This is a genomic window from Streptomyces sp. NPDC003456 (assembly GCF_042878735.1).
Classification (GTDB): domain Bacteria; phylum Actinomycetota; class Actinomycetes; order Streptomycetales; family Streptomycetaceae; genus Streptomyces.
The window spans coordinates 280700-337047 of record NZ_JBIAOK010000006.1 but is presented as its reverse complement, the minus strand read 5'-3'; the positions used below and the strand labels follow the sequence as shown (position 1 = coordinate 337047).

51 protein-coding genes (2 of these 51 running past the window's edge) are annotated in these 56348 nt (G+C 73.4%); 24 read left to right on the top strand and 27 right to left on the bottom strand.

Annotation, left to right across the window (positions count from 1 at the left end):
* Nucleotides 1–209, bottom strand: the 5' end (the start) of a protein-coding gene (locus ACFYWG_RS25880) for an SAM-dependent methyltransferase (protein ID WP_385411739.1). It extends 535 nt beyond the left edge of the window; the window shows 209 of its 744 coding nt (coding positions 1–209); it begins with the start codon at nt 207–209; the stop codon falls past the left edge of the window.
* Between the two features lie 268 nt (nt 210–477).
* Nucleotides 478–1302 (bottom strand): maleylpyruvate isomerase family mycothiol-dependent enzyme, encoded by an 825-nt coding sequence (locus tag ACFYWG_RS25875; protein WP_383505617.1) that lies wholly within the window; start codon nt 1300–1302, stop codon nt 478–480.
* A gap of 181 nt (nt 1303–1483) precedes the next feature.
* Between ACFYWG_RS25875 and ACFYWG_RS25870 the strand changes: the two genes are divergently transcribed.
* Nucleotides 1484–2281 (top strand): carbon-nitrogen family hydrolase, encoded by a 798-nt coding sequence (locus ACFYWG_RS25870; RefSeq protein ID WP_389203870.1) that lies wholly within the window; start codon nt 1484–1486, stop codon nt 2279–2281.
* A 52-nt stretch (nt 2282–2333) separates the two neighbouring features.
* On the opposite strand, the gene ACFYWG_RS25865 is transcribed toward ACFYWG_RS25870, so the two are convergent.
* Nucleotides 2334–2825: an LURP-one-related/scramblase family protein gene (locus tag ACFYWG_RS25865; protein WP_376326489.1), complete on the bottom strand. Its 492-nt coding sequence runs from the start codon at nt 2823–2825 to the stop codon at nt 2334–2336.
* A 99-nt stretch (nt 2826–2924) separates the two neighbouring features.
* On the opposite strand from ACFYWG_RS25865, the gene ACFYWG_RS25860 reads away from it, so the two are divergent.
* Complete coding sequence (locus ACFYWG_RS25860; RefSeq protein WP_389203869.1) at nt 2925–4757, top strand: NHL domain-containing thioredoxin family protein; 1833 nt, start codon at nt 2925–2927, stop codon at nt 4755–4757.
* Between the two features lie 9 nt (nt 4758–4766).
* Here the strand turns inward: ACFYWG_RS25860 and ACFYWG_RS25855 are convergent, their stop codons facing one another.
* The 6 genes from ACFYWG_RS25855 to ACFYWG_RS25830 form a co-directional block, all read right to left on the bottom strand.
* Nucleotides 4767–5012: a DUF6458 family protein gene (locus ACFYWG_RS25855; RefSeq protein ID WP_383505627.1), complete on the bottom strand. Its 246-nt coding sequence runs from the start codon at nt 5010–5012 to the stop codon at nt 4767–4769.
* Between the two features lie 90 nt (nt 5013–5102).
* Nucleotides 5103–6440 carry a M18 family aminopeptidase gene (locus tag ACFYWG_RS25850; RefSeq protein ID WP_376326491.1) on the bottom strand — a complete coding sequence of 446 codons (1338 nt, stop codon included), beginning with the start codon at nt 6438–6440 and terminating at the stop codon, nt 5103–5105.
* Between the two features lie 78 nt (nt 6441–6518).
* Nucleotides 6519–8345, bottom strand: coding sequence for an acyl-CoA dehydrogenase (locus ACFYWG_RS25845; protein WP_385411749.1), 1827 nt, complete (start codon nt 8343–8345; stop codon nt 6519–6521).
* A gap of 229 nt (nt 8346–8574) precedes the next feature.
* On the bottom strand, nt 8575–8748 hold the full coding sequence (locus ACFYWG_RS25840) for a hypothetical protein (protein WP_389203868.1): 174 nt from the start codon (nt 8746–8748) through the stop codon (nt 8575–8577).
* 102 nt (nt 8749–8850) lie between these two features.
* Nucleotides 8851–10284 carry a hypothetical protein gene (locus ACFYWG_RS25835; protein ID WP_389203867.1) on the bottom strand — a complete coding sequence of 478 codons (1434 nt, stop codon included), beginning with the start codon at nt 10282–10284 and terminating at the stop codon, nt 8851–8853.
* A 19-nt stretch (nt 10285–10303) separates the two neighbouring features.
* Nucleotides 10304–10933, bottom strand: a complete 630-nt coding sequence (locus ACFYWG_RS25830; protein WP_389203865.1) for a hypothetical protein — start codon at nt 10931–10933, stop codon at nt 10304–10306.
* 363 nt (nt 10934–11296) lie between these two features.
* On the opposite strand from ACFYWG_RS25830, the gene ACFYWG_RS25825 reads away from it, so the two are divergent.
* Together ACFYWG_RS25825 and ACFYWG_RS25820 are read left to right on the top strand one after the other, a co-directional pair.
* Nucleotides 11297–11761, top strand: a complete 465-nt coding sequence (locus tag ACFYWG_RS25825; protein WP_376326499.1) for an SseB family protein — start codon at nt 11297–11299, stop codon at nt 11759–11761.
* Between the two features lie 221 nt (nt 11762–11982).
* Nucleotides 11983–12960 (top strand): pirin family protein, encoded by a 978-nt coding sequence (locus tag ACFYWG_RS25820; RefSeq protein WP_383505644.1) that lies wholly within the window; start codon nt 11983–11985, stop codon nt 12958–12960.
* 9 nt (nt 12961–12969) lie between these two features.
* Here the strand turns inward: ACFYWG_RS25820 and ACFYWG_RS25815 are convergent, their stop codons facing one another.
* Both ACFYWG_RS25815 and ACFYWG_RS25810 read right to left on the bottom strand, forming a co-directional pair.
* Complete coding sequence (locus ACFYWG_RS25815; protein ID WP_389203863.1) at nt 12970–13728, bottom strand: hypothetical protein; 759 nt, start codon at nt 13726–13728, stop codon at nt 12970–12972.
* 132 nt (nt 13729–13860) lie between these two features.
* A complete protein-coding gene (locus ACFYWG_RS25810; protein WP_389203861.1) occupies nt 13861–15999 on the bottom strand; it encodes a SpoIIE family protein phosphatase in 2139 nt (712 codons plus the stop codon).
* Nucleotides 16000–16156: 157 nt separating this feature from the next.
* Between ACFYWG_RS25810 and aspS the strand changes: the two genes are divergently transcribed.
* Nucleotides 16157–17920, top strand: a complete 1764-nt coding sequence (gene aspS / locus ACFYWG_RS25805; RefSeq protein ID WP_376326506.1) for an aspartate--tRNA ligase — start codon at nt 16157–16159, stop codon at nt 17918–17920.
* 87 nt (nt 17921–18007) lie between these two features.
* Here the strand turns inward: aspS and ACFYWG_RS25800 are convergent, their stop codons facing one another.
* The 5 genes from ACFYWG_RS25800 to ACFYWG_RS25780 form a co-directional block, all read right to left on the bottom strand.
* Nucleotides 18008–18265, bottom strand: a complete 258-nt coding sequence (locus ACFYWG_RS25800; protein WP_389203859.1) for a hypothetical protein — start codon at nt 18263–18265, stop codon at nt 18008–18010.
* 7 nt (nt 18266–18272) lie between these two features.
* A complete protein-coding gene (locus ACFYWG_RS25795; RefSeq protein ID WP_389203857.1) occupies nt 18273–19151 on the bottom strand; it encodes a hypothetical protein in 879 nt (292 codons plus the stop codon).
* Nucleotides 19152–19247: 96 nt separating this feature from the next.
* Nucleotides 19248–19613 carry a PH domain-containing protein gene (locus tag ACFYWG_RS25790; protein WP_376326511.1) on the bottom strand — a complete coding sequence of 122 codons (366 nt, stop codon included), beginning with the start codon at nt 19611–19613 and terminating at the stop codon, nt 19248–19250.
* Nucleotides 19614–19726: 113 nt separating this feature from the next.
* On the bottom strand, nt 19727–21442 hold the full coding sequence (metG, locus tag ACFYWG_RS25785; protein WP_389203854.1) for a methionine--tRNA ligase: 1716 nt from the start codon (nt 21440–21442) through the stop codon (nt 19727–19729).
* A 149-nt stretch (nt 21443–21591) separates the two neighbouring features.
* The gene (locus tag ACFYWG_RS25780) at nt 21592–23325 is read right to left on the bottom strand and encodes a VWA domain-containing protein (protein ID WP_389203852.1); all 1734 of its coding nucleotides are present in this window, start codon (nt 23323–23325) and stop codon (nt 21592–21594) included.
* A 688-nt stretch (nt 23326–24013) separates the two neighbouring features.
* Here ACFYWG_RS25780 and ACFYWG_RS25775 point away from each other — a divergent pair.
* Complete coding sequence (locus ACFYWG_RS25775; protein ID WP_389203850.1) at nt 24014–26101, top strand: PhoX family protein; 2088 nt, start codon at nt 24014–24016, stop codon at nt 26099–26101.
* Between the two features lie 35 nt (nt 26102–26136).
* Here ACFYWG_RS25775 and ACFYWG_RS25770 read toward each other — a convergent pair whose 3' ends face one another.
* Nucleotides 26137–27087, bottom strand: coding sequence for a LysR family transcriptional regulator (locus tag ACFYWG_RS25770; RefSeq protein ID WP_385411781.1), 951 nt, complete (start codon nt 27085–27087; stop codon nt 26137–26139).
* A gap of 173 nt (nt 27088–27260) precedes the next feature.
* On the opposite strand from ACFYWG_RS25770, the gene snpA reads away from it, so the two are divergent.
* Nucleotides 27261–27932, top strand: a complete 672-nt coding sequence (snpA, locus tag ACFYWG_RS25765) for a snapalysin (protein ID WP_383505672.1) — start codon at nt 27261–27263, stop codon at nt 27930–27932.
* A gap of 137 nt (nt 27933–28069) precedes the next feature.
* Here the strand turns inward: snpA and ACFYWG_RS25760 are convergent, their stop codons facing one another.
* Both ACFYWG_RS25760 and ACFYWG_RS25755 read right to left on the bottom strand, forming a co-directional pair.
* Nucleotides 28070–29071 carry an endonuclease/exonuclease/phosphatase family protein gene (locus tag ACFYWG_RS25760; RefSeq protein ID WP_376326520.1) on the bottom strand — a complete coding sequence of 334 codons (1002 nt, stop codon included), beginning with the start codon at nt 29069–29071 and terminating at the stop codon, nt 28070–28072.
* Nucleotides 29072–29117: 46 nt separating this feature from the next.
* Complete coding sequence (locus ACFYWG_RS25755; protein ID WP_389203847.1) at nt 29118–29957, bottom strand: alpha/beta fold hydrolase; 840 nt, start codon at nt 29955–29957, stop codon at nt 29118–29120.
* Nucleotides 29958–30033: 76 nt separating this feature from the next.
* On the opposite strand from ACFYWG_RS25755, the gene ACFYWG_RS25750 reads away from it, so the two are divergent.
* Complete coding sequence (locus ACFYWG_RS25750; protein ID WP_389203845.1) at nt 30034–31380, top strand: PLP-dependent aminotransferase family protein; 1347 nt, start codon at nt 30034–30036, stop codon at nt 31378–31380.
* Here the strand turns inward: ACFYWG_RS25750 and ACFYWG_RS25745 are convergent.
* On the bottom strand, nt 31277–32245 hold the full coding sequence (locus ACFYWG_RS25745; RefSeq protein WP_389203843.1) for a hypothetical protein: 969 nt from the start codon (nt 32243–32245) through the stop codon (nt 31277–31279). The two genes, ACFYWG_RS25750 and ACFYWG_RS25745, sit on opposite strands and share 104 nt — an antisense overlap.
* 443 nt (nt 32246–32688) lie before the next feature.
* Nucleotides 32689–33129, bottom strand: a complete 441-nt coding sequence (locus tag ACFYWG_RS25740; RefSeq protein WP_385411790.1) for a hypothetical protein — start codon at nt 33127–33129, stop codon at nt 32689–32691.
* 122 nt (nt 33130–33251) lie between these two features.
* Between ACFYWG_RS25740 and ACFYWG_RS25735 the strand changes: the two genes are divergently transcribed.
* From ACFYWG_RS25735 to ACFYWG_RS25705, 7 genes are all read left to right on the top strand, one after another.
* A complete protein-coding gene (locus tag ACFYWG_RS25735) occupies nt 33252–34460 on the top strand; it encodes a PP2C family protein-serine/threonine phosphatase (protein WP_389203841.1) in 1209 nt (402 codons plus the stop codon).
* Nucleotides 34461–34526: 66 nt separating this feature from the next.
* Nucleotides 34527–35588: a hypothetical protein gene (locus ACFYWG_RS25730; protein ID WP_389203839.1), complete on the top strand. Its 1062-nt coding sequence runs from the start codon at nt 34527–34529 to the stop codon at nt 35586–35588.
* A gap of 167 nt (nt 35589–35755) precedes the next feature.
* A complete protein-coding gene (locus ACFYWG_RS25725; protein ID WP_376326532.1) occupies nt 35756–36046 on the top strand; it encodes a hypothetical protein in 291 nt (96 codons plus the stop codon).
* Nucleotides 36047–36050: 4 nt separating this feature from the next.
* Nucleotides 36051–38699 carry a substrate-binding domain-containing protein gene (locus ACFYWG_RS25720; protein WP_389203836.1) on the top strand — a complete coding sequence of 883 codons (2649 nt, stop codon included), beginning with the start codon at nt 36051–36053 and terminating at the stop codon, nt 38697–38699.
* On the top strand, nt 38699–40096 hold the full coding sequence (locus tag ACFYWG_RS25715; RefSeq protein ID WP_383499819.1) for an extracellular solute-binding protein: 1398 nt from the start codon (nt 38699–38701) through the stop codon (nt 40094–40096). The genes ACFYWG_RS25720 and ACFYWG_RS25715 overlap by 1 nt, the downstream gene beginning before the upstream one ends.
* 100 nt (nt 40097–40196) lie before the next feature.
* Entirely contained in the window at nt 40197–41045 is an 849-nt protein-coding gene (locus tag ACFYWG_RS25710; RefSeq protein ID WP_389203834.1) for a Scr1 family TA system antitoxin-like transcriptional regulator, read from the top strand.
* Complete coding sequence (locus ACFYWG_RS25705; RefSeq protein ID WP_383499825.1) at nt 41005–41202, top strand: DUF397 domain-containing protein; 198 nt, start codon at nt 41005–41007, stop codon at nt 41200–41202. The genes ACFYWG_RS25710 and ACFYWG_RS25705 overlap by 41 nt, the downstream gene beginning before the upstream one ends.
* Here the strand turns inward: ACFYWG_RS25705 and ACFYWG_RS25700 are convergent.
* Complete coding sequence (locus ACFYWG_RS25700; protein ID WP_376326542.1) at nt 41155–41331, bottom strand: hypothetical protein; 177 nt, start codon at nt 41329–41331, stop codon at nt 41155–41157. The genes ACFYWG_RS25705 and ACFYWG_RS25700 overlap by 48 nt on opposite strands.
* A 129-nt stretch (nt 41332–41460) precedes the next feature.
* On the opposite strand from ACFYWG_RS25700, the gene ACFYWG_RS25695 reads away from it, so the two are divergent.
* Together ACFYWG_RS25695 and ACFYWG_RS25690 are read left to right on the top strand one after the other, a co-directional pair.
* Entirely contained in the window at nt 41461–42804 is a 1344-nt protein-coding gene (locus ACFYWG_RS25695; protein ID WP_383499829.1) for a tetratricopeptide repeat protein, read from the top strand.
* Nucleotides 42805–43044: 240 nt separating this feature from the next.
* Nucleotides 43045–43824, top strand: coding sequence for a GAF and ANTAR domain-containing protein (locus tag ACFYWG_RS25690; RefSeq protein ID WP_383499832.1), 780 nt, complete (start codon nt 43045–43047; stop codon nt 43822–43824).
* Nucleotides 43825–43885: 61 nt separating this feature from the next.
* On the opposite strand, the gene ACFYWG_RS25685 is transcribed toward ACFYWG_RS25690, so the two are convergent.
* The gene (locus ACFYWG_RS25685) at nt 43886–44674 is read right to left on the bottom strand and encodes a hypothetical protein (RefSeq protein WP_385411807.1); all 789 of its coding nucleotides are present in this window, start codon (nt 44672–44674) and stop codon (nt 43886–43888) included.
* 345 nt (nt 44675–45019) lie between these two features.
* On the opposite strand from ACFYWG_RS25685, the gene thrS reads away from it, so the two are divergent.
* From thrS to ACFYWG_RS25665, 4 genes are all read left to right on the top strand, one after another.
* Nucleotides 45020–46261, top strand: coding sequence for a threonine--tRNA ligase (gene thrS / locus ACFYWG_RS25680; protein ID WP_389203830.1), 1242 nt, complete (start codon nt 45020–45022; stop codon nt 46259–46261).
* Between the two features lie 46 nt (nt 46262–46307).
* Nucleotides 46308–47279: a nucleoside hydrolase gene (locus tag ACFYWG_RS25675; RefSeq protein WP_389203828.1), complete on the top strand. Its 972-nt coding sequence runs from the start codon at nt 46308–46310 to the stop codon at nt 47277–47279.
* Nucleotides 47280–47379: 100 nt separating this feature from the next.
* Nucleotides 47380–49041, top strand: a complete 1662-nt coding sequence (locus ACFYWG_RS25670; RefSeq protein WP_383499844.1) for a glycoside hydrolase family 13 protein — start codon at nt 47380–47382, stop codon at nt 49039–49041.
* 228 nt (nt 49042–49269) lie between these two features.
* Complete coding sequence (locus ACFYWG_RS25665) at nt 49270–50022, top strand: Ig-like domain-containing protein (RefSeq protein ID WP_389203826.1); 753 nt, start codon at nt 49270–49272, stop codon at nt 50020–50022.
* Here ACFYWG_RS25665 and ACFYWG_RS25660 read toward each other — a convergent pair.
* Entirely contained in the window at nt 50016–50501 is a 486-nt protein-coding gene (locus tag ACFYWG_RS25660) for a hypothetical protein (RefSeq protein ID WP_389203824.1), read from the bottom strand. The two genes, ACFYWG_RS25665 and ACFYWG_RS25660, sit on opposite strands and share 7 nt — an antisense overlap.
* 64 nt (nt 50502–50565) lie before the next feature.
* A complete protein-coding gene (locus tag ACFYWG_RS25655) occupies nt 50566–50940 on the bottom strand; it encodes a DUF6479 family protein (RefSeq protein WP_383499852.1) in 375 nt (124 codons plus the stop codon).
* A gap of 374 nt (nt 50941–51314) precedes the next feature.
* On the opposite strand from ACFYWG_RS25655, the gene ACFYWG_RS25650 reads away from it, so the two are divergent.
* The gene (locus ACFYWG_RS25650; protein ID WP_376326557.1) at nt 51315–51869 is read left to right on the top strand and encodes a tellurite resistance TerB family protein; all 555 of its coding nucleotides are present in this window, start codon (nt 51315–51317) and stop codon (nt 51867–51869) included.
* Between the two features lie 33 nt (nt 51870–51902).
* Here the strand turns inward: ACFYWG_RS25650 and ACFYWG_RS25645 are convergent, their stop codons facing one another.
* Both ACFYWG_RS25645 and ACFYWG_RS25640 read right to left on the bottom strand, forming a co-directional pair.
* A complete protein-coding gene (locus ACFYWG_RS25645) occupies nt 51903–52775 on the bottom strand; it encodes a serine hydrolase (RefSeq protein WP_389203821.1) in 873 nt (290 codons plus the stop codon).
* On the bottom strand, nt 52772–54001 hold the full coding sequence (locus ACFYWG_RS25640) for a LysR substrate-binding domain-containing protein (RefSeq protein WP_389203819.1): 1230 nt from the start codon (nt 53999–54001) through the stop codon (nt 52772–52774). The genes ACFYWG_RS25645 and ACFYWG_RS25640 overlap by 4 nt, the downstream gene beginning before the upstream one ends.
* 114 nt (nt 54002–54115) lie before the next feature.
* Between ACFYWG_RS25640 and ACFYWG_RS25635 the strand changes: the two genes are divergently transcribed.
* A complete protein-coding gene (locus ACFYWG_RS25635; RefSeq protein WP_389203817.1) occupies nt 54116–55765 on the top strand; it encodes a penicillin-binding transpeptidase domain-containing protein in 1650 nt (549 codons plus the stop codon).
* 17 nt (nt 55766–55782) lie between these two features.
* On the top strand, nt 55783–56348 hold the 5' portion of the coding sequence (bla, locus tag ACFYWG_RS25630; protein ID WP_389203815.1) for a class A beta-lactamase. The gene runs 397 nt beyond the window's last position; 566 of the gene's 963 nt are visible here — the first part of the coding sequence; the start codon lies at nt 55783–55785; its stop codon lies off the right edge, out of view.

Below are 56348 nucleotides of genomic sequence, written 5' to 3'. Positions count from 1 at the left end.
CGGGCCAGGTCCCCGCCGTCGAGATCGACGCCGGTGCCGGTCGCCTCCGGCGCGGCGGCAAGGACACGCAGCATCAACTCGCCCCAGCCGCAGCCGATGTCCAGGACCGTCGCGGGCCCGTGACGGGTCAGGCGCCGCACGAGGGCGTCGGCCCGGCGCTCGGACAACGGGCCGTGGAAGGTGAGGCGGGTACGGCGGGAAGGCGTCATGCCGCGGACGCTACGGCGGGGGCGGCGGAGCGGCACGTGAATTACCGCGCGCCTTCCGGCCGCAGGGGGCAGGGGGTGCCCCGTCCGCCGGTCCGGCCGCACGGGCAGGTGGATTCCGTGCGCTTGCCCGGCCCAGGAGGCAGGTGGGGCCTCGCGCCGGTCCGACCGGGGGCGGCAGGGGGTATGCCACGCGCCGGTCCGGCCGGGGGCTTCCCGTGCGCCGGTCCGGCCGCTGGGGGGCGGAGGGCCCGCGCGGGTCCCCCCGGGCTTACGGCGTCACCGCGAAGTGGCGCAGGATCGCCGCCGTCAGGTCGGGGTCGCCCTCCGTCTTGAGCCGGTCGGTCACCGCCTCCGGCGACACCCGCCCGCAGGCCAGGCGGACGTACGTCTCCCAGTCGAGGGTGAGGGTCGCCGCGGGGCCGAGGGCCGGAGCGGTCTCCAGCGTGCCGCGGCCCTGGATGTCGACCCGGATCGTCCGCAGGAACTCCACCGGCCCGTGCACGTCGATGACGACGGCCGAGCTGCGCGGCGCCTGCGCGTCCTCGGCGACCACGCGCGGGAGTTCCGCGAGCAGCACGTCCCGGGCGACGTGCGCGCCGGGGGAGTCCAGGTTGCCCGGCCGGCCCAGTGCCGTGCGCAGGTCCTGCTCGTGCACCCACACGGCGAACGCGTGCCGCCGCATCGACTCCTCCAGCGTCAGCTCGCTGCCCAGCGGCCCGCGCACCTTGGTGCCCGGGTCACGGGAGTCGTTGCGCAGCTGCCGGTTGCGGCGGATGATCACGTACTCCAGCTCGGAGGTCATCTCCGGTGCCGTGTGGTGGCGGCGGACGTCGACCTGCATCTCCATGTACCGCTGGAGGTCGTTGGTGACGTGGAACAGGTCGCGCGGCAGCGTGTGGATCGGGCGCGGGTCACCGAGCATCTCGCAGTCCAGACCGATGACGTGGGACACCACGTCCCGCACCGACCACCCCGGGCACGGCGTCCGCCGGTTCCATTCGGCCTCCGCGAGCGGCTGGACCAGCTCGGATATCGCTTCGACGGAGTGGGTCCAGGCGTCGGCGTAGGGCTGGAGGGTGGGATGCAGACTCACGGAACGGGACCCCTCGGCGGTCGGTGCACGGGCTGGTGGTGGCGGCGTTGCCAGTGGGAGGTGGCGGCTGTCGGCGGGTGTCTTGCGAGCTAAGTTACGCTGCTGTGGGGCACCCCGGCAGTGCTTTCGTGTGACGATCGTAGGCCCGTGTGGACGGCTCGAATGCCAGGACGGTGGTAGTGTGCGCGCCTCTCTGATCCAGATCGCCGTAGACGAGGGCGAATCGGTCGAATCGCGCCGCCGGCGGGCCGCCGCGATGGTCCGCGACCAGGCCGGCAGCGACCTCGTCGTCCTCCCCGAGCTGTGGACCACCGGGGCCTTCGCCTACGACGCGTTCGCCACCGAGGCCGAACCGCTCGACGGGCCGACCCACGAGGCCATGGCCAAGGCCGCGAGCGACGCGGGCGTCTGGCTGCACGCCGGGTCGATCCCCGAGCGGGACCCCGAGGGCCCCCTCTACAACACCTCCCTCGTCTTCTCGCCGTCCGGCGACCTGGCCGCCGCCTACCGCAAGATCCACCGCTTCGGCTTCGACAAGGGCGAGGCCGTCCTGATGGGCGCGGGGTCGGAGCTGGTGACGGTCCGTCTGCCCGGCACCACCCTGGGCCTGTCCACCTGTTACGACCTGCGCTTCCCCGAACTCTTCCGCGGGCTCGTCGACGCGGGCGCCGAGACGCTCGTGGTGGCGGCGGGCTGGCCGGAGCGCCGCCGCGCCCACTGGACGCTCCTCGCCCAGGCCCGGGCGGTGGAGAACCAGTCGTTCGTCGTCGCGTGCGCAACGGCCGGGACCCACGCCGGAGTTCCCCAGGCCGGTCACTCGATCGTGGTCGACCCGTGGGGCGAGGTGCTGGCCGAGGCCGGCGCCGGCGAGGAGGTCCTCACGGTGGAGTTCGACCCGGGGAAGGTGGCCGCGACCCGGGAGCAGTTCCCGGCGCTGAAGGACCGGATGCTCGGCCTCCCGTCGCCGCTCAGGCCCTGAGACCCCCGGGCCGGCGCGGGGACGCCCCTTCCGCCCCCTCCGCTCAGTTCTCTCAGTCCTCGCGCTCCTTCTCCGCCAGGTGGATCACGCACACCGCCACCGCGATGAGCAACGCCGGGTCCGCGTCCTCCCGGACGACGTCCACGCCGTAGGTGTCCCGCAGGGTCAGCCACCGGCGGGAGATCACCGCCAGCAGTTCCCCGTCGTACTCGACGGCGAACTCCCGGTCGAGGATCTTGCCGCTGACGTCCAGCTCGTTGCCGTCGGCCAGGGCCACCCGGTAGTGGTTGCGCAGCAGGGACAGCCGCTTGCGGCGGATCGTCGCCAGCGGCTCCCCGGCCCGCTGGAGCACCATGGTGTCGCGCAGGGCGAGCATCTTCTGGTGGATGTCGACCAGGACCGTGCCCTGGGCGTCCTTCAGCTCCCAGGTGTCCCGCAGCCGCAGGGCCTTGCCGTCGACGAGGAACACCTTGGAGCCGTGCTCGTCCTCGATCCAGTAGTCGTCACCGAAGCCGAGGAGCCGGTCGTACACGAGGAATCTCATGGGACCAGGGCTTCCCCGCCACCGCCCGGGCGACGCCGCCGCTAGGCCGACGGGCTGAGCCGGGGCGGGCCGCGTCGGCCGGGGTGGCAAGCTGGACACATGGCCGATCCCGCATCCGCGCCCGTCCGCCGCCGGGCCCGCGTCCGCGCCCCCGAGCTCACCGGCGAGGGCGGCTGGATCAACACCGGCGGACGGCGGTACAGCCTGGCCGAGCTGCGCGGACGCATCGTCCTGCTCGACTTCTGGACCTCCTGCTGCATCAACTGCCTGCACGTCGTCGACGAACTGCGGGAGCTGGAGGACAAGCACCGGGACACCGTCGTCGTCATCGGGGTGCACTCGCCGAAGTTCCCGCACGAGGCCGAGCACCGCACGGTCGTGGACGCCGTGGAGCGCTACGGGGTGAGGCACCCGGTGCTCGACGACCCGGAGCTGGCCACCTGGACGCAGTACGCCGTGCGGGCCTGGCCGACGCTGGTGGTGGTCGACCCCGAGGGGTACGTGGTCGCCCAGCACGCCGGGGAAGGGCACGTGCGCGCCATCGAGCGGCTGGTGGGGGAGCTGGAGGCCGAGCACACGGCGAAGGGCACCCTCCAGCGCGGCGGCGTCCCGTACGTGGCACCGCCGCCGCAGCCCACGGCGCTGCGCTTCCCCGGCAAGGCCCTGCTGCTGCCGGGCGGCCACCTCCTGGTGAGCGACACGGCCCGGCACCGGCTGGTGGAGCTGGCCGGGGACGGCGAGAGCGTGGTGCGCCGGATCGGGACCGGGGTGCGGGGGTTCCGCGACGGCGGGGCGGAGGAGGCCGCGTTCGACGAGCCGCAGGGGCTCGCCCTGCTCGGCGACGGGTCCGTGGTGGTCGCCGACACCGTCAACCACGCCCTGCGGCGGCTGGACCCCGTCAGCGGTGAGGTCACCACCCTCGCGGGCACCGGCCGGCAGTGGTGGCGGGGTTCACCGGTCTCGGGCCCGGCCCGGGAGGTGGACCTGTCCTCCCCGTGGGACGTCGCCCTGTGGCGGGGCAGGGTGTGGATCGCCATGGCCGGGGTGCACCAGCTGTGGGTCTACGACCCGGAGGACGGCACGGTCGCCGTCGCGGCCGGGACGAGGGAGGAGGGGCTGGTCGACGGGCCGGGAAGCGGGGCCCTGTTCGCGCAGCCGTCGGGACTGGCCGCCACGCCCGGGCGGCTGTGGGTCGCGGACGCCGAGACGTCGGCCCTGCGGTGGGTGGACCCGGACGGCTCCGTGCACACCGCCGTCGGCGTGGGCCTGTTCGCCTTCGGGCACCGGGACGGCCCCGCCGGACAGGCCCTGCTGCAGCACCCGTTGGGCGTCGCCGCCCTGCCGGACGGCTCGGTGGCCGTCGCCGACACCTACAACCACGCCCTGCGGCGCTACGACCCGGTGACGGACGAGGTGACGACCCTCGCCACGGACCTGCGCGAACCCAGCGCCGCGGTGGTCGTGGGCGAGGACGTCGTGGTCGTCGAGTCGGCCGCGCACCGGCTGACCCGGCTGCGGCTGCCCCGGGAGGCGACGGCGGTGCCCGGCGCGGCCCGCGGCGCGCGGCGGGAGGTGACCGAAGTGGCCGCCGGGCGGCTCCGGTTGGACGTCGTGTTCGAGGCACCGCCGGGGCAGAAGCCGGACACCGGGAACGGCCCGGCGACCCGGCTGGTCGTCTCGGCGACCCCGCCGGAGCTGCTGCGCGACGGGCAGGGCGCGGGGACGGAGCTGTCCCGCCCCCTCGCTCTCGACCCCGCCGTGCGGCAGGGCGTGCTGCATGTCTCCGCCCGGGCCGCCTCCTGCGACGACGATCCGGGCACCGCGCATCCGGCCTGCCACGTGCACCGGCAGGACTGGGACGTGCCCGTGCGCCTCACCGGCTCGGGGACGGACCGGCTCTCCCTGGTGCTGACCGGGAGGGACACCGCCTGAGCGGCGGTGTCACACGCCGTATCCGCCGTGGTAGCCGTCGCGGCGGGCCGCCGGGTCGTCCACGACCGGCGTCGTGGGGGGCACGACCACGCGCCTGCGCCGGTAAATGCTGCTGAAGACCGTGACGCCAATCAGTCCGACGATCATGAAGATGATGCCGACCAGGTCGAGGTTGACCCCCTGCATGTCCCAGTCGGTCGCGAACGTGAGGATGGCTCCCACGGCGATGAGGATGATGCATCCGCCGAGGCCCATGAGTGTCGCCTCCCTGTACGCGGTCCGGACGATCCGGTACCGGAACTCCGGGTACCCCGGAGGCGAACACCCATGCGGTAAGGGGCCGTTCTACCTTTCCAGGAACGCCGTCAGGGCGTTGGCCAGGAGGAACGGGTCGTCGGCGCCGCAGAGTTCGCGGGCGCTGTGCATCGACAGGATGGCCACGCCGATGTCGACCGTCCTGATCCCGTGCCGCGCTGCGGTGATCGGGCCGATCGTGGTGCCGCAGGGCATGGAGTTGTTGGAGACGAACGACTGGAACGGCACGCCGGCCGCCTCGCAGGCCGCGGTGAACTCCGCGCGGCCCGAACCGTCGGTCGCGTAGCGGTTGTTGACGTTGACCTTGAGGATGGGGCCGCCGTTGACGCGCGGGTGGTGCGTCGGGTCGTGCCGCTCGGCGTAGTTGGGGTGGACGGCGTGGCCGGTGTCGGAGGACAGGCAGACGGTGCCGGCGAACGCGCGGGCCCGGTCCTCGTAGGTGCCGCCGCGGGCGAAGACCGAGCGCTCCAGCACGGTGCCGAGGAGGGGGCCGTCGGCGCCGGTGTCGGACTGGGAGCCGTTCTCCTCGTGGTCGAAGGCGGCCAGGACCGGGATGGAGCCGGGGTCGGTCGGGCCCGAGGCGACGGCGGCGAGCGCGGCGGTGCCGGCGTGCACGGACAGCAGGTTGTCCATGCGGGGCCCGGCGACGAGATCGCGGTCGCGGCCGAGGTAGGCGGGCGGTTCGACGGAGTGCGTCATGAGGTCCCAGCCGGTGACCTCGCCCGCGGGGATGCCGGCGCTCTCCTCCAGGAAGGCGATGAGGTCGCCGTCGCGCACGTCGCGGCCGAGGCCCCAGACGGGCTGCATGTGCCGCTGCTTGTCGAGCTTGAGGCCGTCGGCGGTGACCGAGCGGTCCAGGTGGATGGCGAGCTGCGGGACGCGCAGCAGCGGCCGGTCGACGTTCACCAGGCGGGTGGAGCCGTCGCGCAGGGTCAGCCGGCCGGCGAGGCCGAGGTCGCGGTCCAGCCAGGAGTTGAGCAGCGGCCCGCCGTAGATCTCCACGGCCACCTGGCGCCAGCCGTGCGCGCCGCTGTCCGGCAGGGGCTTGACGCGCAGGTTGGGGGAGTCGGTGTGGGCGCCGACGATCCGGAACGGCGTGTGCGGTGCGGCGCCCTCCGGCACGTACCAGGCGATGATCGCGCCGCCGCGCAGCACGTACTTGCCGCCGCTCGTCCCGTCCCAGGCGTCCGTCTCGGCGACCTGCCGGAACCCGGCCTTCTCCAGCCGCTCGGCGGCGTTGGCCACGGCGTGGTACGGCGAGGGGCTCGCCGCGAGGAAGGCCATGAGGTCGTCGGTGTGGCCGCGGTCGAACGTGCGGGTCGCGCGCGTGGCGCTCGCGGGGGAGGACGGGCGGGCAGCTTGGGTCATGGCTTCACCTTAACGACGGACGAGGGCCTGTTCCCCACGGTAGGGAACAGGCCCTCGCTCGGAGGACGGGAGTGAGGTCTAGAACGCGGCCTCGTCCAGCTCCATCAGGTCCAGCTCGACGCCCTCGGCGATCTTGCGGGCCAGGGTGACGCCCGGCAGGACGTTGGCGGCGAAGAACTTCGCGGCGGCGATCTTGCCGGTGTAGAAGGCCTTGTCCTTGGCGGAGGCGGTCTCCAGCTTCTCGGCGGCGATCGCGGCGCCCTTGAGCAGCAGGTAGCCGACGACGACGTCACCGGAGGCCATCAGCAGGCGGGTGGTGTTGAGCCCGACCTTGTAGATGTTCTTGACGTCCTGCTCGGTGGCGGCGAGGTCGGTGAGCATGAGGCCGACGATGGCCTCCAGCTCGACGGCGGCCTTGGCGAGGTGCTCGCGGGCACCGGCCAGCTCCTCGCCGCCCGTGCCGAGGGCGAGGAACTTCTTGATGTCCTCGGCCAGCCCGTTCAGCGCGGCGCCCTGGTTGCGGACGATCTTCCGGAAGAAGAAGTCCTGGCCCTGGATGGCCGTGGTGCCCTCATAGAGGGTGTCGATCTTGGAGTCCCGGATGTACTGCTCGATCGGGTACTCCTGCAGGAAGCCGGAGCCGCCGAAGGTCTGCAGCGACTGGGCCAGCTGCTCGTAGCCCTTCTCGGAGCCGTAGCCCTTGACGATGGGCAGGAGCAGGTCGTTCAGCGCGTGCTCGGCGGAGGCGTCCTCGCCGGCGGCCTCCTTGATCTGGATGGCGTCCTGGATCGAGGCGGTGTACATCACCAGCGCCCGCATGCCCTCGGCGTACGCCTTCTGCGTCATGAGCGAGCGGCGGACGTCCGGGTGGTGGGTGACGGTGACCTTGGGCGCGGTCTTGTCCATGAAGTTGGCGAGGTCCGGGCCCTGGACGCGCTCCTTGGCGTACTCCAGCGCGTTCAGGTAGCCGGTGGACAGCGTGGAGATCGCCTTCGTGCCGACCATCATGCGGGCGAACTCGATGATGCGGAACATCTGGCGGATGCCGTCGTGCTTGTCGCCGATCAGCCAGCCCTTGGCGGGGTGCCGGTCGCCGAAGGTCATCTCGCACGTGTTGGAGGCCTTCAGGCCCATCTTGTGCTCGACGTTGGTGGCGTAGACGCCGTTGCGCTCGCCCAGCTCGCCCGTCTCGAAGTCGAAGAGGTACTTCGGGACGAGGAAGAGGGACAGGCCCTTGGTGCCGGGGCCGGCGCCCTCGGGGCGGGCCAGCACGTAGTGGAGGATGTTCTCCGACATGTCGTGCTCACCGGAGGTGATGAAGCGCTTCACGCCCTCGATGTGCCAGGAGCCGTCCTCCTGCTGCACGGCCTTGGTGCGGCCGGCGCCCACGTCGGAGCCCGCGTCGGGCTCGGTGAGCACCATCGTGGAGCCCCACTGCTTCTCCGTGGCGACCTTGGCTATGTGCTTCTGGACCTCGTTGCCCTCCTCGAAGAGGATGCCGGCGAAGGCGGGGCCCGAGGAGTACATCCACACGGCCGGGTTGGCGCCCAGGATCAGCTCGGCGTAGGCCCAGATCAGGGAGCGGGGCGAGGTGGTGCCGCCGATCTCCTCGGGCAGGCCGAGCCGCCAGTACTCGGAGTCCATGAAGGCCTGGTAGCTCTTCTTGAAGGACGCGGGGACCGGCGCGGTGTTCGTCTCCGGGTCGAAGACGGGCGGGTTGCGGTCGGCGTCGGCGAAGGACTCGGCCAGCTCGTTCTCGGAGAGGCGGGTCAGCTCCTCCAGGACGCTCTTGGCGGTCTCGACGTCCATCTCCTCGAACGGGCCGGTGCCGTACACCTTGTCGCGCCCGAGTACTTCGAAGAGGTTGAACTCGATGTCGCGGAGATTCGACTTGTAGTGCCCCATGGTGACGGCTCCCGGCTCCCTAGAGAGATCGGCGAGGCACTGGATCCTCGCTCTAGTTCACGTACCAACAAGTAGCTACGATGATGCTACCCGTCAGTAATAAGGCGCAACCCCACCCGGCCATCTGTGACAGGCCCCACCGGGGCGGTCGCGTGAGCCGAGGCACGAGGGGTGTCGTAAGAGCGCGCTTGTTGTCACCGAGAGCTGCGCGGGGGGAGCGGGGTGGCTGTCAGCGTGGTGGCCGGCGGTAGGGGATGACGCAGGCGGCGAGGAGGAGGGCGCCGACAGCGTAGGCCCACGGTGCCGGCAGGGTGATCGCGATGATGAAGAAGACGGCGCCTGTGGCGGCGAGGGCTGCTTTGAGGAGGCTGGTGCGTGCGGGGGGCCGGTCTGCGGGTTTCACGGTGGTTCTCTGTTTCTGTTCTTGCGGCGGTCCCGGGCGGGTGTGAGGCCCGCCGCCCCGGGGAGCTGGAGCGGCGGGAGGTGTGTGGTCGGTGCGCGGAGATCAGTGCCGTCCGATGATCCTGCCGAACGTTGCGAGGGAGACGGTTGCGGTCCGCTGGGCGGCGGTACCGACCGCGCCCCAGCTGCCGATCGTCTGGCCGTAGTTTGCGGTCAGCGCGGCTCCGCCAGCGACATTCTTCTCCTGGCCCATGTCGGTGCCGGTGGACATCTCGACGACCAGGGGGATCTGGGTGGCGAGGTTGACCGAGCCCTGGAGGACCTTGCCGGTGACCTTGCCGGCCCTTTCGGAGGCGCCGACGACCTTGGCGCCCCTGGTGCCGATGTAGTTGAACACCTTGGCCGCGTCGGCAGCCCCGGAACCTCCGGTTTCTGCGAGGAAGGCGAGTCCGGCCCTGCGGGTGACGACGCCGGCCCTATAGCTGGCCCTGGCGCCCGTTCCGATCGTCTTGAGAACGGCCCTGCCCGACTTGAGGCTCCTGGCGACCGCACCGATGCCGGGCAGGGCGGCGAGCGCGTCGGCGCCGAGCCCGACGAGCGTCATCGCGTCCCAGTCGCCCTTGATCGTGGCGTCGACGGCATGGGCGCCGAGCGAGCCGATCGCGGTGACCGCGGCGACCGGGCCCATGAGCGGGGTGAGGACCGGGATCAGTGCCAGGGCGCCCGCGACGGCGGAGACGATACCGAGGATGTCCCCGAAGACGGCCCAGAAGTTGCTGCCCTGTTCCGCGGCGGCCCTGCGGGCAGCCTCTGCCTTCAGGTACTCGAACTCCTTCCCGCGCATCTCGATGACGCGGGTGAACTCGCGATCGGTGAGCAGGCACTGCAGCTGTAGCTCGGCCTGGAGCGCCAGCGCCATGTCGATCAGGTCGTACAGGTGGTCGTCTTCGATCCAGTCCCGGGGATAGCCACGCTCGGTGAGCCGGAAGTACACGCCCTCCCCCGAGTGTCCGCCCATCGCCAGGGACGGAATCGGGCCGAGGTAGCGGGCGACCGAGGGGTGCTGGAAGGCGATCACGCCCTGGGTTGCGGGGAAGCCGGTGCCGCGCAGGTGTGCGTACCACTCCTCAAGCTCCGCATAGTCGTCGGTGGGGTCCGGGTCCGACAGGTGCCTCTTGGCTTCCTCGGCGAGTTCTGCGGTCTTCTGGACCAAGAGCTCCTTGAAGTCCTCCAGCTCCTGCGACACCTGCGTCTCCCCTCTGTCGAGGTAGGCATAGGCGTAGAGCTCTTGATCCAGGCGGTAGAGCGCGTCGATGACCTGGTCGCGCTGGAAGACGTACATGCGCAGGAGCTGATCGATCCGGTAGTGGTCCTCAGGGCGCAGTGCCGCCTGGTCCCACCCCCAGATCTTCATCGCGCTCTTGTGGTCGGTGGTGTACATCTCGAGTTCGCTCTGGACGTTGAAGACGAACTTGTCTCTGCCCGCGTCGAAACCCAGGGTCGACAGAGGGGCGCTGAGTCCGTACTCGATCTTCATGGTGTATCCCCTCTTCCGGTCAGGCCGCGGCGCTGGTGTCGAAGGTGATCGTGCGGCAGACCTCGGCGAGGATCTCCACGCACGCGTCCCATTCGGGGAGGTTCTCGGTGGCGATGGCGAAGTCGGCCATCGCCAGACGTCCCGGGATCGGCACGAACACGTGCAGCTGGCGGACCACGGTCGGGCCGCCGCCGTTGCTGAGCAGGTTGACCGGGTTCTCGACCTTGCGCTCCTCGGTGAGCAGGACCGCAGGACCGGCTTCGAGCCGTACGACGCCGACCTCGGCGTCCGGGTAGATGGCACCCATGGTGCGCGCGAGCCGGTTGACGGTCCGGTCATTGGACAGCTCGCTGGGGCGGGCCGTGACCGTCAGGATCGCCGAGGCCAGTGTTGCGTCGGGGTCTTCCTCGGTGGGCCCGTAGAGCAGGGTGCCTGCATAGACGGCGCCGGCGGCGGACAGCAGTTCGTACATCGTCTGCTGGGTGATGACCGCGGTGGCGACCTGTTCGGCGGACGGCCTCGGGTGGACCATGTTCAGCCGCTCGATCAGGCGGTTGGTGTTCACCTCCGCCGATGCCGAGAAATCGATGTCGGTGAAAGCTTCGGGGACCTGGAAACTCATCGGCAGGTCGATGGTGGCATCAGCCATGACGGCTTCCTTCTCACTCGGTGGCACTTCCGGGGCACGGCCCGACCTCGCCCCGGCGCGTCATCCTGAGGACGACCACACCACACAGCAAGATCAACTTCCGGCCACCATCCACCCGGATGCCCCAGCCCGCGCAGCCGCCCTCACGCCCCATCAGGCACGCAGCGGCCTCAATACGCCAAAATGCCCGGATTTCGTGTCACTCGAATGAGGGCCCCACTTCATCGGTGACAACCGGAACGCCTCGGCCGGCCCCTTCCGCCGGCCCATCCGGCTCCACTGGTGACCACTACTGCGCTTCGGCACAACGCGGGCCCGGCGTACCGGCACCCCCGCGACGCCGCGCTCGGTACGCTTGCGCCCATGTACGGCTACGACCAGACAGCGGGCCCGCAAGCGCAGTACGCCCCTCCGCAGCAGCCGATGTCCGGCGGGTACGGACAGCAGCCGCCGCTGTACCCCGAGCCGTCCCCGCCCTCGCTCACGGACGCGGTGCGCGCGTTCACCACCGGGCAGATGGCCGCCGAGGACTTCCAGCAGGTCTTCGCCACGTCGAAGGTCTACTGCCCGCGCGGCGACAACCCCGGCTTCCTCGCCCTGCACAACACCCAGCAGCCGGTGATCCCGATGTTCAGCACGCTCAAGGAGCTGCGCCGGTACGCGGGCAAGGAGTCCAAGTACTTCGTGATCACCGGCGCGGAGGTGCTGGACCTGCTGCCGACCGGCTACGGGTTCGTGCTGGACATGGAGGGCGAGCACCGCATGGTGTTCGACGCCAAGGCGGTGGAGCAGATGGTGGATTTCGCGATGCGGCGGATGTACGGCTAGCCGCCCTCGCGGTGCGGACGGCGGCCGGCCGCCGTTCCGCGGGACGGCCGGACGACCCCGGGCCGTCACCCCGTGCGGGGGTGGCGGCCTTTTGCCATGCCGGTCCCCCGTGGTTCGCTGCGCCGTCACCCGGGCCGGGAATGCGCTCCCGGGTTCCGTGGTTGAGGGTGGCAGAAAGTTCAACGCTCAACTAAACTGGGCGTACACGAGGAGGAACCGACATGCCTGCTGTGACCGTCGAGAACCCGTTGACGCTGCCCCGAGTGACCGCTCCCGCCGACGCCGTGGCACGTCCCGTGCTCGCCGTCACGACCGCTCCGAGCGGTTTCGAGGGCGAGGGCTTCCCGGTGCGCCGGGCGTTCGCGGGGATCAACTACCGCTACCTGGACCCGTTCATCATGATGGACCAGATGGGCGAGGTGGAGTACGCGCCGGGCGAGCCCAAGGGCACCCCCTGGCACCCGCACCGCGGCTTCGAGACCGTCACGTACATCATCGACGGGATCTTCGACCACCAGGACTCCAACGGGGGCGGCGGCACCATCACCAACGGGGACACCCAGTGGATGACCGCCGGCTCGGGCCTGCTGCACATCGAGGCACCCCCGGAGCACCTGGTGATGTCCGGCGGGCTCTTCCACGGCCTGCAGCTGTGGGTGAACCTCCCGGCCAAGGACAAGATGATGGCCCCGCGCTACCAGGACATCCGCGGCGGCTCGGTCCAGCTGCTGACCACCCCCGACGGCGGCGCGCTGCTGCGGGTCATCGCCGGTGAGCTGGACGGCCACCAGGGCCCCGGCATCACCCACACGCCGATCACGATGATCCACGCGACGGTGGCGGCGGGCGCGGAGCTGACCCTGCCGTGGCGCGAGGACTTCAACGGCCTGGCGTACGTCCTGGCCGGGCGCGGCAGCGTCGGCACGGACCGCCGCCCGGTCCACACCGGCCAGACCGCCGTCTTCGGCGCGGGCTCCTCGCTGACCGTCCGCGCGGACGAGAAGCAGGACTCCCACACCCCGGACCTCGAGGTGGTCCTGCTCGGCGGGCAGCCCATCCGTGAGCCGATGGCCCACTACGGCCCGTTCGTGATGAACACCAAGGACGAGCTCATGCAGGCCTTCGAGGACTTCCAGAAGGGCCGGCTGGGCACGGTCCCCGCGGTGCACGGCATGACCGAGAGCGGCCCGCAGGACTGACCGGCGGCGTCACTGCGCCTCGGGCTTCTCCCACAGGGTGACGTCCATGGTGACCGACGACAGGCCGTTGCTGTCCTTCTGCCAGCCCAGGACGGTGAGGGACGCCACCCGGTTCTCGTCCGTGAGCACGCACGCGGTGAGGCCCTTGGTGATGTTCTTCCGGTCGACGGTGAAGCCGAAGTCGGTGGCCGCCGAGCAGCTCTCGGCGGTCGCCGGGCCGTCCACCGTGGCGAGGTCGCCGCGATCGCCCGCCAGGGTCCAGCCGTTGCCGCCGGACGGCATGGTGAAGGTGATGTCGGAGACCGCGTCGGTGAAGTCCAGGTCCAGGCTGGACGAGGACCGCAGCACCACCTTGCGCTGCTCCCGCACCACCGCCGCTCCTGCGCCCGCGCCGCCGTCCGCCGCCGGGGTGGCGTGGCCGGGCCGGTCCGTGGCGGGCGGCGCCGACGTGGCGCCCGGCGCGGCGGCCTGCGGGCTGGTGCCCGTACCGTTCGCCTCCGCCCCGCCGGTGTCCTTCGCCGCGCCGGAGCCGGACGACACGCTCGTGGCCGGCCCGGTCCCCGTGCCCCCGTCCTGACTGGCGAGCAGCTGGTACCCGACCACGCCGCCGGCGGCCACCACGGCCAGGGCCACCACGGCGGTGGCGGGGCCCTTGTACGACAGACGTCCGAGCTTGACGTGCGTGGAGGGGTCGCGCCGCCCGCCCTCGTACGACATCGAGAAGGAGGACCTCTTGTCCCGGTCCTCCCGGGATGCGGACTTGCCCATGCGACTTCCTTGCCTGCGGTCGGAATCGGCCAGGGCACTCATCGTGCAGGCGGGGTGAAGAGCGTCGTCGTCACTCACCCGGCGGTCACACGAAAGGGTGTATCGGGGTTGCTGAGTTGACGCCGGGGTGCGTCACGGCGTCCAGGAACCGTCGCCCGAGCCGTTCACCGACTCGTGGAGCTCGAACCAGATGCTCTTGCCCTCGCCCCGCGGCTCCACCCCCCAGCCGTGCGCGAGCAGCTCGATCAGGACCAGGCCGCGGCCGGAGGACGCCAGCTCGCCCGGCCTGCGCTTGTGCGGCAGATCGTCCCCGGCGTCCGTCACCTGGACGCGCAGCCGCCGCTCCCCCACGGCGCCGGTCAGCTCGACGACCAGCAGCGCGTCGGAGTCCGTGTGCACCAGGACGTTCGTCAGCAGCTCCGACAGCAGCAGCACCGCCGAGTCCACCTGGTCCGGCGAGGCCCAGTCGTGCAGCACCTCCCGCAGCTGCTGCCGGGCGACCGCGACCCGCTCCGGTTCCGCCTGCGCCACCGTCAGCACCGACCGGCGCACCGGCGGCGTCACCGCGCGGGTGTCCCCGCAGCCGCAGCCCCCGCCCTCCCGGCTCAGCAGCAGCATGGCGATGTCGTCCTCGCGGCGGTCGGCCAGCGGGCCGATGGTGTGGTGCGACGACGGCCCGTGCACGGCCTGCACCAGCGTGTCGGCCAGCTCCTCCAGATCCCCCCGGTGCTCCTCCAGGATCGCCCGCAGCCGCCGCCAGCCCGTGTCCAGGTCGTGGCCGCCCGTCTCGATCAGGCCGTCCGTGCAGATCAGCATGGTCTCGCCGGGCTCCAGCACCAGCCGGGTCGTCGGATAGTCGGCGTCGGGGTCGATCCCCAGCGGCAGGCCGCCCGAGGTCGGCCGGGTCAGCACCGTGCCGTCGGCCATCCGGATCGCCGGGTCCGGATGCCCCGCGCGGGCGATGTCCAGCACCCCCGACGACGGATCGACCTCGACGTACACGCAGGTCGCGAACCGGGGGTCGTGCGGGTCCTCGTCGCTGATGCCGTGCAGGAAGCGGGAGGCCCGGGACAGCACGGCGTCGGGGCGGTGCCCCTCCGAGGCGTAGGCGCGCAGGGCGATGCGCAACTGCCCCATCAGGCCCGCCGCCCGCACGTCATGGCCCTGGACGTCCCCGATGACCAGCGCGAAGCGTCCGCTGGGCAGGGGGATCACGTCGTACCAGTCGCCACCGACCTGGAGGCCGCCCCCGGTGGGCACGTAGCGGGCGGCGACGCTCATGCCCGGGATGCGCTGGGGGCCGAGCCTCGGCAGCATCGTGCGCTGCAGCCCGTCCGTCAGGGCCCGCTCGCTCTCGGCCAGCCCCGCCCGGGTCAGCGCCTGCGCCAGCATCCGCGCCACGGTCGCCAGCACGGACCGCTCGTCCGGGGTGAAGGCGACCGGGTAGGCGAACGCCGCCATCCACGCGCCCATCGTGCGGCCGGCCACGGTCAGCGGCAGGAACGCCCAGGAACGGCGCCCGAACCGCTCGGCGAGCGGCCAGGTCAGCGGGTAGCGGGCCTTGTACTCCTGGGCGGACGACAGGTACACGGCCCGGCCCGTGCGCACCACCTCGGCGGCCGGGTAGTCCGTGTCCAGCGGCATGTCCGAGAAGGGGCTCTCGGTGCCGCGCTGCTGCCCGTGGTGGCCGATGACCGTCAGCCGGTCGCCCTCCACCCCGAACACCGCCAGTCCGTCCGGCGAGAACCCCGGCATCGACAGATTGGCCGTGACCCGCAGGACCTCCTGGGTGGAGCGGGCCTCGGCCAGCGCCCGGCCCGCGTCCAGCAGGAACGCCTCCCGCGAGCGCCGCCAGTCGCCGGTGACCGCGCTGCGCCCGGCCGGGGTGCCCGGCGTCGGCTCGGTGACCTCCTGAAGGGTGCCGATCAGCAGATACGCCTTGCGGGCCCGGTCGAAGGTGGGCTTGGAGCGGCTGCGGACGACCCGGATCACCCGCCCCTGCTCGTCCATGATCCGGATGCGGACCTCGGCGAGGGTGGCCTCGGCGACGGCCAGCTGGACCACGCCGGTGATCTCGTTCCAGTCGACCGGGTGCAGCCGGGCCCGGGCCTGCGCCTCGGTGAGCGTGACCTGTTCGGCGGGCAGCCCGAGCAGCCGTGCTGCCTCGGCGTCGACCGTGACCAGCCCGGTGGCGGTGTCCCAGTGCCACAGGCCGGTCGCGAGGGCCGCCAGTGCCTCCCCCACGGCGGGCAGGGGCTCGCCAGTGCGCATTGCCCCACTCTAAGAAGACGCGCTCGAACACTGCCACCGAAGGCGGACCCGTGCGCGAAGAACAACGGGGGAGAGCCGATCTTCACCTGCCCGGTACGCTGGGTCCCAGTTTCACGTGAAACACAGACCCCGATCAGCGAAGACTGGATGAACGACGATGCATCGGTACAGGTCCCACACCTGCGGCGAGCTCCGCTCCTCTGACGTCGGCACCGACGTCCGGCTGAGTGGCTGGCTGCACAATCGGCGCGACCTGGGCGGCATCCTCTTCATCGATCTGCGCGATCACTACGGCATCACGCAGCTCGTGGCCCGTCCCGGCACCCCCGCCTACGAGGCCCTCGACAAGCTCTCCAAGGAGTCGACCGTCCGCGTGGACGGCAAGGTCGTCTCCCGCGGTGCGGAGAACGTCAACCCCGACCTGCCGACCGGTGAGATCGAGGTCGAGGTCGGCGAGGTCGAGCTGCTCGGCGCGGCGGCGCCGCTGCCGTTCACGATCAACACCGAGGACGGGGTCAACGAGGAGCGGCGCCTGGAGTACCGCTTCCTCGACCTGCGCCGCGAGCGCATGCACAAGAACATCCTGCTGCGCACGTCGGTCATCTCGGCGATCCGCCACAAGATGACCGCGCTGGGCTTCAACGAGATGGCGACGCCGATCCTGTCCGCGACCTCCCCCGAGGGCGCCCGCGACTTCGTCGTCCCCTCCCGCCTGAACCCGGGCAAGTTCTACGCCCTGCCCCAGGCGCCGCAGCAGTTCAAGCAGCTGCTGATGATCTCGGGCTTCGACCGCTACTTCCAGATCGCGCCCTGCTTCCGCGACGAGGACGCCCGCGCCGACCGCTCGCCGGGCGAGTTCTACCAGCTCGACGTCGAGATGAGCTTCGTCGAGCAGGAGGACGTCTTCCAGCCGATCGAGCAGCTGATGACCGAGCTGTTCGAGGAGTTCGGCGGCGGCCGCCACGTCACCTCGCCGTTCCCGCGGATCCCGTTCCGCGAGGCGATGCTGAAGTACGGCTCCGACAAGCCCGACCTGCGGGCCCAGCTCGAACTCGTCGACATCACCGACATCTTCGAGGGCTCGGAGTTCAAGGCGTTCGCCGGCAAGCACGTGCGTGCCCTGCCGGTGCCGGACGTCTCCGCCCAGCCCCGCAAGTTCTTCGACCAGCTCGGTGACTTCGCCGTCTCGCAGGGCGCCAAGGGCCTGGCCTGGGTCCGGGTCGGCGAGGACGGCACGCTGTCCGGCCCGATCGCGAAGTTCCTCACCGAGGACAACGTCGCGGAGCTCACCAAGCGGCTGTCGCTGGCCGCGGGCCACGCGGTCTTCTTCGGCGCGGGCGAGTTCGACGAGGTCTCCAAGATCATGGGAGCGGTCCGGGTCGAGGCCGCCAAGCGCGCCGGGCACTTCGAGGAGAACGTCTTCCGGTTCTGCTGGATCGTCGACTTCCCGATGTACGAGAAGGACGAGGAGACCGGCGCGATCGACTTCTCGCACAACCCCTTCTCCATGCCGCAGGGTGGCCTGGAGGCCCTGGAGACCCAGGACCCGCTGGACATCCTGGGCTGGCAGTACGACATCGTCTGCAACGGCGTCGAGCTGTCCTCCGGCGCGATCCGGAACCACGAGCCGGAGATCATGCTCAAGGCGTTCGAGATCGCCGGCTACGACCGGGAGACCGTCGAGGACAAGTTCGCCGGCATGCTGCGCGCGTTCCGCTTCGGCGCCCCGCCGCACGGCGGCATCGCGCCGGGCGTCGACCGCATCGTCATGCTCCTCGCGGACGAGCCCAACATCCGCGAGACCATCGCCTTCCCGCTCAACGGCAACGCCCAGGACCTGATGATGGGCGCGCCGACGGAGCTGGAGGAGGCCCGGCTGAAGGAACTGCACCTGTCGGTGCGGAAGCCGCAGCCGAAGTAGCACGCGGAGCAGCTTCGCCCGCCGACCACCACAGCGGCCCGGAACCGGAAACGGTCCCGGGCCGCTGCGGCGTCCAGACCCTCGCGCTCAGCTCTCGGTGAAGAGTTCGGCCGCCGAGGCGGCGGTCAGGGAGCGGTCGAACCATTCGGTGAGGGTGTCGAGGTCGGTGCAGGTGGTGATGCGCTCGCGGTCGTCGGGGGTGAGCGGTACTCCGCGCTTGTGCAGCACGCGGAAGATGGACTCAACCGTGCCCTCGGCTTTGCCTTCTGCTTTGCCTTCTGCTTTGCCTTCGAGGTAGGTCTGCTCGAAGAGGGTTCCCCTGCCCGGGAAGTAAGTGGCGACCACGCTGGGGTCACTCGTCGGTGAAGAGTTCGGCCGCCGAGGTGGCGGTCAGGGAGCGGTCGAACCACTGGGTGAGGGTGTCGAGGTCGGTGCAGGTGGTGATGCGCTCGCGGTCGTCGGGGGTGAGTGGTACTCCGCGCTTGTGCAGCACGCGCAGGATGGACTCCACCGTGCCCTCGGCTTTGCCTTCGAGGTAGGTCTGCTCGAAGAGGGTTCCCCTGCCCGGGAAGTAAGTGGCGACCATCTTCTCCAGCTCTCTCCAGGTCTCCTGGACCGGAGTGTTCTCCAGTCCTACTTCAAGCCATTCGCACCAGTACTTCGCTGTGGCCTTGTCGAACGACCGCATTCCGCGGGCCAGCATGTCCAGTATGGCGGGGGCGTTTTCGCTTTCGCTGTGCACGATGGCCGAGAAGGTGGCCATCGCCGGTGCCCGGGCGACCAGTGACTCGTCGGTGATCTCCGGGACGTTGTCCGGGCCCAGCACGAACGGCCGTGTGGCCTGGGACGTCCATGTACCGACGCGGCACTCGAAGGGCCCCGCTGCCCAGGCCGCCGTCGGCCGGTTCCTGCACACCGCGACCAGCAGCACCGGCAGGCCGAACTTCGCGTGCAGGTAGGCCACGTAGTACGACCAGCTGAGTCCCTTGCCGCGGACCTTGCCCGTCTGTGCCTCGATGGCGATGAGAAAGCCGTCGCCTTCCGACGGCTCGACTCTCAGTACCGTGTCCACCCGGCGTTCCAGGGGCTTGATCTCCGTGGCGTCGGGCGTCAGCGCCTCGATCGTCGCCTTGGCGGGTGGCGGGAGACCCAGTGCCTCGAAGACGGGGAAGAGAACCTCCGGATGGTCCTGGAAGATCCGGTGCGAGGTCTCATGGGTTGAGGTGACCATATGGGCAAAGTAGGCCCGCCCATCGCGGTGAGGCGGGCCGTCGAGCATGCGTTCACCCTTTCGAGAACAGCAAAAACGTTCCCGTGATGTGGCGGGCTACCTCGCCACGAACTGGGTGAGAATCGCCTGGACTTCGTAGATGTCGACGCCCTTGGTGAAGGTCTTCTCGATGGGAGCCGGGGTGCCGGAGATCCAGATCTTCAGCTCGGCGTCGAGGTCGAAGGTGCCTGCCGTCTCCACGGAGAAGTGGGTGATGCTGCGGTAGGGCACGGAGTGGTACTCCACCTTCTTGCCGGTGATGCCCTGCTTGTCGACCAGGATCAGACGCCGGTCGGTGAACAGGATCGTGTCGCGGATCAGCAGGAACGCCGCGTGCACCTGCTCGCCGTGCCCGAGGAGACGGGCGTAGTCCTGCTGGGCCGAGGCCGGGTTCACGGTGTGCGCGTTGCCGAACAGTGCCATCGGTGGTTCCCCCCACTGAGTTGACCGGTTTCTCCCGATCATCTCAGTGCCGGAGGGGAAACGGCACCGCCCCCGGAAGGTGATTCCCTCCGGGGGCGGCTGCGGGGCGCCGGTCAGGCCGGCTCGCCGCCGAAGCGCTCCTTGTAGGACTCCAGGTCCTCGTCCGTGAGCTTGGCGAACAGGACGGGCGGGATGGTGAACGGCGTGCCCGCCGGGACGGAGTCCAGCGACTTCGCCTCCTCGGCCGTGACCCAGCGCGCCGTGTCGTTCTCCAGGGAGAACGCCTCGCGCATCCGCTTCGCCGACGTCGGGATGAACGGCTCGGAGACCACCGCGTAGAGGTGGATGAGGTTCATCGCCGTACGCAGGGTGAGCGCCGCGCCCTCCGGGTTGGTCTTGATCTCCAGCCAGGGGGCCTTCTCCTCCAGGTAGGAGTTGCCCGCCGACCACAGGGCGCGCAGCGCCGCCGCCGCCTTGCGGAACTGGATGGCCTCCATCTGCGCCTCGTACTCGGCGAGCAGACGGGCGATCTCCTCGCCCAGCTTCGCCTCCGCCTCGCCCGGCTCGGCCCCCGCCGGGACCTCCTCGCCGAAGCGCTTGCGGGAGAAGGACAGGACGCGGTTGACGAAGTTCCCCAGCGTGTCGGCCAGGTCCTTGTTCACCGTGGCCGTGAAGTGCTCCCACGTGAAGGACGAGTCGTCCGACTCGGGGGCGTTCGCCATCATGAAGTAGCGCCAGTAGTCGGCCGGCAGGATGTCCAGGGCGTCGTGGGTGAACACGCCCCGGCGCTGCGAGGTCGAGAACTTCCCGCCGTAGTAGTTCAGCCAGTTGAAGGCCTTGATGACGTCGACCTTCTTCCACGGCGCCCGGGTGCCCAGGAGGGTCGCCGGGAACATCACGCTGTGGAAGGGGACGTTGTCCTTGCCCATGAACTGCGTGTAGCGGACGTCCGCGTCGGACTCCCACCACCAGGAGCGCCAGTCGCGGTTCTCCGGGTCCTTGTCCGCCCACTCCTTCGTCGCGCCGATGTACTCGATCGGGGCGTCGAACCAGACGTAGAACACCTTGCCCTCGGCGGCGAGGTCCGGCCAGGTGTCGGCGGGGACCGGGACGCCCCAGTCCAGGTCGCGGGTGATCGCCCGGTCGTGCAGGCCCTCGGTCAGCCACTTGCGGGCGATGGAGGAGGCCAGCACCGGCCAGTCGTCGGCGCGCTCGTCGACCCACGCCTCGACCTCGCCGGCCAGCGCCGACTGCAGCAGGAACAGGTGCTTGGTCTCGCGGACCTCCAGGTCGCTGCTGCCGCTGATCGCCGAGCGGGCGTCGATCAGGTCCGTCGGGTCCAGCACGCGGGTGCAGTTCTCGCACTGGTCGCCGCGGGCCTTGTCGTAGCCGCAGTGCGGGCAGGTGCCGATGATGTACCGGTCGGGCAGGAAGCGGCTGTCGGCGTTCGAGTAGACCTGGCGGATCGCCCGCTCCTCGATGAAGCCGTTGGCCTTGAGCTCGCGCGCGATCTCCTGGGTGATCTCGTGGTTCTGCGGCGAGGAGCTGCGGCCGAAGTAGTCGAAGGCCAGGTCGAAGCCGTCGTAGATCGCCTTCTGCTGGTCGTGGGCCTGGGCGCAGAACTCGTCCACGGGGATGCCCTGCTCCTTGGCGGCCAGCTCCGCGGGGGTGCCGTGCTCGTCCGTCGCGCAGATGTACAGGACCTCGTGGCCCCGCTGGCGCAGATAGCGTGAGTACACGTCGGCCGGGAGCATGGACCCCACCATGTTGCCCAGGTGCTTGATCCCGTTGATGTACGGAAGGGCGCTGGTGATGAGGTGTCGAGCCATCGCGGGCTGCTCCCAAGTCGCTACGCGGGGTGACGATCTCGTGGTCTCGGTCGTCTACGGAACCTTGAAATCGTAGCCGACATGGCTACGCCGCCCGCCTCCCGTTTTACGGGGTGGGAAGCGGGCGGCGCGGAACGGGCCGGGAGGGGTCAGGGGCGCCAGCCGGCCAGGACGCCCTCGTAGAGCTCCTTGTCCGTCAGTTCCCGGGGGGTTTCGCCGGCGAGGAAGTGGGACGTGTTGGGGGTCTTCAGCTTGCGGAGGTAGTCGAAGGCCTTGTTCTCCGGGTCGCCGAAGGCGACGAACGAGAAGTGGACGGCGGGGTGGGTCTTCGCGGCGTCCGTGAGGGCCTGGGTGGCCGGGGTCTTGGCGTCCGGGGCGCCGTCCGTCTGGAAGACCACCAGGGCGGGGGAGGTGGAGCCGGCCTTGTCGTGGTGGGTCAGGACGGCCTCCACGGCGGCGTGGTAGCTGGTGCGGCCCATGCGGCCGAGTTCCGCGTGCAGGTCGTCGATCTTGTTCTCGTGGTCGGTGAGGGTGATCTCGCCGGTGCCGTCGAGTTCGGTGGAGAAGAAGACGACGGGGACGGCGGCCTCGGGGTCCAGGTGGGCCGCGAGGGCGAGGGTCTGCTCGGCGAGGGCCTGGGCGGAACCGTCCTTGTAGTACGGCCGCATCGACGCGGAGCGGTCCAGGACGAGGTAGACCTTGGCCCGGGCGCCGGTGAGGTCGTTCTTGTCCAGGGCGGTGGCGGCGGCCTTGTACGCGGTGGCGAGGCCGGGGGCGTCGGACTTGAGGCGGGCGAGGGGGAGGGCGGGGACCTTGGCCTCGGCCTTGGCTTCGGCTTCGCCTTCGCCTTCGGCCTTGTCGCCGTCGGTGGCCGCGGGCTTGGTCCTGGACGCCGGCGACTTGGTGGTGGCCTTGGAGGCGGTCTTGGCCGGGGGCTTGGTGGTGGCCTTGGTCGTGGACGTGGCCGTGGACTTGGCCCGGGTGGTCTTCTTCGCCGTGGCCTCGGCTTCGCCTTCGGCCGTGTCGTTCCCACCCGCACCACCCGTGCGGGTTTCTTCGGCGGGTGCGGGTGGCCCCTGTGGGGCCTTCTCGCCGTCGGCGGCCGCGGGCTGCGTCGACGCGCCGGACCGGACCGCAGTCCCGTCCCCGGCCTCGGCTCCTGCCTTCTGGCCAGCCTTGTCCCCGGCCTCGGCCCGCGCCTTGGTCTCGGCCTCGGTCTCGCCCTCGGCTTCAGCCTCCGCCTTGGTCTCAGCCCCGGCTTCCGCCTTCTGCCCAGCCTTGCCCTCGGGCTCGGCCTCCGTCTTGGTCTCGGCCTCGGCCTTGTCGCCGGCCTTGGCTTCCGCCTTGTCCTCGGCCGTGTCGCCGGCCTTGGCTTCTGCCTTGCCCGCAACCTTGCTCTCGGCTTCGGCTTCGGCCTTGTCGCCGGCCTCAGGCTCAGCCTTCGGCTTCGCCTTGTCCTCCGCCTCTGCTTCCGCCTTCGCCTTCGGCTTGCTTTCGGCCTCAGGCTCAGCCTTCGGCTTCGCCTTGCTCTCGGCCTTAGGCTCAGCCTCGTCTGCGATCGCGGCTTCCGCCTCGTCCGCAGCCGCGCTCTCGGCCTCGGTCTTGTCAGCCTTCGCCTGCTTCTCAGCCGTGCCCTCGGCCTCTGCCTCCGGCTCGGCCTCCGCCTTCGGCTCCTGCTGGGCCTCGGTTGCCGCCTCGGCCTCCGCCTTCGCCTCGGACGCGGCCTCGTGCTCCGCGGTGCCCTCGGCCTCCGCCTTCGGCTCGTCCGTTGCCGGCTTCGCCTCCGGCTCCTTCTGCGCCTCGGCTGCCGCCTCGGACTCCTGCGCGACCTCGGTCTCAGGCTCGGTCGCGGCCTCCTCCGCAGCCGTCGGCTTCTCCGTCACCGGCTCAGCGGCACCCACCGAGCCCTCTGCCGACGCCGGTTCCTCATCAGCCTCAGCCGCCACAGCAGCCTCCGGCGCCCCCGCCGGCTCGGCGGGCTCCGGCCGCTGCGACTCCGTCGAGCGCGTCGGTCGGGGGACCGTCACGTTGTCGAAGGCCGCCGAGACGAGGTCGTGTTCGTCGTCGGGTGTGGTGGACGACGTGCCCGGGGAGACGCGGGGTTCCGGGACGCTCGCCGTTCGGGCCGGAGTCGGCTCCGGGGACGGGGACGGGAGCGTGGCCTCCGGGGCGGGGGACGAGGCGGTCGTGGGCTCCGGCTCGGCCGCTGCCGTACGCGCCGCACCCTCCGCCTCGGCGGTCCGTGACTTGCGGGACCGTCCGAACGCGTTCCGCAACCGAGTGAGAATGCCCATGTGCGCGCAACCCTTCGCGTGAGTTGAAGCCCGTCAATCCCTGGCCAGGACGGACACGTAAGGTTAGCGGCCCTCCTGGGTGATCTTGGGCAGGGTCGGGTGTGGGCGGCCCGGTCTGTCAAGGGCGCATCCGGTCCGGATGGGTGTCGCGGGACTGAACAGGGCCAACACCCGTACGGCTGCCACGGGTTCACTCGTTGTTCATCAGGGCGCCCGGCTACCGCACATACGTGCCCCTACGGTCACGCTGACACCAAGGGCATTCAAGGAGAGCAAAGTGCGCAAGCTGCTGCCGTTGATCGGAACGCCGTCCGGTTCGCACCCTGGTGGCCGGTCCGCCATGACCTGCCGGTTCCGGTGTGGTGACGCCTGTTTCCACGAGGTGCCCAACACCAGCCCGAACGCCTACGTCGGTGACGTGATCGCCGGTGCGCTCAGCCGGCGCTCGATGATGCGGGCCGCGGCGGTCGTGACCGTCGCCGCCGCGGGCGCGGGCGCGGTGGGTGTCGCCCAGGCGCCCCACGCGAGCGCCGCACCGGCCGCGTCGCAGGGTGCCGCCCCCGAGGCCGCCCGGCAGCACCGCAAGGGCGCCCGCGGTCTGCGGTTCAGCCCCGTCGCGCCCAACACCGCCGACGCCGTGACCGTGCCGGAGGGCTACCGGCAGAACGTCGTCATCCGGTGGGGCGAGCCGATCCTGCGCGGTGCCCCGGCCTTCGACCCGGAGCGGCAGAGCGCCAAGGCCCAGGCCGGGCAGTTCGGGTACAACTGCGACTTCCTCGCCCTGCTCCCGCTGCCCGGGGAGCGCGGCCGGCAGCTGCTCGTGGCCAACCACGAGTACACCGACGAGATGCTGATGTTCCGCGGCTACGACGCCGCGAACCCCACCCGCGAGCAGGTGGAGATCGCCTGGGCCGCGCACGGGCTGTCGGCCGTCGTGGTGGAGGAGGACCGCAAGAGCGGCAGGCTCACCGCCGTGTCCCGCCACCAGCTCAACCGCCGGGTCACCGCCACCACCGAGTTCCGGCTCACCGGCCCCGTCGCCGGGTCCGACCTGGTGAAGACCTCGGCCGACCCCCGCGGCACCAAGGTGCTCGGCACCCTCAACAACTGCTCCGGCGGCGTCACCCCGTGGGGCACGACCCTGCACGGCGAGGAGAACTTCAACCAGTACTTCGCCAACGCCTCCCGCCCCACCGACAAGCGGTACGGGATCGGGTCCGGGGCGACCGAGCGCAAGTGGGAGCGGTTCGACCAGCGGTTCGACGTCGCCCGGGAGCCGAACGAGGTGCACCGGTTCGGGTACGTCGTCGAGTTCGACCCGTACGACCCCCACTCCACGCCCCGCAAGCACACCGCGCTCGGGCGGTTCAAGCACGAGGCCGCGACGGTGCGGCTGACGCACGACGGGCGGCCGGTCGTGTACTCCGGCGACGACGAGCGGTTCGACTACTTCTACAAGTTCGTCGGCAGCAAGCGGATGAAGCACGGCCACAGCCGTGCCGTGCGGGAGCACAACCTGTCCCTCCTCGACGAGGGGACGCTGTACGTGGCGCGGCTGACCGGCGACTCCCCGGCCATCGAGATCGACGGCACGGGCAAGCTGCCCGAGGACGGCGAGTTCGACGGCAGCGGCGAGTGGATCCCGCTGGCCACCGCCACCGCCGAGGGCGCCGTCTCGCACGTGGAGGGCATGACCGCCGAGGAGGTGTTCGTCTTCACGCGGCTGGCCGGTGACAAGGTCGGCGCGACGAAGATGGACCGGCCCGAGGACATCGAGCCCAACCCCGTCACCGGCAAGGTGTACGTCGCCCTGACGAACAACTCCAACCGCGGTGTCGGCGCCAACGCCAAGGCCGACGAGGCCAATCCGCGCCACGCCAACAAGCACGGGCACGTGCTGGAGCTGACCGAGCGCCGGAACCGGCCGGAGAGCACGCGGTTCGCCTGGTCGCTGTTCCTCGTCGCCGGCGACCCGGAGGACCCGGCGACGTACTTCGCGGGCTTCCCGAAGGACGGCGTGAGCCCGATCTCCTGCCCGGACAACGTGGCCTTCGACCCGCACGGCAACCTGTGGATCTCCACCGACGGCGCCCAGCTCGGCTCGCACGACGGCCTGTTCGGCGTGGCGACCCGCGGGGAGCGGCGCGGTGAGCTGAAGCAGTTCCTGACCGTGCCGAAGGGGGCGGAGACCTGCGGGCCGATCATCCAGGACCGGCGCGTGCTGGTGGCCGTGCAGCACCCGGGCGAGATCGACGGCGCGTCCGTGGAGAAGCCGGCCAGCACCTGGCCCGACGGGCCCGGGACGTACGTCCGCCCGGCCGTCGTGTCGGTGTGGCGCGCCGACGGACGCGACATCGGCGTCTGACGGCCTCGTCGCACGGCCGCGTCGCCGGGGGTACGTCAGGGGAGGGCCGGGCTCGGGGGTCTGCGGGGGCCGCCGGGCGCCGGCCGGCGCCACTCCCGGTAGGCCGGAGCCTGCCGCGCCACCTCCCCGTACGCCTCCTCCAGCGCGGGGTAGACGCCGTCCAGCTCGGTCTCCGTACGGGCCGCGGCCAGCAGGCGCACGCCGAGCGGGTCGCCCTTGAGGCGGCGGACCGCCATGTCGGGGCGGGGGGTCCGGGTCGGCTGGCAGACGGTGACGACCTCGCCGGTCGCGACCAGGACGTCGGCCGTGTGGTAGTCGCCGTGCAGGAGGCGGGGGCTGACCCCGGCGTCGCGGAACATGCGCAGGACGGCGTCCCACTCGCCGTCGACGGTGGGGTCGATCATCCAGCGGTCGCCGGCCAGGTCGGCCACGTCGACCTCCTGCTTGCCGGCCGCCGGATGGTCCACCGGCAGGGACACGCACTGCGGTTCGCGCTCGACCAGGACGCGCAGCCGCAGCTCCGGGGGGATGCGCAGCGGGCAGCCCTCGACCTCGTGCACGAAGGCCACGTCGAGCTGGCCCATGGCGACCATGCGCAGCAGGGCGTTGGGGGAGACGTTCATGTGCAGGCTGGGGTTCTGGCCGCGGGCGCGCAGCCGGCGCAGCCAGCCCGCGAGGGCCTTGCTCGCCGTGGACCCGATGCGCAGTTCGGTGCCGCCGCCGGCCGCGGCCCTCGCCTCGGTGACCAGCAGGTGCAGGTCGCTCATCAGCGGGCGGGCCCGGCTGAGGACCAAGCGCCCCAGCGGGGTGGGGCGGCAGCCGGTGTGGGAGCGCAGGAAGAGCGGGCCGCCCAGCTCCTGCTCGATCCGGCGCAGTTGTGTGCTCAACGACGGCTGGGAAACGCCCAGCTGCCGGGCGGCGCGGTGCAGACTGCCGGTGTCGGCGATGGCGCACAGCGCGCGGAGGTGCCTCACCTCGAGCTCCATGCACAGTGAGGCTAAAGCGCAATCGCAGCGTTAACCAGCCACATAATTCACCGCTAAAACAGGTGAATTGGGCAGCCGATAACCGCGTCCTATCCCCCATTGCCATCATCACAGGCGGCGTACAGGCGTCGAGACTCACCGGTGAGACTCAACCCCCACCCGAGGAGTCATCGATGCGCAGGTACACGTCCGCCCTGGCGGTTCTCGGCCTCGGCCTCGCCACGGCCGGTCTCGGAACGGCCGTCCCCGCGGCCGCTTCCCCGGCCGCCGGGCCCCACGCCGGCTTCGTCGCCAAGTCGTCGGCGCCGTCCGCAGGTTCCGACGCGAGCGATGAGTTCTTCCAGGCGGTCCTGGAGTCCGTCGCGGAGAAGCGCGCCGCGAACCCGAGCGCCACCGCGGCGGTCACCGTGGTCTACGACGCCTCCCGGGCGCCGTCGTTCGCCACCCAGATAGCGCGCAGCACCCAGATCTGGAACAGCTCGGTGACGAACGTGCGGCTCCAGGCGGGGTCCGCGTCGACGGCCGACTTCAGCTACCGGGAGGGCAACGACTCCCGCGGCTCCTACGCCTCCACCGACGGCCGCGGCAACGGCTACATCTTCCTGGACTACCGGCAGAACCAGCAGTACGACTCCACGCGGGTCACCGCCCACGAGACCGGTCACGTCCTCGGTCTGCCCGACCACTACACGGGTCCGTGCAGTGAGCTGATGTCCGGCGGCGGCCCCGGCCCGTCCTGCACCAACGCCTACCCGAACTCCACCGAGCGGTCCCGGGTGAACCGGCTGTGGGCCACCGGCCTGGCGGCGGCGATGGACAAGGCGCTGGAGAAGTCCGGGCGCTGAGACCCCCACGCGGATACGGCCGTCCCACCGGTGTGGGGCGGCCGTATCCGTTGCACGGGCCCGTGCGGTGTCCGCGGGCGCGCCCGTGCGACGCCGGGTGTCGCAGCCGCCCGTGCGGCCGTCCGTGCCGTCGGGTGTCAGGGGCGCTCGTGCAGGGTCAGGTCCGTGACGACGGCACGGTGGTCGGTGCCGGACAGGTCCAGGATGCGGGTGCGCTCCGCGGCGAACTCCTCGGACACCAGGACGTGGTCGATCTGCACTCCGAACGTCGGGGCCGTGCGGGCCGGCCAGGTGGCCGTGCGGTCGGCGCCGTCCAGGCGGGAGGCGTCGCGCAGCCCGGTGTCGAGGATGCGGCGGAAGGCGGCGTGGTCCTGCGAGGCGTTGAAGTCCCCGGCCAGGACGAGAGGGGTGCCGGGGTCGGTGCGGGCCGCCGCCCGCAGATCGCCCAGCTCGCGCTTCCACAGGTCCACCTGCCCGGGCAGCGGCGGCATCGGATGGGCGAGCTGGAGCCGTACGGCGTGGCCGTCCACGTCGGCGACCGCCCCGGGCATGCCCATGGTGGCGGGCACGCCGCCGGTGGGCCGCAGCGGGAAGCGGCTGAGGATCACCGACCCCTCCGAGCCGCCGCCCTCGACGGCCCGGCGGTGCGGGTACTCCCGGGCGAGGTCCTGCTTCAGCCGGGCGTCGCAGTCGGGATCGCACTCCTCGACGAAGACGATGTCCGGGTCCTCGCGGCGGACGGCGGCGACCAGGGCGGGCGTGCCCTGCCCGAACTCCACGTTGGAGGTGAGCACCCGGAAGGAGGCGACCGGCCGGCCCGCGGGCTCGTCGGAGGTGCCGTACGGCTCGATGTACCAGGCCAGCACCCCGAGCACGGCGACGCCCCAGACCGTGCCGGGCCACCAGCGGGCGAGCAGGGTGAAGAGCAGGGCGACGGCGGTGGGGGCGAGCATCCAGGGCAGGAAGGCCAGCAGCTGCGGGACGGGAGTGATGCCGTCGCTGTCGGCGGCGCGGAAACCGGCGACCACGCTCACCCCGGCGAGCAGCAGGCCGGCGCACCAGGCGCCGAACCGGCGTCCGGCGGGGCGCTGCCCCGGCCCCTCGTCGGTCGCGGTCCACTCGGCGGCTGCGGTGTCCAAGGCCCGGCCCCTTCCGTTGGTGCGGGTGGGTTGCCCGAATCCTCCCTCAAGGACGGGGTGGGGCGGGGGAAGGTTGCCGTGCATCGACCCGGGCGAGGAACGCGGCCAGCGCGCGGTCGAACTCCTCGGGCCGTTCCAGGTTGGGCAGGTGGGCCGCGCCCTCGACGACGTGGAGCGTGGAGTCGGGCAGGGCCGCGTGCAGGGCCCGGGCGCCGGAGACGGGCGTGTAGGTGTCGTCGGCGCCCACCACGACCAGGGCGGGGACGCGCACGCGCGGCAGCAGGGCCGTGTGGTCGCGGCGCCGGGCGCGGGCGCGCAGGGCCGCTGCGGCCGCCTGCGGCGAGGTGCCCGTCATCATGGCGTGGACGTGCGCCTTGACCCGGGCGGACGCGTACGGCGCGACCATGCGCTCCAGGACCTCGTCGGCGTATCCGCCGAGGCCCTCGGCCAGGAGGCGGTCGGCCATGGCGTCGCGGGCGCGCACGCCCTGCGGCGTCTCCGCCGCCGGGGAGGTGTCCGCGAGGACCAGGCCCCTCAGGCGCTCGGGGAACAGGCGGTAGCAGTCCAGGACGATCTGGCCGCCCATCGACAGGCCCGCCAGGACGCAGGAGTCCACGGCCAGCTCGTCCAGCAGGGCCTCGATGTCCCGGGCGAACGCGGAGAAGTCGGTGAGGGGCGGCCCGGCCGGGGAGGCGCCGTAGCCGCGCAGGTCGGGGGCGACGACGCGGCGGCCCGGGGAGAACGCCTCGATCTGCGGGGACCACATCGAGCGGTCGAAGGGGTGGCCGTGGACGAGGACCAGGGGAACCGGGGTGGCGTGCGGCGGCCGGGAGGAGGCGGACCCCGATGTGGGGCCTTTGTCCTCGTATGCGAGGAAGGGTGCCATGCGACGACCCTAGGCGGCCCAACTACTCGGTGCAATGAGATCTTTGCTCTCGGTGCAATCCACAGGGGGACGGACGATGGGTGACTACCGGCGGATCGCCGACCGGATCGCCGACGACATCGCCGAAGGGCGGCTCACGCCGGGCCAACGGCTGCCGCCGCAGCGGGTGTTCGCCCGGCGCAGGGGCATCGCCTCGTCGACCGCGGGCCGCGTCTACGCGGAACTGGTCCGCCGGGGGCTGGTCGTCGGCGAGGTCGGGCGCGGCACGTTCGTGCGGGCCGCCCCGCCCCGGCCGGGCGGGCAGGCGCTGGTGGAGGCCGGAGCGGCCGCCGCGTCCGTCAACCTGGAGCTGAACTACCCGTCCGTACCGGGGCAGCCCGAGCTGCTCGCCCCCGTGCTCGCACCCCTGCTGCGGCCCGACGTGCTGGCCGAGGCGCTGTCGCCTGCGGCCGCCACCGGTACCCCGGAGGCGCGCCGGGCCGCGGCCGCCCTGCTCACCACCCCGGACTGGCGGCCCGCCCCGGAGCGGCTGCTGTTCACCGGCAACGCCCGGCAGGCCATCGCCGCCGCCCTGGCCTCCCTGGTCCGGCCGGGCGGCCGGGTCGGCGTGGAGCAGTTGACGTATCCGCTGGTCAAGGAGATCGCGGGGCGGCTCGGCATCACGCTGGTGCCGCTCGCCGGGGACGCGGCGGGACTGCTGCCGGAGGCCGTCGCCGCCGCGCACCGCTCGGCGCCGCTGTCCGCCCTCTACGTGCAGCCCACGCTGCACAATCCGACGTCCCTCACCACGGGCCGCCCGCGGCTGCTGCAACTGGCCGAGGCGGTCCGGCACTTGGAGCTTCCGGTGGTGGAGGACCGCATCTGGTCCTTCCTCCGGGAGCCCGGTGACGTGCTGGCCGTGCACGCCCCGGCCCTCACCCATGTCGTCGACGGCCTGTCCAAGCGGGTCGCCCCGGGGCTGACGGCCGGTTTCCTCGTCGTGCCGCCGCACCGGGTGCCCGCCGTGGCCGACGCGGTGCGCTCGGGCGGCTGGAGCGCCGGCCGCTTCGCGCTGGAGGCGGCCGTGCGCTGGGTCGCGGAGGGCACCGTGGCACGGCTGGTGGCGGACAAGCGGGCCCAGGCGGCGCGCCGGCAGCGCATCCTCGCCGAGGAGCTCGCCGGCTTCGCCGTGCGGTCCGCCGCGACCTCCTGCTTCGCCTGGTGGGAGCTGCCCGGGCCGTGGCGCGCCGACACCTTCACGGCCGCCGCGGCGGCGCGGGGCATCGCCGTCACACCCGGGACGGCCTTCGCCGTCGCCCCGGGGCACACCCCCGACGCCGTCAGACTCGGCCTCGCATCGGCCGCGGAGCCGGATCTGCGACGGGCGCTGCGGACGCTCGCGCGGCTCGCCGGGCAGCGCGGCGGGGACCGTAGCGGCCTGTGAGCCAGGCGGCGAGCGCCACCGCCAGACCGAGGGCGCACAGCAGCCAGGACACCGTGCGCAGGGTGGCCGTCAGGGCGTCGTAGACCGCGCCGGCCGCCGGGCGGTGGAGGGGGTCGGGCAGGTCGGCGAGGGTCAGGCGGCGGCCCACCGCCACCGCGACGACGAGCAGAGCGCCGCCCAGGGCCGTACCGAGGCCGAGGGCGGTCACCGCGCGGCGGCGGCAGCCGGCCAGGGCGATCCCGGCGACGGCGAGGACGGCGGCGGCGAGCGGCAGCCAGAGGGCGGCGGTCTCCAGCACCTGGTACCCCGTGCGCAGCCGGTCCGCCTCCTCGGCCGGCAGCAGCGCGATCCGCGTGTGCGTGACCGGGATGCGGCGGGCGAACGGCACGTGGTCCTCGGTGAGTTGCTGCTTGACGCGGGCGATGACGGGGGCCGGGTCGACGGTGACGGGGGCGCCGTGCGCGCCGTCGTCGCGCAGGGCGCGCACCACGGCGTCGTGGACGGTCCGGTTCCCCGCGTCCCAGGCCGCGCGGAAGGTCTCGGTACGGGTGAAGGAACGGGCCGCGTCGTGCACGAAGGGCGCGACCGCGCCCCGCAGGGACGTGCCGTCGAGCTCGTGGGCGGTCTCGCGCAGGACGCCGTCCCCGAGGGCGTCGGCCACCGCGAGCCGCACGGCCGGGTCGGCGGACAGGGGGGCCATCGCACGGACGTAGCGGCCGGTGTCGGTCAGGCCGTGGGCCGCCCAGGACGCGACCGCGCCGAGCGGCAGGAGCAGGCACGCGAGGAGGAGCGCAACGGCCGACAGGGCGTTCCGCAGGCGGGAGGGCGCCTGCGCGGCGGCGGGCGCCCTGTGGGGCTCGGGCACCCTTCCAGGCAAGGCGCCCCCGGAGCGGCCCGCGACCGCTGCACCGGCGCCCCGCCCCGTCCGCGGCGCCGGAATCCGCCCCCACCTGCGCGGACGGCCAGCGGGCACGCGGCCGCCGGGCGCACCCGAACGGGTGGCCCGGCGGCGGGCCGGCGCGTGGCCGGTGCGGCGGCGGTGCGGCGGAGGGTGCCGTTCCCCGGGGGGCGGGCCGGGGAGCGGGCCGCGGTGGGAGGGACCCGGGTCGAGCGGGGGCGCGAGACCCGCGATGCGGGTGGGCGCGGTGCGGGTGGGCGCGGCCGCTCCGGCGACGGCGACGCGCCGGAGGCCGCACGGGTGGAGGTGCTGTCGCGCGGGTGGAGGTGCGGGCCGGTGCCCGCCGTCCCGGACCGGCCGCGGGCGGCACACGACGACCACGGTGCCCACGGGCCCCGGCGCGGCCGGTGTCAGGCGCGGTCGAGGCCCATCGGGTCCTCGCGGCTGTAGAAGCGGTAGAAGTTGATCAGCAGGATGCCCGCCCCGGTCACCAGCCCCACTCCGGCGGAGCTGTACACGGACAGGTTGCTCTGGCTGACGAGGAAGCCGGCCGCGCAGCCGGCGAACACGCCCCAGGCCAAGGCGTGCGGGCCGCGCCCGAGCCGCGGTGACAGACGCCAGAGAACGGCGAACACCACGGCGAAGACCAGTGCCGTGACGAAGCCGAACAGCACGTTCCAGCCGGTGATGGGCCCGCCGAAGCGCCGGTTTGTCGCGGCCCAGAGCCCGTAGATCAGCCCCAGGGCGACGGGCAGCGCCACGTTCACGGCGGAGTGGGTACGGGCGCTGAACACGTCCGGCCTGCGCCGCTGCCGGGCCATCCTGCGCGGAGCGGGTGCCGCATGAGCCATGAGAGCTCTCCTCTCTGTCCCTGCCCCTGCTCTCCAGGGCACACCGGTGGGCCGCCCCGGGCAAGTCGGCGGCCCGGGGCGGGCGGGATGCGGCCGGTGCGGGCCCGTGATTCGCTGATCCGGTGAGCCGCCAGCGCACGAGGCACGGCCCGTTCGACCGGTACGGCCGGGCCGGCCGCGGGGACGTCGTGCGACGGCAGGAGCTGCTGCGGATCCGGGGGCGCAGCGTGGCCTGGGTGCCGCCGCTGCTGCTGCTCGTCGCCATCCTCGTCGGCGACTGGAACACCACCGGCGACTTCCGCATGATCTCGTGGATCGTGCTGGTGCCGGGCATCGCCGCCGCGCTCTGCGGGGTGTGGGGCACGGCCGTGTTCGCGCTGCTCTCCCTGGTCGTCTACGTCCTGGCCGACGGTGCCTGGCCGCACGAGTACCAGGCCGGGCTCGCCGACTTCGTCCTCGTGGCCATCGGCGGCACCCTCGCTGTCCTGGCCTGCGTCGTCCGGGTGCGCGACGAGCACCGCGCGCTGCACATGGGCGACGTCACCGACACCATCCGCCGCACGGTGCTGCGCCCGCTGCCACCGGGCTGGGGCGGGCTCGACCACGCCGGCGTCTACCTCACCGCCGACGCCCACGCCCGCGTCGGCGGCGACTTCTACGACATCCAGCCCGGCCCGCACGGCACCCGTGTGCTGCTCGGCGACGTGCAGGGCAAGGGGCTGGGGGCGGTGGAGGCGGCGGCCGCGCTGCTCGGCACGTTCCGGGAGGCCGCCTACCACGAGGCGGATCTGGTGACGGTCGCCGAGCGGCTGGAGACGCGGATGCTCCGGCACCGCCGGCACACGGTCGCCCTGGGCCGCTCCGACGGCGACCGGTTCGCCACGGCCGTCCTGCTCGGCTTCCCGGACGACGACGCCGAGGCGGTGGACCTCATGCTGTTCGGCCACGAGGCGCCGCTCGCCGTCGAACCGGGAGGGGTCCGCCGGCTGGCGGCCCCGCCCGGGCTGCCGCTGGGCATGCGGGAGCTGGCGCCGGGCCGGCCCCGGGTGCGGCGGGTGCCGGTCGCCGCCGGGGAGACGCTGCTGCTGGTGACGGACGGGGTGACCGAGGCCCGCGACGGCACCGGGGCGTTCTATCCGCTCGCCGATGCGGTGGCCCGCGCCGTCGCCCGGGACCCCGGCGTCGCCGAGCCCGCCCGGCTCGCCGCGTTCGTCCGCGACGGCACGCTCCGGCACTGCGGCGGCCACCTGGCGGACGACACCACGATCTTCGCCCTGCACCGCCACGGTGGACGTCGTGGTGCCTCGGGAGACGGACGTTCGCGGGCCTGACGCCCCCCGGGGCCGCCGTAGCGGTTACCGTGCTGCCGTAGCCGATCGACGCGAGGGGGAGGGACGATGCCCGGGACCGTGCTGCTGCTGGCGGCCTCGCCGGTGGGCCGGGGGCGTCTGGTCGACGCCGCGTCCGTCCTGCCCGTCCTCGCGGCCGTCCCGCCCGCCGTGCTCGCCGGCACGGACACCGCCAACGTCGTCGAACTCGCCGACCCGCTGGAACCGCAGGCCGTCCTCACCCGGCTGCGCGCCGCCGCGGCGGCCCCGGGCCCGCTCACCGTGTACGTCGCCGGCCAGCTCCAGCTCGACCGCCGCCAGCGCCTGCCCCACCTGGCGCTGGCCCGCACCACCGCCTCCACCGCCCGCTACACGGCGTTCCCCTGGCACTGGTTCCGCGAGGAGCTGCGGCTGCGGCCGGCCGGCGCCACCACCCTCCTCGTGGACCTGCACGCCGACGCCGAGACCTGGGAGCTGCTGCGCACCACCCCGCTGGACTCGGGGCGCGGCAACGCCGTGCACGGCCGTATCGCGCCGCCGCCGTCCCGCCGTACGCTCGCGGCACCCACGTACATGAAGGCCGTCGCGACGATCCTGCGCAGCGGATTCCGGCCGCCCGCCGGGCAGTTGCACGAGCAGGCGCTGGCCCGGATCGCGCCCGAGAGCGCGGGCCGGGACCTCGTGGTGAGCACGCCCGGCCCGACGGGCGGGGACCCGCACGCCGCCCTCGCCGCCGCCGTGCAGGCCGGCCGGCACGCCGACGCCGACGCGCTGGCCGCCCGCCACGAGCAGGCCGCCGTCGCCGCGCACGGCCCCGCCTCCGAGGAGGCCCTGCACTGGGCCGAGGTCCGGGCCGACCTGGCCATGCTCGCCGGGGACGCCGCCCGCAGCTGCCGCACCTGGCTGACCGTCGCCACCACGCGCCTGAACGCCGGGCAGGCACCCGACGCACCCGCGGTGGAGTCCGCCGCGGACCGCGCCCACCACCAGTGGGGCCGGATCCGCGACACCGTCCACGCCCGGGAACTGGGCGCCGCCCTGGCCGTGTTGCGCAGCCGGGTACCGGGCAGGCGCGAGGGGGCGCTCGACCATGTGCAGCGCCAGCTCAGGCAGTTGCAGACCCAGCCCTGAGCATCCCCGCGCCGTGCGCGCGGCGTGCAGGGGGCGTGCGGCCACCTGCCGGGGGCACGTCACGGGTCTGCCGCCGGGGCCGGGTCGGGTGTCATGATGGCGGGATGACAGAGGGGGACCGAGTGGCTGTCTTAGGCGTACGCGTCCGGCTGGGTGCCGGCGCGACCATGGAGGACGTCAGAGCCCTGCGGGCGTGGCTGGAGCGGGACGAGCCGCTGCAGGAGCTGCTGTCCGGAGGGCACCTGCGCATCGAGGAGCGGACCACGGCCGACGGGCCGAAGGGACGCCTCGGGCCGGACGTCGAACTCGTCCTCCAGCTGCTCGGCGACGTCGCCACGATCGCGGCGCTGACCGAGTACACCGCCCGCGCGGTGAAGACCTGGAAGAACAACCGCCGCAGGCTCCAGGGCGGCGAACCCGATTCGGACATCCGCCCGTTGGGACCCGACGGGGAGTAGCCGGGTGAGCCGCTTCGACCCGCGCGGCAGAGCGAACCGGGCGCTGCTGGTCGGCGTGTCCGAGTACGACCACACGGCACCCGACCCCCAGGGGGTCAGCGGACAGCTGCCCGCCGTGCGGCACAACCGGAAGGTGATGGAGGACGCCCTGCACCGGGGCGGGGTCTTCCGCGCGGGCGAGATACGGGTGCTGGCGTCCCCGGCGCCGGACGACTTCACCGGCGAGCTGCGCCGCGCCGTCCGCGAGACCGACGGCGTGCTGCTGCTCTACTTCGCCGGGCACGCCGTCGTCACCGACACCTCCGTGCACAAGCTGCACCTGCAGATGCGCACCGCGCGGATGGTCGCGGGCGAGGAGCTGCCCGGCGCGGTGAGCTTCGCGGGCGTGCTGGGCGAACTGTGCGCCCCGGAGAGCCGCCCCGAGAGGGTGCTGGTGGTCCTCGACTGCTGCTACGCGGGTAACGCCGCCGAGATCTGGCACCGTTTCGAGTCGCCGCAGGAGCGCAAGGAGCGGGTCCTGCTGCTGATGAGCGTGCAGCCCAACCGGTACATCCTGGGCGGCGACGCCGACGGGCCGACGCCGTTCACCCACGAGGTGGCGCGCTTCCTCGACGAGGGCGGGCAGGTGTGGCTGTCCACGCTGTATCCCGCGCTGAAGCGGCGGATGGCCGCGGCGGGTTACCGGGCGGAGGACGACGACCTGCAGAAGCCGCAGGCCCTGGCCCCGCCCTGGAACCCGGACGCCGACGTGCTCCTGGCGGCCGGCCCGCCCCCGGCCCTCCCGGTACCGGACCCCGGCCCGGGCACCGACCGGTCCCCCGGGCCCTCACCGGTACCGGATCCCGGCCCCGGCCCTGGACCCGGCCGGTCACCCGGGCCCTCACCGGGACCTGGTCCCGGCCCCGGCCCGAATCCCGGCCCGGATCCCCGCGGGTCGCGGCTCGTCAGGGCTGCCCGGGCCCTCGCCGGCCGCCTGGGCTCCGGCGCGCTCACCCTGCTGCTGGCCCTGCTCGCCACCGGCGCCGGCGGCTACGGCCTCTACTCCCTGATCGCCGGCTCCGAACCCTGCGGTCCCGCCCTGGAGTTGCGGCTGCTGGTCGACCCCGACCTGGAACCGGGGATCAACGCCGTCCGCGACGCCTTCCTCGCCTCCGGCGCCAACCGCACCGGCGAGGGGTGCCGGCGCAGCGGCATCACGGTCTACAGCGCGGCCGCCGCCGACGTGGTGACCGCGCTCGGGGAGCGGACCGACGCCTGGCAGAAGCCGCGCGAGGACGTCAACCCGCAGCGGGACATCGGCCCGCAGCCGGACGTGTGGATCCCCGCCACCCGCGCCACCGCCCAGCGGGCCGTCGTCTCCGCCGCGCGCCAGGACCGCGTCTTCGCCGAACTGGAGCCCGACACCGAGCCGTTCGCGTATTCGCCGGTCGTGCTGGCCGTGCCGGACGGACTCGGCAGGGGTGTCGAACGGACCGGGCGGTCGCTGACCGACCTGGTCGGCGCCCTGGAGAAGGCGGACCCGGCGGCCGAACTGCACCGCCCGGACCCGGACGTCACCGACGCGGCCCTGCTGGCGACGGTCGGCCTGTACGGCGAGGACACCCCCGCCCGGGACGCCGAGCGCCTGCTCACGCGCGCCGGGCGCCCCCAGCCGTCGGCCGTGCGGCTGCTGTGCACGCTGCCGGACACCGACGCCGTGGACAACCGCGGCGCCGCCCTGGTGCCGGAGTTCCTGCTGGACAGCGGCGTCGGCTGCGACTCGGCCACCCGCGTCGCGCGCACCGCCGCCTACCCCGCCGACGTGCCCCCGCTGGAACCGACGTTCGTGCGGGTGCGCTGGGAGGACGGCGACCGGGACGCGGACGCCCGGGACGACGCGGTGCGCCGCTTCCGCGCCTGGCTGACCGGCCCGGAGGGCCGGGCCGTACTCGGCGAGCAGGGCTTCCGCTCGCCCTCCGGCGCCCACGCCCTGCTCGCCGGCGGACGGGTCCCGGACGGGTTCACCGCGTCCGTCCGCCCCGTGCAGCCCGTCGAGGCGGCGGCGATGGACCTGACCCTGGAGCGCTACCGCCGGGCCCACGGGGACGGCCGGGTCCTGTACCTGCTCGACAGCTCCGGCTCGATGGCCCGCGTCTGGAAGGGCACCAGCGGCGGCCCCGGCATCCTCCGGCAGACGCTGCCGGGGCTCGGCGGCGAGGACGAGTACGGCGTGTGGGCGGTGCACGGCACCGGCCGGAGCACCCACACCCAGGTGCTCCGCTTCGGCCCGCACGCCCGCACCGAGGCCGAGGACAAGCTCGCCGGGGCGCGCTGGCGGGACGCCGAGGCGGACCCGGCCGCGGCCCTGAAGGACGCCCTGGAGTTCATGCGCGAGCGGGGCCGCGGCGACGACCGTCCGCAGCTCATCGTGTACCTGAGCGACGGCGAGGACGACGAGCGGCTGTCCGGCAAGGCCCTCGCCGAGGTCGAGAAGCAGGCCGGCACGGCGGGCGTCCCGGTGGTGATGGCGTCCCTGAACAGCTGGGGCTGCGACCGGGACCGCCCCGCGCGCCGGATCGCCGACGCCGCACGGGGCAGCTGCCTGGACACCGGCGACGACCTGGTGGCCCTGCTGCACGACGAGGTGTCCCGCATCGGATCGGGGGAGGAATGATGGCCCGCCGCGTGACGGCCGCCGCACTGTCCCTGCTGGCGCTGGCCGCGCTCGCCTCCTGCACCGGCGGCGGTCCGCAGGAGCAGCCGCCGGACAGCGACCCGCCCCGCATCGTGGTGGCCAGCGGGCAGGACGTCACCGGCAAGAACGGCATCCGCCAGCAGCTCATCGACGTGTGGAACGCCCGCCAGGGCGAGCACGGCTACCGGGCCCGGCTGGTCGAACTCCCCGGCTCCGCCGACCAGCAGCGCAGCCAGCTGCTCGGCGCGCTGCAGTCGGGCAGCGCCGAGTACGACGTGGTGAACCTGGACGTGACGTGGATCCCCGAGTTCGCCGCCGCCGGAGTGATCCGCCCGCTGACCGGCGCGGCCGTCGCCTCGCCCGGCGACATCATCGCGTCCGTCGACAGCACGGCCCACTGGGACGGCAAGCGGTACGCGGTGCCCTTCAACAGCGACGTCGGGCTGCTCTACTACCGCAAGGACCGGCTGCGGGAGATCGGCGCCTCGCGGACCGACCTGAGCGCCGGGGTCACCTGGGACGAGATACGGGAGTGGATCAACGCCCGGCCCCCGGACCCCGGCCCCGAGTACCTCGATGACGGCTGGACCACCCAGCTCGCCCCTTACGAGGGCCGCACCGTCAACGCGATCGAGGCGTTCGCCTCGGCCGTGCCGGACTTCGCGCTCACCGACGACCGGGGCCGCTACGCCGCCGACGCGGACGAGCTGACGGCCGGCGTGACCGGGCTGCGCGAGCGCACCGCGCGTCCCTACACGCTGGAGGAGGCCGCCGAGTCCCGGGAGGCCGAGTCCCTCAGCGCCTTCACCGAGGGCCGCGCGACGTTCCTGCGGCACTGGCCCTACGTCTATCCGGCCCTGCGCGAGACGTTCGGCGACGACCTCGGCGTGACGCAGTTGCCCGGCAAGGCGGTGCTCGGCGGACAGAACCTCGCCGTCGCCTCCTCGGCGTCCGAGCGGCGGGCCGAGAAGGCCGCCGAACTCATCGCGTTCCTCACCGACCCCGACAGCGAACGCTGCCTGCTGCGCGCCGGGTTCGCCGCGACCCGCACCTCCGCCTACCGGGACGCCGGCTCCGCGCCGGAGTGCCGGCACGTCGCCGCCTACGCGGAGACGCCGTCGGCCTCCCCCGGCGGCCGGAGTGCCGAGCGGACGGTGCCCGACCTGTTCCCCGCCGGGGGAAGCTACTTCCGCCACGTCCTGCGGCCGGCGCTCCAGGAGGCCGTCCACCGTCCCCGCACTCCTCTGTACGGGGCGGTGACCCAGACCCTCATCACGGGCCTGGACCCCCTGTACGACCGCACGAAGGACCGACCCTCCGACGCGGAGATAGGACGCCGGCTCGACGAGGCCCTGCGCGACGTCCTGCCGGACTGACTTATCCGATTCGTGCCACCTGTGCGGAGCCGGACGATTACGCTCGGCGACGGAACGACAGGAGCGCCGCAGGGCGTTCGGACCCGGGGGTGACCGCCGTATGGCCAACGTCCGCCGACTCGACCCCACCGCGTCGCCGCTGGACTACTTCGGCTCCGAACTGCGCCGCTGCCGCGAGGCCGCGGGGCTGTCGCAGAAGGAGCTGGGCGACTGCATCTACTGCACGGGCTCGCTGGTGGGCCAGATCGAAACCGCCCACAAGGTCCCGACGAGGGAGTTCGCGGAACGCGCGGACGCGGCCTTCATGACCGACGGCTGCTTCTCGCGGTTGGTGGGGCTGGTGCTGCGGAGCCAGTTGCCCACGTGGTTCCAGCCGTTCGTAGAGCTGGAGACGCGTGCGTCGTACATCTCGACCTATCAATGCCAGTTGGTCTACGGACTGTTCCAGACCCAGGCTTATGCACGGGCCGTTCTGGGTGTCGAGCAGGCGGACAAGCTGGACGAGATGGTGGCGGCCCGCATGGATCGACAGCTCGTCCTCCAGCGGGACCGGCCGCCGGCGCTCTGGGCGGTGCTGGACGAGGCTGTGCTGTACCGGGAGATCGGTGGGCGCGAAGTGATGCGCGAGCAACTGGCGAGACTGCTGGGTTTCTTCGGCCGGCCGTGGACGCACATCCAGGTGCTGCCGTTCGCTGCCGGGCAGCACGCGGCGATGATGGGCTCGTACACCCTCCTCCGGTTCGACAGCAACCCTGATATCCACTACGCCGAGAGCTACGACCAGGGCCATATGACGGCCAATCCTGAGGTCATCAGGGAGCGTTCGGTCGGTTACGCTCGCCTGCAAGCCGAGGCCCTCTCCGAGAGGGAGTCGGCGGCTCTGATCGCTCGCGTGATGGAGGAACGGTATGGGGAACAGCCTGGATCTGACGCGCGTGCAGTGGCGTAGGTCGACGTACAGCGGAAGCAGCGGCGGCGAATGCGTGGAGGTCGCCGAACTCCGTTCTGTCATTGCCGTTCGGGACTCCAAGAACCCCGGCGGCGGGGTTCTCGGCCTGTCACCGGAGGCCTATGCCGCCTTCGTCGCTCACGTCGCTGCGGAGTGACGGCTGGGGGTGGTGCTCCCCCGCCCGCGCCGGGCCCGCGTTCGCGGCCAGCAGCAGCGTGGCCACGGCGACGAGCGCGGCGGTGAAGCCTCGGGCGTACCGCTCGGCGGTGCGTGTGCGTTCGAGCACGGCGACCTCGCAACTGGGGCGGCTCTCTACGACGGCGACGTATTAAGCATGTTCAACAATTCTGCTTAACACTCCGTTTAACCTAGGGGCTGTTCCGGCCGAACGGCAAGAGGCACAAGGGGAGTTGGCGTGGGGGAGCGTGACGACCCGGGGACCATCGGTCGCCGGGTGCAGCGGTTGCGTGTGGAGCGCGGCCTGACCCAGCGGCAGCTGGCGGAGCCCGTGTACACGCCCGCGTACATCTCCACCCTGGAGTCCGGCCGGGTCCGGCCCTCCGACGACGCCCTGCGGCATCTCGCCGGCCGGCTCGGTGTCGCGTTCGACGAACTCGCCACCGGGCACTCCGCCCGGCTCGTGACCGAACTGCGGCTGCGGCTGACCGAGGCGCAGCGGACCCTCGCCCTGGGCGAGGCCGAGGCGGCGGCCGAGCTGTACACCGGGCTGCTGGCCGAGGCCGAGACGCACGGCCTGGCGGCCGAGCAGTCGGACGCGCTGCTCGGTCTCGGCGAGTGCGCCCTGGAGACGGGCGAACTGGTCACCGGCCGGGAGTACTTCGAACGGGCCGAAGCCTGCCTGGCCGGGGCCCCGCTGCCCGCCCGCGTACCGGCCCTGCGCGGCCGGGCCGTCGCGCACTACCTCGCCGGCGAACTGCGCTACGCCGTCTACCTGCTGGAGACGGCCCTGGACGAGCTGAACCGCGGCGGCCTGCACGACCCGGACGCCCTGCTGCTGCTCTACGCGAGCGCCATCGGCCCGTACATGGACATGGGCGCGCACGCCCGGGCCGCCCAGGCGGCCGAACTCGCCCTGGCGCTCGCCCCCCAGTCCGGCGACCCGGCCCTGGTCGCCCGCATGCACCGGTCGGTGGCGCGCACCCTGGTGGCCGAGGGCCGCCTGGCGGAGGCCGACGCCTCCCTGGCCAAGGCCGCCGAGTTGTACCGGGGTCTGCAGATCCGCACCGAACTGGCCAACTGCCACTGGATGCGCGGCTACGTCTACGCCCAGGACGGCCGGCTGGAGCGGGCGGAGGAGGAGCTGCGCGAGGCCCTCGGCATGCTGTCCGCCCGCCGCGCCGCCCTCTACAGCAGCCAGGTCGCCGTGGAACTGGCCGACGTGCTGCACCGGCGCGGCCGGTCCGCCGAGGCCGAGGCCCTGCTGCACGACGTGCTGGGGCACCTGACGTCCGAGCGCGGCGCCGTCCACTCCGCCGCCGCGCACCGGCTGCTCGGCATCATCGCCGAGGACGCCCGCCGTACCGAGGACGCCGAGGAGCACTACGTGCGCGCCCTCAGCCTGCTGGAGCGGGCGGGCGCGGCCGGCGACCTGGCCGACCTGTGCCGGCTCCTGGGGGACCTGCTGCGGCGCACCGGGCGGGTGGAGGCGGCGCTGGACGCGTACCGGACGGGACTGGGCCACCGCACGGCCCCCGGCACCACCACCCTCGGGCCCGCGCCCGCGCAGCCCCCGCTGTGAGGTGGCCGGGCGGCCCCGCGGGAGGCGGGGCGGCCCGGCCCCTCGCCACGGCCCACGCGGAGGGTTTTGCCCCACCGGCACCGGGTAGTCGGGCCGGGATCGCGGGATGGACCCACCTGCCGGGCGGCGGCGGTGGCGTACCGGCTGCCCCCGTGGGCCGCGCACAGCGGTCCGGTGCCGGGGCGGCCCGCCCGTGACCCGTCGACGGTGTGCCGCGGTGATCGAAGGAGGCGGTGGCCCGTGCGGCCCAGGGACGACCCGCGAGGAGGCCCCGACGGCGAGCCGGGGCGCGGCGCGGGCGGTGACCTGGAGGTGGACGGGCTGCGGGCCGTCGACGCGATCGCCCGGGGCGTGCGCGGCGCGGCGCCCGTCGAGGTGCCGGGGCGGCTGTGCCGGGTGGCCGTGGACCTGCTGCCGGTGACCGGTGCCAGCGTCTCCCTGCGCAGCGACGGCATGCCCGTGCAGCTCAGCGCCAGCAGCGCCGAGGCCGCGCACCTGGCCCACATCCAGGCCACGCTCGGCGACGGCCCCTGCCAGAGCGCGCTGGAGGACGGGGCTCCCGTGCTCGCCTGCGACCTGACCACCGGCCCGGACGCCGGACGCTGGCCGGTCTTCGCGCAGCAGGCCACGGCCGCCGGGGTGCGCGCGGTGTACGCGGTGCCCCTCGGCAACGACTCGGTGTGCGTCGGCACGCTCGACCTGTACCGCGACCGGCCCGGGGGGCTGTCCGAGCAGCAGTTGCACGTCGCCCGCATCGTGGCCGGGGTCATGACCGTGGCCCTGATGGCGCTGCCCCGCGGGGACGAGCCCGAGGTCGCCGGCGGCGAGGCCTGGCTGAGCGGGCTCGGCGCGGACCACGACGCGGTCTACCAGGCCGTCGGCATGATCATGGCGCAGCTGGGGGTCACGGCCGACGAGGCGCTCGCCCGGCTGCGGGCGGACGCCTTCGCGCGCGGCCTCACCGCCCTCGACGCCGCCCGCGACGTGATCACCCACCGCAAGCGCTTCGACCGGGACTGATTCGACCGGGACCGAGGGGCGCGGCAGGACCGCTGCGCGGTCCGCGACGGTCCGCCGCCGGTCAGATCTGCGCCCTTCCCGACTTCCCCAGGTCCGCCAGCCGCTGCGCGCCGACCTGCACGGCGTGCCGTGTGACCTCCTCGTACACCTCGCCGAGGCCGGCGTTGGTGACGGTGACGGCCTGCTCGCCGACGCGGACGCCCGCGATGTCGAAGGTGAGGTAGGTCAGGTCGCCGTCCTCCGTCTCCCCGGCCAGCGTCACCCGCAGGGCCCGCCGGGCGTCCCCGGCCGACGGCAGCGGCAGTTCGGAGACCTGCACCTCCTGCTGGACGCCGCCGGAGGCCGTCGCCGTGAACCGGCCGCACCGGTCCGGCAGCGACCCCAGCCAGTCGAGGGCGCGGTCGGCGTCCGCCGGGCGGTGGACGGCGACCTGGTAGCGCAGCTGGGCGTCGGTCTCGTCGTCGTCGAGCGCCGACTGCGCGCGCGGTCCGCGGGGGGCGCCGAACAGCTCCTCCGTGTAGAGGACGTCCAGCAGCCGCCGGCACTCCGGGTCCTCGGCGGTGCCCTTGAGCAGCCCGTCCCGCCACGTCCGGGCGCCCCGCGTCGGCACCCACGGCTCCCCCAGGTCGGCCTCGGTGACCAGCGCGGCCCGCACCAGCGCCGCGGCGAGGTCGCCGCCGGGAGCGACGGGCTGCTTCCCGGCCGGTGAGGCGCTGGTCGCCGAGGGCGAGACGGTGAACCACCGGGGCCGCGGCTCCTGCTGGAGGGAGCAGCCGGCCGCGGCCGGCAGGACGGTCAGGGACAGCGCGGCGAGCAGGAGGGCACGGGCGGCTGCCGGACAGCGGGTCATCGGGGTGCCTCCTGAGGGCGGGCCGGGGCTCGGCCGGGATCTTCGGTGCTCTCACGGCACCATCGCGCCCGCGCGTCCACCAGCGTGACGGTCCGTCCGGGTGAGGGGGCGGCGCGGGAGCGGTGCGGCGGCGGGCCGGGCCCGGAAAACCCCTCGTCCCGGCACCGCCGTGCCTGTTACGTTCGCGGCATGCAGCGCGTCCAGCCCCAGCCGTCCGCCACGACGACGCCGGAGAGTGTCCCGGCGCGCTGACAGCTGTCGCAGATGTCCGAAGCCCCGGGGCGAGTGCCCCGGGGCTTCGTCGCGCGGTGCTCGCTCCGGAAACCCGTATCCGGAGGAGCCACCGTGCACGACCACCGCCGACTCGGCCGTGAACTCGACCTGTTCGACACCGACCCGCTGATGGGCGCCGGGCTGCCGTACTGGCTGCCCGACGGCGCGATCGTGCGGCACGCCCTGGAGGAGTACGTCCGCGAGGCGGAACGCCGGGCCGGCTACCGGCACGTGTACTCGCCCGTCCTCGGCAAGCGGGAGCTGTACGAGATCTCCGGGCACGGGGAGCACTACGGCGACGACATGTTCCCGCCGATGGCCCTCGGCGCCGAGCAGGTCCTGCTGCGCCCCAGCCTGTGCCCGCACCACGCCCTGATCTACCGCTCCCGCTCCCACAGCTACCGCGAACTGCCGCTGCGCATGGCGGAGCTGGGCGGTATGTACCGCTCGGAGCTGTCCGGGGTGCTCGGCGGGCTGACCCGGGTGCGGGCCATCACCCTCAACGACGCGCACATCTTCTGCACCCCGGAGCAGGCCGCCGAGGAGGCCCGCGCCGCGCTGGAACTGATCGCCCGGGCCTACGCCGACCTGGGCATCACCGCCTCCCGCCACCGGCTGTCCCTGCCGGGGGAGGGCGGCAAGTACGTGGCCGACCCCCAGCTGTGGCGGCGGGCCACCGCCCTGCTCCGCGAGGTCCTGGACGGCTCCGGCATCCCCTACGAGGAGGCCGGGGGCGAGGCCGCCTTCTACGGGCCGAAGATCGACGTCCAGATCACCGACCCGGCCGGACGGGAGGCCACCCTGTCCACCGTCCAGATCGACTTCCACCAGCCCGAACGGTTCGACCTGCACTACATCGGGCCCGACGGGGGCAGGCACCGGCCGGTCATGGTCCACCGCAGCATCATCGGCAGCGTGGAGCGCGCGGTCGCCCACCTGATCGAGGCGCACGGCGGCGCCTTCCCGGTCTGGCTGGCCCCGGTGCAGCTGGTGATCCTGCCCGTCGGGGAGGAGCAGGCCGGGCCCGCCCACGACCTGGCCCGCCGCGCCCTCGGCCTCGGCCTGCGCGCCGAGGTCGCCGGTCCCGACCGGGGCACCCTCGCCGCGCGCGTCCGCGAGGCCCGGCTGGTGCCCTACCAGGCGGTGATCGGCGCCCGGGAGGCCGCCGCCGGGCTGGTGGCACCCCGCCTGCGCGACGGCCGCCGCCCCGGCGCCCTGCCCGCCGGGGACCTGCTGCGCCGGATCGCCGAACGGGCCGGGGCGCGCGGGACCGGCCTGTGGGAGGAGGGCGAGGCGGGCCCCGGACGGTCGTAGGGTCGCCGGTGAGGTCTCGGGCGGTACCAGTGGAAGGAGCCCCGCCGTGACGGACGGTCAGCGCATCCCGGTGATCATCGACTGCGACACCGGCGTCGACGACGCCCTCGCCCTGCTGTTCGCCGTACGGCATCCGGGGCTCGACCTGCGGGCGGTCACCTGCGTGGCCGGGAACACGGACGTCGACGGGGTGGTCCGCAACACCCTGACCGTGCTGGAGCGGGCCGGTGCCGGGGACATCCCCGTCGCCCGGGGCGCCGAGCGGCCCCTCGTCGAGGCGCCGCGCTCGGCCCGGCACGTGCACGGGCACGACGGCATGGGCGACCTGGGCCTGCCGGCCCCCACCCGCCGGCCCGTGGGCGTCGACGCCGTCACCCTGCTGCGGCGCGAGATCCTCGCCTCCCCGCGGCCGGTCACCCTCGTGCCCACCGCGCCCCTGACCAACATCGCGCTGCTGCTGCGCACCCACCCGGAGGTGGTGCGCAACATCGAGCGGATCGTCTTCATGGGCGGCGCGGCGGCGACCGGAAACGCCACACCGGTCGCCGAGTTCAACGTCTGGCACGACCCGGAGGCCGCCGCGATCCTGCTCACCGCCGGGGTCCCGATCACGATGTACGGGCTGGACGTCTTCACCCGGGTCGTCGTCCCGGCGGCGGACGTACGGCGCCTGCGCGCCAGTGGCGAACCCGGGGCGCGGCTGGCCGGGGACCTGCTCGCCCACCGCCCGGCGCATCCCGGCAGCCGGCCCGGCGATCCGTCCGAGACGGCCGGCGGGCTCGGGGACGCGGGTGCGGTGTGTGCGGTCGCCGACCCCGAGGGCCTGACCACGCACCGCCTCCCGGTGGCCGTCTCCCTCGCGCCCGGCCCCACCCGCGGCATGACGATCGTGGACCGCCGCCCCCGCCCCGGCGAGTCCGAACTGCACGAGGGCATCCGCGAACAGGCGTTGGTCGACGTGGGACTGGACGTGGACGTGGACCGCTACGTGAAGCTGTACCTGGCGACGGTCGAGTGATCCCCTCGGCTGCCGGCCGCAGGCCGACTCGGTGGTTCCTTTTTCCGGCATTCTGGACAGATTTAATGCTGTCGCCCGTCCGCCCGGCCAAGGAGACCGCGTGACCGAACGCCCCACCCCCGACCTGTCGTCCCGCGACCCCTACTGGTGGCGGCAGGCCGTCGTCTACCAGGTCTACCCCCGCAGCTTCGCCGACGCCGACGGCGACGGCCTCGGCGACCTGCGCGGCATCACCCAGCGCCTCGGCCACCTCGCCGCCCTGGGCGTGGACGCCCTGTGGCTGAGCCCGTTCTACCCGTCCGAACTCGCCGACGGCGGCTACGACGTCGCCGACCCGCGCGACGTCGACCCGCGCCTGGGCAGCCTGGACGACTTCGACACGCTGGTGGCCGAGGCCCACCGGCTCGGCCTGAAGGTCATCGTCGACATCGTCCCCAACCACTCCTCCCACCAGCACGTGTGGTTCCAGGAGGCCCTAGAGGCCGGGCCCGGGTCACCGGCCCGCGACCGGTACGTCTTCCGCGACGGCCGCGGCGAGCACGGCGAGCTGCCGCCCACCGACTGGCAGTCCGTCTTCGGCGGCAGCGCCTGGAAGCGGGTGCCCGACGGGCAGTGGTACCTGCACCTGTTCGCCCCCGAACAGCCCGACCTCAACTGGGACAACCCCGAGGTCCGCGCCGACTGCCGCACCACCCTGCGCTTCTGGTCCGACCGCGGGGTCGACGGCTTCCGCATCGACGTCGCCCACGCCCTCGTCAAGGACCTCGGCGAACCGCTGCGCGACCTCGGCCGGCCCGAGCTCAGCCGCGAGGAGGCCCTCACCGCGCTGCCGCCCGGCACCCACCCCTTCTACGACCGCGACGAGGTGCACGAGATCTACCGCGACTGGCGCAAGATCTTCGACTCCTACCGGCCGCCCCGGATGGCCGTCGCCGAGGCCTGGGTGCCGGGCGCGCGCCGTGCGCTGTACGCCCGCCCCGACGAACTGGGCCAGGCGTTCAACTTCGAGTACCTGCAGGCGAACTGGGACGCCGAGGAGCTGAGGCGGGTCATCACCGACTCGCTCGACACCGCCCGGGCGGCCGGGGCGTCGGCCACGTGGGTGCTGTCCAACCACGACGTCGTCCGGCACGCCTCGCGCCTGATGCTGCCGCCGGACACCGACCTCAACGCCTGGCTGCTGTCCGGCGGCCACGCGCCGGCCGTCGACCGGGCGGCCGGGCTGCGCCGGGCCCGGGCGGCCACGTTGCTGATGCTGGCGCTGCCCGGCTCGGCGTACGTCTACCAGGGCGAGGAACTGGGACTGCCCGAAGTCGCCGATCTGCCCACCGAGGTGCTCCAGGACCCCATCTGGGAGCAGACGGGGCACGTGCGCAAGGGGCGGGACGGGTGCCGGGTGCCGCTGCCGTGGACGACGACCGGGCCGTCGTACGGCTTCGGGCCGGCCGGGGCGTGGCTGCCGCAGCCGGCCGTCTTCGGGGAGCTCGCCGTCGAGGCGCAGGACGGGGCCGAGGGGTCGACGCTGGAGCTGTACCGGACGGCGCTGAAACTGCGGCGCAAGCTGCTGGAGGGCGAGGAGCTGACGTGGGCTCCGGACGCGCCGGAGGGGGTGCTGCAGTTCGACCGCTGCGAGGGGTGGCGGTGTGTGGCGAACCTGTCCGGGGCGGTGGTGCCGCTGCCGGCCGGTGAGGTGCTGCTGAGCAGCGGGCCGCTGGAGGAGGGGCGGCTGGGGCCGGACACGGTGGTGTGGCTGGGCCGCTGAGTGCTCCGCGGGGTGGGCCGTGAGGTGGGGGGTGGTGGCTGTCGTTTCTCGGGTGCGGCGTCGTTGGGGCTGGTCGCGCAGTTCCCCGCGCCCCTTGGGTCCCGCGCCCCTTGGGGGGTGGTTGTTGGGCCTGGTGGGGGAGCTCCGGGTGTCGGGGGTGCGGTGGGGGCGTGAGGATGGGGCGGAGTGATCTTCGACCGCCCGGAGCCGGACAGGAGCCCCAGCCCGATGAACAGGAACTGGAAGACCGCAGTCGTGGCGGGGGTGCTCGTGACGGGCGCCGCCGCGCTCACGGGGCCGCCCGCGGCGGCCCGCGGCGGCGAGGTGCTGTGGGGAACGGGCGTGATCGTGCCCGGGCGTGAGGGCACCGTGGAGGTCGAGGGGGCCGGACGGGCCGGAGCGGGCGGCGCGGTCACCCTGACCGCGCCGCGCGGCACCCGGGTCACCGGCACCCCGCTCGTCGCCCCCGGCTACCGCGGCTCGGTCGCCGCCGACGGCCGTACGGCCACGTACCGGGTCACGGGCGAAGGGGCCGGCGCCCGTGCGCTCCCCTTCGTGCTGGCGCTGCCCGCGGACGCCGTGCCCGGGACGCGGCTGCGGGACTGCGCGCTGCGGGTCACCGACGCGCGGGGCGTGCGGCGGGCCGCCGGCCGGTGCGTCGTGACCGTGGGCCTGGCCGCGCCGGCGCTGACCCGACCGCTGTCCGGCGTACCGCTGGCCGCCGAGCCGGAGATCTCCGGCACCGCGCACCCGGGCGCCCAGGTCACCGTCAGGGACAAGGACGAGCGTGAGGCCTGCTCGGCCACCGCCGCCGCGGACGGGACGTGGTCGTGCACCCCGGACCCGGCGTCCCTGCCGCCGGGTCCCAACCGGCTCCAGGCGCTCGCCTCCCTGAACGGTGTGAGCGCGACGAGCGAGCAGATCGACATCTCGGTGGCCGGGGCCGGCCGGCAGGCGTGGCGGGCGGTCGGTCGTCAGTAGCGGACCGCGCGGGCGACCACCGCGTCGATCCCGCCGGACAGGTCGTGGGTGCTGCGGGCCGTGGCCGCCGCGGACTCGCCGGGCTGGACGTGGTCCACCGTCACGATGACCGTGTCGACCACACGGCCCCCGTCGGTGAAGTTGACCTGGACGGCGAAGGAGCGGGCGGTGTCGTCCGTGTTGGTGACCGTGACCTCGGCGCGGGCCCGGCCGCCCGGGGTGACGGACGCGGCCGCGACCTTCACGTCCCCCTTCGCGTCGGCACCGTCCTGGATGTCGTCGAGCCGGCGTCCGGCCTCGGCCGTCGCCGACTCCACGGCTTCGGTGGCCTGCGAGGCGATCGACCCGACCGCCGACTCCGCCTTGCGGGCGGTGTCCGCGGGGCTGTCGCCGCTGCAGCCGGTGAGCGCGGCGGCGGCCAGGCCGAGGGCCAGGACCGCGCCTCCCGTCGCCCGGCGCATCCGGTGGCGGGCAGCCATGTCTGTCCTCCCTGGGGTGCGGGGGCGTTGCCGGGGGGCCGCGCGGCCCCCCGGTCTCACGGCATCACGTACGTCCGGAGCCGCCGCCGCCGAAGGATCCGCTGGATCCGGGCGACCAGCGGCGGGGTGTCTGGTCCTTGCCGGTCCTGGTGCTCGCGCGGTGCAGTTCGTGCGGCAGGAGCCGCTGCCCGTCGCGCGTGACGACCGGCACGTCGTCGGGTTCCCGCATCTCCCGTGCCTCGCGGACCGGTCCGGTCTCGGGCAGGCGCGGCTGCTCCTCGGGGGTGGGGTGGTGGGTGTCCTTGTCCATCACCCGCATCCCGACCCGCACGGCCCAGATCAGCGCGCAGGCCACGACCAGGCCGGCGACGAAGGCGATGGTCACGGCGACCGCGTGATCTGACGACGCCGCCAGCGATTCATACGTTGCCGTATTCATGGTCCGATTATCGCCGACGGAATGCGATAAAGCGTCCGGAATGTCCCAAAGCCCTGGTGGGGCCCGTCAGGGAACCCGTTGGAGGTCCCCGTTCGGAGGCCCCGGGAGGCGCGGCGGCGCCACGGCTGGCAGATTGCGGCCAGAGGAGGTCCGGAGCGGGCCGTCGCGTCCCCGCGTGTGCCGCTCGGGAGCCCGCCCCGGACCTCCCACACGATCCGGACGGCGGCGGCCCGCTCTCCCTTCACCGGGAGCGGACCGCCGCCGTTCGGGCGCATCGCGGTTTGCGGAACCTTTACCCGGGGGCAGGGCGTTGGAGGAGTGCGCGCGCTGAGCGGGTGCGCCAGGTGATGCTGACGAAGACCGAGGTGGCGGCAATGGCAGTGTGGGACCGGCTCAAGGACCAGGCGAAGGCTCTGCAGCAGCAGGGGCAGGCCGGGCGTGGTGCGGCGCCCGGCGGGCACGGCGGCGGGGCGCGGTCCGGGGGTGGCGGCAAGGCCCAGCTGATCGGCCTGTTCAAGTCGCAGCTCGGCTCGCTGAAGAACGAGCTGAAGAGCGGGGCGTACCGGGACGCGAGCATGGCGGTGTGCGCCCTGGTCGCCGCGGCGGACGGGCAGGTGGACCCGTCGGAGCGGCAGCAGGTCGAGTCGATGATCCTCGGCAACGACGTGCTGCAGAACTTCCCGCCGGAGCAGCTGCGGCAGCGCTTCAACAAGCACGTCGACCAGCTGACCATGAACTTCCAGCACGGCAAGGCGGAGGCGATGCAGGAGATCGCCAAGGCCGCGAAGAAGCCCACCGAGGCCCGGGCCGTGATCCAGACCGGCATGGTCGTCGCCGGTGCGGACGGTCACTTCTCCCAGGCCGAGGCGTCGGTCCTGCGCGAGGCCTGCGCGGCGCTCGGGCTGTCCCCGGCCGAGTTCCAGCTCTGACCCTGCGCCGGAGCAGGCGCGGCGGACCGCCGTTCAGGGGGCGCGCAGCGCGTCCACGGCGAGGCGGGCCGCCGTGCCGATGACGGCGTCGGCGGCGGGCAGCAGCGCGGCGGTGCGGGCCGTGCGCGTGAAGACGGCGACCGCGTAGCGGCCCCCGTCGGGGTACTCGACGACGCCGACCTCGTTGCGCACGGTCGGCAGGCTGCCCGTCTTGCCCGCGACGTGCACGTCGTCGAAGGGAAAGCCCGAGGCCAGCCGGTGCGGCCACACCTGCAGGCCCAGGACGCGCCGGACGGCCGCCCCGTACGCGGGCGGGAGCGCCTCGTCGCGCCACACCGCCGCGAGCAGCCGCGTCAGGTCGCGCGGGGTGCTGCGGTTGGTGCATGCGGGGTCCAGGGCGCGCAGCCGCGTGACGACGAGCGGGTCCGCCAGGGCCCGGGCGCCCTCGGGGCCGGCGTCCTCCCTGATGGTGGCCAGCAGCTGGCCGAAGGTGTGCACCGCGTACGTGTGCGTGAGGCCGAGGCGGGCCGTGGTGCGGTTGACGGCGTCGAGGCCGACGCGGCCCAGCAGCAGGTCGGCGGCGGCGTTGTCGCTGACGGACATCATCAGGAAGGCCAGGTCGCGCAGGGACAGCCGGGCACCGTCGAGCATCGCGGCGAGCCCCGTCGGCCCGGCCGTGCGCTCCCGCGGCGGGCATTCGACCTGCTCGGTGAGGTCCAGCAGGCCGGCCGCGGCCTGCTCGTGCAGCGTGACGAGCAGGCACAGCTTGTGGACGCTGGCGGTGCACACCGGCCGGTCCGCCCCGGCGTCGAGTTGCGCGCCGGAGTCGATGTCGAGGGCGTGCAGCCACCCGGTGACCCCGGCGTCGGCGAAGGCCGCGTGGATGCGGGCGAGGGCGTCGGTCACAGCCAGTACTCCGAGGCCGGGCGCAGGTGCAGGGGGCGGGCGGGCAGGTCGGGCAGCGCTCCGGCGGTGGTGCGCAGCGCGTGCGTGGTGGCCTCGGCGAACGCCGCGACGGCGGCGTCACCGCGCCCGCCCGGCCAGGCGACCGAGTGCCGCAGCGCCAGGGGCGTACCGCTGAGCGGCCGCCACACGACGCCGGGGGGAGCGGGTGCCCCCGCCTCCGCCGCGGGATCGGGGCGACCGGTGCGCTCCCTGTGATCGGTCCGGTTCGGGTCCGCTTCCGGGGCGGCCGCCCGTCCGGAGCCGGCCCCCGGTCCGTGGCCGCTCACCGCCCCCGAGCCGGCCTCCGCTCGCGCGTCGGCGCCGGGTACGGGGCCGGTCCCCTGGCCGGAGCCGCCCGCCGGTTCCGAGCCGATCCCCCTCCCGGAGCCGCCCGCCGGACCCGAGGCGGTTGCCGGTCCCGGGGCGGTTGCCGGTCCCGGGGCGGTTGCCGGTTCGGCGGCGGCCTCGGGGGCGTGCGCGTCGCGGGGGCTGAAGGCCACCGCCTCCGCCGAGAGCACCAGGCCGCGGACGAAGCTCGCGCCCTGGGCGTGCCGGACGGCGGACGGGGTGTAGCCGTTGCGGGCGCAGGTCGTCAGCAGGTCGTCGTAGACGGCCGGGGCGCCGGCGCGGGGGAAGAGGATCAGGTCGTAGCCGGTCAGGGAGGCCAGGGGCACCTCGGGCAGAGCGGCGGCGGGTGCCCCCGCGGGCAGCAGGACGCCCAGTTCGCGGCGCAGCACCGGGCCGAGCTCCAGGCCCGCCACGTCGCACGGGTGGTGGATCAGCCCGACGTCCAGCTCGTGCGCGGCGAAGCGCTGGAGTTGCTGGGCGGTGGGCAGTTCGTGCAGTTCCAGTTGCAGGCCGGAGGCGGTCGCGGAGAAGCGGGCCAGGAGCGCGGCGACGGTCTCGCCGGAGAGGTCCGGCGGCAGCGCGGCCCGCAGCAGGCCGGTCTCGCCGTCGCGGATCCGGCGGGCCGTGGCGAGCAGTGCCTCCGAGCGGGCGAGGACCTCCCGCGCCTCGTCCAGCAGCAGTGCCCCGGCCTCGGTGAGGGCGACCTGGCGGCTGGTGCGTGCGAAGAGCCGGACGCCGAGGTGCCGCTCCAGGCGCTGGATGCGCTGCGAGAGCGGCGGCTGGGCCATGCCCAGCCGGGCGGCGGCACGGCCGAAGTGTGACTCTTCTGCAACAGCCACGAAGCACTCCAGGTGCCGCACCAGGTCCACGAACAGCAATCATATCGACTGGATATTGATCCGACATCGATAACGGTCTTGGACAGGATCCCCGGCCGCTGCTGGGGTCTGCGTATGGACACTCATGCCGACCACTCCGCTCCCGTCCTCACCCCCGGCGGCCCGCGGCCGCGGCGCAGAGCCCTGCGTGCTGTCACCGCCGGGGTGGTGGTGCTCGCCGTGGCGGCGGGCGGCGCGTGGGCCGCGGGGATCGGGCCGTTCGCCCGGCACACCGGTCCCGACCCGGCCGCCGGCGAGCAGGCCCGCGCGTTCCTGGCCGACTGGGCGGCCGGCCGCGTGCCGAAGGCGGCGGAGCGGACCACCAGCCCCGACACCGCGCGGCGCGTGCTGGACAGCTTCACCGAGGGCCTGGACATCGACGCACCCGCGCTCACGGCCGGGGCCGCGTCCGAGGCCGAGGACGGCACGGTCACCGTCCCCTTCACCGCCCGCATGCCGGTCACCGGCCTCGGCACCTGGACCTACCGGTCCGAACTGCCGCTGCGCGAGCAGCAGGACGGCGTCTGGAAGGTCGACTGGAAGCTGTCCCTGGTCCACCCGCGCCTGAGCGGCACCGAGAAGTTCCGGCTCGAGAGGGAGGACGGCGAGCCACCCGAGGTCGCCGACCGGCAGGGCCGGAAACTGTCCGCCGGCACGTTCCCCTCGCTGGCGCCGCTGATGACCCGGCTGGGCGGGGACGGTGCCGGGGACACCGGCGCGCGCGGGGCGATCCGGCTGGTCGACCGCACCACCGGGAAGGTGCGGCGCACGGAGGCCGCCTTCGGCGCGAAGACGGTCCGTGCGGACGAGGGACCGGTCCGCACCACCCTCGACGCCGACTGGCAGTCCGCCGCCGAGAAGGCCCTCGCCTCGCACGGCGACGGCAGGAACGCCGCGCTCGTCGCCCTGCGCATCGACGACGGCGAGGTCCTGGCCGTGGCCAACTCCCCCTCCGGCGGCTTCAACCGCGCCCTCTCCGGCACCTACGCCCCGGGCTCCACCTGGAAGATCGTCACCACCAGCGCCCTGCTGCTGAAGGGCGCCGTCGCACCGGACGACGTGGTGGACTGCCCCAAGTTCCTCACCGTGGGGAAGAAGTTCCAGAACGTGGAGCTCTCCGAACACCCGGGCGCCACATTCCGCAAGGACTTCACCGAGTCGTGCAACACGGCGTTCATCAGCCTGCGCGACCGGCTCGGCGACGGGGAGCTGGGCGAGGTCGCCCGGACGTACTTCGGCGTCGGCCAGGAGTGGCACGTCGGGGCGCCCACCTACGACGGGTCGGTGCCGGTGCCGAAGGACGAGACCGAGAAGGCCGCGTCGATGATCGGCCAGGGCCGGGTGCAGGCCAACCCGCTGATCATGGCGTCCGTGACGGCGACGGCCGTGTCGGGCAGGTTCCACCAGCCCTCGCTCCTCGCCGGCACCGAGGACACGACCAGGACGGAACCGCTGCCGCCGAAGGTCGTGGGGCAGCTGCGGGAGATGCTGCGCGCCACCGTCACCGGCGGCACGGCGAAGATCCTGTCCGGCCTGCCCGGCGAGGTCGGCGCGAAGACCGGCACGGCCGAGGTCTCCGACGACCAGGACAACAACGGCTGGCTCGTCGCCCACCGGGGGAACGTCGCCGTGGCGTGCGTCGTGGAGGAGGGCGTCACCGGCGGCGGATCGGCCGGTCCGATCGTCCGCAGCCTGCTGGCCGAGGCGCCGGGGGAAGCGCGGTGAGTGGGGAGAATCCCCGTATGACCGCCCGCCCCTCGCCCTCATCCCGCCGCGCCCTCCTGGCCGCCGCGGCCCTGCTGCCGCTCGCCGGGTGCGGCGGCGGGGAGCAGACACCGGCCCGGCCCGGCGGGGCCGCCACGGCCACCGGCAGCGCACCCGAACCGGGCCGCTCCTCGGCACCGGGCCGCTCCCCGGCACGCCGGCTGCGACTGGCCGACCTGGAGCGCGCCTACGGGGCGCGCGTCGGGGTCTGGGCCCTGGCGACCGGCACGGGCGCGAGCGCCGTCCACCGCGCCGGCGAGCGCTTCGCGTTCTGCTCGGTCTTCAAGGCCCTCGCCGCCGCGGCGGTCCTGGACCACCGGACCCTGCACGGCCTGGACCGGCGCATCACCTACACCAGGGCCGACCTGCGTTCCACGACGCCCGTCACCGGCCGGCACGTCGACACCGGCATGACGCTCCGCCGGCTGTGCGACGCCGCCGTCCGGTTCAGCGACGGCACGGCCGGGAACCTGCTGATGCGCGAGATCGGCGGCCCGGCCGCGCTCACCGCCTACCTGCGCCGCCTCGGCGACACTGTCAGCCG

What these genes read in the sequence shown, in the direction of transcription:
- ACFYWG_RS25865 (WP_376326489.1), bottom strand. Translation starts at nt 2,825, where the DNA reads ATGAGATTCCTCGTGTACGACCGGCTCCTCGGCTTCGGTGACGACTAC.
- ACFYWG_RS25860 (WP_389203869.1), top strand. Translation starts at nt 2,925, where the DNA reads ATGGCCGATCCCGCATCCGCGCCCGTCCGCCGCCGGGCCCGCGTCCGC.
- ACFYWG_RS25855 (WP_383505627.1), bottom strand. Translation starts at nt 5,012, where the DNA reads ATGGGCCTCGGCGGATGCATCATCCTCATCGCCGTGGGAGCCATCCTC.
- ACFYWG_RS25850 (WP_376326491.1), bottom strand. Translation starts at nt 6,440, where the DNA reads ATGACCCAAGCTGCCCGCCCGTCCTCCCCCGCGAGCGCCACGCGCGCG.
- ACFYWG_RS25845 (WP_385411749.1), bottom strand. Translation starts at nt 8,345, where the DNA reads ATGGGGCACTACAAGTCGAATCTCCGCGACATCGAGTTCAACCTCTTC.
- ACFYWG_RS25835 (WP_389203867.1), bottom strand. Translation starts at nt 10,284, where the DNA reads ATGAAGATCGAGTACGGACTCAGCGCCCCTCTGTCGACCCTGGGTTTC.
- ACFYWG_RS25830 (WP_389203865.1), bottom strand. Translation starts at nt 10,933, where the DNA reads ATGGCTGATGCCACCATCGACCTGCCGATGAGTTTCCAGGTCCCCGAA.
- ACFYWG_RS25825 (WP_376326499.1), top strand. Translation starts at nt 11,297, where the DNA reads ATGTACGGCTACGACCAGACAGCGGGCCCGCAAGCGCAGTACGCCCCT.
- ACFYWG_RS25820 (WP_383505644.1), top strand. Translation starts at nt 11,983, where the DNA reads ATGCCTGCTGTGACCGTCGAGAACCCGTTGACGCTGCCCCGAGTGACC.
- ACFYWG_RS25815 (WP_389203863.1), bottom strand. Translation starts at nt 13,728, where the DNA reads ATGGGCAAGTCCGCATCCCGGGAGGACCGGGACAAGAGGTCCTCCTTC.
- ACFYWG_RS25810 (WP_389203861.1), bottom strand. Translation starts at nt 15,999, where the DNA reads ATGCGCACTGGCGAGCCCCTGCCCGCCGTGGGGGAGGCACTGGCGGCC.
- aspS (WP_376326506.1), top strand. Translation starts at nt 16,157, where the DNA reads ATGCATCGGTACAGGTCCCACACCTGCGGCGAGCTCCGCTCCTCTGAC.
- ACFYWG_RS25795 (WP_389203857.1), bottom strand. Translation starts at nt 19,151, where the DNA reads ATGGTCACCTCAACCCATGAGACCTCGCACCGGATCTTCCAGGACCAT.
- ACFYWG_RS25790 (WP_376326511.1), bottom strand. Translation starts at nt 19,613, where the DNA reads ATGGCACTGTTCGGCAACGCGCACACCGTGAACCCGGCCTCGGCCCAG.
- metG (WP_389203854.1), bottom strand. Translation starts at nt 21,442, where the DNA reads ATGGCTCGACACCTCATCACCAGCGCCCTTCCGTACATCAACGGGATC.
- ACFYWG_RS25770 (WP_385411781.1), bottom strand. Translation starts at nt 27,087, where the DNA reads ATGGAGCTCGAGGTGAGGCACCTCCGCGCGCTGTGCGCCATCGCCGAC.
- snpA (WP_383505672.1), top strand. Translation starts at nt 27,261, where the DNA reads ATGCGCAGGTACACGTCCGCCCTGGCGGTTCTCGGCCTCGGCCTCGCC.
- ACFYWG_RS25755 (WP_389203847.1), bottom strand. Translation starts at nt 29,957, where the DNA reads ATGGCACCCTTCCTCGCATACGAGGACAAAGGCCCCACATCGGGGTCC.
- ACFYWG_RS25750 (WP_389203845.1), top strand. Translation starts at nt 30,034, where the DNA reads ATGGGTGACTACCGGCGGATCGCCGACCGGATCGCCGACGACATCGCC.
- ACFYWG_RS25740 (WP_385411790.1), bottom strand. Translation starts at nt 33,129, where the DNA reads ATGGCTCATGCGGCACCCGCTCCGCGCAGGATGGCCCGGCAGCGGCGC.
- ACFYWG_RS25730 (WP_389203839.1), top strand. Translation starts at nt 34,527, where the DNA reads ATGCCCGGGACCGTGCTGCTGCTGGCGGCCTCGCCGGTGGGCCGGGGG.
- ACFYWG_RS25725 (WP_376326532.1), top strand. Translation starts at nt 35,756, where the DNA reads ATGGAGGACGTCAGAGCCCTGCGGGCGTGGCTGGAGCGGGACGAGCCG.
- ACFYWG_RS25715 (WP_383499819.1), top strand. Translation starts at nt 38,699, where the DNA reads ATGGCCCGCCGCGTGACGGCCGCCGCACTGTCCCTGCTGGCGCTGGCC.
- ACFYWG_RS25710 (WP_389203834.1), top strand. Translation starts at nt 40,197, where the DNA reads ATGGCCAACGTCCGCCGACTCGACCCCACCGCGTCGCCGCTGGACTAC.
- ACFYWG_RS25705 (WP_383499825.1), top strand. Translation starts at nt 41,005, where the DNA reads ATGGGGAACAGCCTGGATCTGACGCGCGTGCAGTGGCGTAGGTCGACG.
- ACFYWG_RS25685 (WP_385411807.1), bottom strand. Translation starts at nt 44,674, where the DNA reads ATGACCCGCTGTCCGGCAGCCGCCCGTGCCCTCCTGCTCGCCGCGCTG.
- ACFYWG_RS25665 (WP_389203826.1), top strand. Translation starts at nt 49,270, where the DNA reads ATGAACAGGAACTGGAAGACCGCAGTCGTGGCGGGGGTGCTCGTGACG.
- ACFYWG_RS25660 (WP_389203824.1), bottom strand. Translation starts at nt 50,501, where the DNA reads ATGGCTGCCCGCCACCGGATGCGCCGGGCGACGGGAGGCGCGGTCCTG.
- ACFYWG_RS25655 (WP_383499852.1), bottom strand. Translation starts at nt 50,940, where the DNA reads ATGAATACGGCAACGTATGAATCGCTGGCGGCGTCGTCAGATCACGCG.
- ACFYWG_RS25650 (WP_376326557.1), top strand. Translation starts at nt 51,315, where the DNA reads ATGGCAGTGTGGGACCGGCTCAAGGACCAGGCGAAGGCTCTGCAGCAG.
- ACFYWG_RS25635 (WP_389203817.1), top strand. Translation starts at nt 54,116, where the DNA reads ATGGACACTCATGCCGACCACTCCGCTCCCGTCCTCACCCCCGGCGGC.